Genomic DNA, 56974 nt, shown 5'->3' on the forward strand with positions numbered 1-56974 from the left:
CACATGGTCGGCGTGAAGGTCGGCCGGAAGGGCGGCGGCTGGGCTCAGTTGGTCCAGGGCCCGGCCGCCGGCACGCGCATCGTCCTGGGCGGCGCGTCCTTCGTCACCGACGGTGACGTGGTGCGCCCCGCCCCCGCTTCGGCCCAGCAGGCGGCCCGCTGATGGCCGCTGAACAAAAGCCCGGACACAAGACCGGCGAACTGCGGGTCTCCGCCTGGGCGATCAAGAACCCGATCCCGGTCGCGGTGGTGTTCATCGCCCTGATGATCGCCGGCATCGGCTGCTATCTGGGCCTGCCGATCAAGCAGTTCCCGAACGTCGAGTTCCCGGCCGTGACCGTGACGGTCACCCAGAGCGGCGCCGCGCCCGGCGAGATGGAGACCCAGGTCACCCGCCCCATCGAGGACGCGGTGGCCAGCATCTCCAACGTCAAGACCATCCGCTCGTCGGTGGTCCAGGGCGCCTCGACCACCACGATCGAGTTCAATCTCGGCGAGGACCTGCAGAAGGTCACCGACGAGGTGCGCTCCAAGGTCGACCAGACCCGCTCGCTTCTGCCCCGCGAGGTCGACGAGCCGATCGTCCAGCGGCTGGAGATCACCAGCGCCCCGATCATCACCTACGCCGTCTCGGCCCCGAACATGAGTTCGACCGAGCTGTCGTGGTTCATCGACGACACGGTCACCCGCGCCCTGCAGGGCGAAAAGGGCGTGGCCCAGGTGGCCCGCGTCGGCGGCGTCGATCGCGAGATCAATGTCATCCTCGACCCAGACCGCATGGCCTCGTTCGGGGTCACAGCGCCGCAGTTGAACCAGGCTCTGGCCAGCTTCAGCGTCGACGCCCCCGGCGGTCGCGCCAATGTCGGCGGTCGCGAGCAGACCCTGCGCGTGCTGGGCGCGGCGACCACGGTCGAGCAACTGCGCCAGATCACCATCCCGATCGCCGGCGGCCGCTACGTCAAGCTGACCGACGTGGCCCAGGTGGGCGAAGGCTCGGAAGAACAGCGCGGCTTCGCCCGCCTGGACGGCCGGCCGGTCGTCGCCTTCCAGGTGATGAAGACCCGCGACTCCAGTGACGTCGCCGTCGAGGACAACGTCAAGAAGGCCATCGACGCCCTCGCTCAAAAGCAGGCCGGCGTGTCGTTCGTGAAGATCTTCTCGACCGTCGACGAGACCCGCGCCAGCTTCGCGGCCACCGAGCACACGCTGCTGGAAGGCATGCTGCTGGCCTCGCTGGTGGTGTTCCTGTTCCTGCGCGAGTGGCGCGCCACCCTGATCACCGCCATCGCCATGCCGGTGTCGCTGGTGCCCACTTTCGCCTTCATGGCGATCATGGGCTTCTCGCTGAACGTCGTGACCCTGCTGGCCCTGACCCTGGTCATCGGCATCCTGGTCGACGACGCCGTGGTCGAGATCGAGAACATCGAAAAGCGCGTCGCCCGGGGGCAGAGGCCCTACCACGCCGCGATCGAGGGCGCCGACGCCATCGGCCTGGCGGTCGTGGCCACCACCTTCACCATCGTGGCGGTGTTCGTGCCAGTGTCCTACATGCCCGGCACGCCCGGCCAGTTCTTCAAGGAATTCGGCCTGACGGTGGCCGTGGCCGTGCTGTTCTCGCTGGTCGTCGCCCGCCTGCTGACCCCGCTGCTGGCCGCCTATTTCCTCAAGCCCGCCAAGACCCCGCATCCGCGCAAGGACTTCAAGGGCTTCTATCGCGGCGTGCTGGACTGGTCGCTGGATCACCGGATCCTGGCCTGCGCCATCGGCGGCCTGATCTTCATCGGCTCGATCATGCTGGCGGGCCTGTTGCCCACGGCGTTCCAGCCGGCGGCCAACAACAACTACTATTACCTCAAGGTCCAGGGTCCGCCCGGCGCCACCGTCGCCGACATGGAGCGCACGGTTCAATCGGTGACGACCATGTTCCGCAAGCGCCCGGAAGTGGCCCACGTCTTCGCCCAGGTCGGTTCGAACATCGGCAGCGGCTGGGGCGGCCAGAGCGGCGCCGACATCCGCGACGCCACCATCACCATCGTGCTGAACGGCGATCGCAAGCAGACGGTCACCGAGATCAAGCAGGAGGTCCGCAACGGCCTGCACGACATTCCCGACGCCCGGGTGAACCTGCTGGGCGACTGGGGGACGTCGGAGGTCCAGACCATCCTGATCTCCGAGGACGGCCCACTGCTGGAACGCACCGCCGCCCAGATCGAGCGCGAGATGCAGAAGCTCTCCACCGTCGCCGATCCGCGTCCGTCGTCCCCGCCCAGCGGTCCGGAGATCCTGATCCGACCCAAGGCCGACGAGGCCGCGCGCCTCGGCGTCAATTCGGCCGACATCGCCGCCATCGCCCGCGTGGCCACGGTCGGCGACATCGACGCCAATGTCGCCAAGATGACCCAGGGCGAGCGGCGGATCCCGATCCGCGTGCGCCTGCCGGCCGACAGCCGTCGCGACCTCGACGCCCTGGGCGCCCTGCGCATCCCGACCGCCAGCGGCGGCACGACGCGCCTCGACACCGTCGCCGACCTGTCGTTCCAGGCCGGGCCGGCCAAGATCGACCGCTTCGCCCGCAAGCGGCAGGTGACCATCGAGGCCGACCTCAACAACGGCGCCCAGCTGGGCCAGGCGATGACGGACGTCGCCAAGCTGCCGACCATGAAGAGCCTGCCCGCCGGCGTCGGCCCGGCCTCGGCCGGCGACCAGGAGGCCTTCGTGGAGCTGTTCACCGGCTTCGCGGTGGCGCTGCTGTCGGCGGTGGGCCTGGTGTTCGGCGTGCTGGTGCTGCTGTTCCGCAGCTTCTTCAAGCCGATCACCATCCTGTCGGCCCTGCCGCTGGCGATCGGCGGCGCGTTCTTCGCCCTGCTGATCACCGGCCAGTCGCTGTCGATGCCGTCGCTGATCGGCTTCCTGATGCTGATGGGCCTGGCGGCCAAGAACTCGATCCTGCTGGTCGAGTACGCCATCGAGCAGGAGCGCGACGGCATGAGCCAGCGCGAGGCCATTCTCGACGCCTGCCACGAGCGGGCCCGGCCGATCGTCATGACCACCCTGGCCATGATGGCCGGCATGCTGCCGACCGCCATGGGCATCGGCACCGGCTCGGAGTTCCGCCAGCCCATGGCCGTGGCCGTGATCGGCGGCCTGATCACCTCGACCGTGCTGTCGCTGGTGTTGGTGCCTGTGGTCTACGAGATCGTCGACGACATCGAGATGTGGCTGAGGCCGAAGCTGTCCCGCGTGGTCACCCCGCGCGAGGCTGCGGAGGGCCAGACGGCTCGGGCGGATCGGCTGTAGCGGAGACCACGCGAACTTCCCTCTCCTCCCCCGTTGGGGAGGAGAGGCTCCAGCCCCCTACTCCGCCCTTGGCGCGTAGCTCAGCCGGCACACGGTCCACGCCCCCTCGCGCGCCATCTCGAACTTGCCGTTCAGCTGCTGGGCCATGGCGCGGACGATGCGCAGGCCGAGACTCCTGGAGTTGGCCGGATCGAAGCCGTCGGGCGGGCCGGCCCCGTCGTCGCGGACCGTCAGGACGTGAGTGTCGCCGGACTGGTCGAGATCGACACGCACCTGTCCCGAGCGGGCTTCCCCGAAGCCGTGCTCCAGCGCGTTGTTGAAGCTCTCCAGCATGACCAGGGTGACCGGCGTGGCCTGGTCGGGGTGCAGGGGCTGGTCGCCGCCCTCGATGGTCAGGACGACCTTCGCGCCGGCAGCCTGCGAGGCCTCGTTCAGGACGACCTCGGCGAAGGCGCGGAAGGGCGCGGGCTCGCCGACGGCGGTGTGCAGCTCTCGCTGGATGCTGGCGATCAAGGCGATCCGGCCCCCGGCCTCATTCAGGGCGTGGCGCGCGTCCTCGTCGGCCATGCCGGCGGCCTGCAGCCGCAGCAGCGAGCCCACGACCTGGATGTTGTTGCTGACCCGATGGTGCAGCTCGCGATACAGCAGGTCCCGGCTCTCGGCCAAGGCGGCGTAGCGCGCCCGCTCCTCCTCCAGCTGACGCAGCGCCCGGCGCATGCCGTCGATGAAGAAGATGTCGATCACCACCACGAAGGCGTAGAACGCCAGGGCCACGCTGGTCGAAAAGTTGATGTGGAACGTGCGGTACGGCGGGATGAAATAGTACCAGGCCGCCACGCCGGACAGGACCGCGCAAAGGATCGCCGGCCGCAGGCCCGCGAAATAGGCGGTGATGACCACGGCCGGAAAGAAGGTCAGATAGGGAAAGCCGGGCGGGAACCAGTCGTTCAGCGTCAGGCGCAGCGCCCAGGCCGCCAGGGCCGCGAGCACCGCGAACCCGTAGCCCGCCGGCTTGCCGCGAATGAACGCTCCCATCGCCAAGCCCCCTGCTGACGGCCCCGGATGCGGCAAAGCTCGCGGCGCGTCAAGCAACGACCCGACACAGGGGCCTCTTCGCCCACCGGCCCAAGCAAAAGGCCCCGGAGATCGCTCTCCGGGGCCTTCGCTTAGATCAATTCAGCGCGTGCTGAAGAAGGTCGATTACTCGACGATCTTCGCAACCACGCCGGCGCCGACCGTGCGGCCGCCTTCGCGGATGGCGAAGCGCAGGCCTTGGTCCATGGCGATCGGGGTGATCAGCTCGACGTCCAGCTCGGCGTTGTCGCCCGGCATGATCATTTCCACGCCTTCCTTCAGCTTGATGATGCCGGTGACATCGGTCGTGCGGAAGTAGAACTGCGGACGGTAGTTGGTGAAGAACGGGGTGTGACGGCCGCCTTCTTCCTTGTTCAGGATGTAGGCCTCGGCCACGAACTTGGTGTGCGGGGTGATCGAGCCCGGCTTGCAGAGCACTTGGCCGCGCTCGACGTCTTCACGCTTGGTGCCGCGCAGCAGCACGCCCACGTTGTCGCCGGCTTGACCTTGGTCCAGCAGCTTGCGGAACATTTCGACGCCCGTGCAGGTCGTCTTCTGGACCGGACGGATGCCGACGATTTCGACTTCTTCGCCGACCTTCACGACGCCCTTTTCGATACGGCCCGTGACCACGGTGCCGCGGCCCGAGATCGAGAACACGTCTTCGACCGGCATCAGGAACGGCAGGTCAACCGGACGTTCCGGCTGCGGGATGTAGGCGTCGACCTGGGTCATCAGTTCGTTGATGCGGTCTTCGCCGATGGCCGGATCACGGCCTTCGACGGCGGCCAGGGCCGAACCCTTGACGATCGGGATATCGTCGCCCGGGAACTGATACGAGCTGAGCAGCTCGCGCACTTCCATTTCGACGAGCTCCAGCAGCTCTTCGTCGTCGACCATGTCGACCTTGTTCATGAACACGACCAGAGCCGGCACGCCGACCTGACGGGCCAGCAGGATGTGCTCGCGGGTCTGCGGCATCGGGCCGTCGGCGGCCGACACGACCAGGATCGCGCCGTCCATCTGGGCGGCGCCCGTGATCATGTTCTTCACGTAGTCGGCGTGGCCGGGGCAGTCGACGTGCGCGTAGTGACGGTTGGCCGTCTCATACTCGACGTGCGCGGTGTTGATCGTGATGCCGCGGGCCTTTTCTTCCGGCGCGGCGTCGATGTCGGCGTAGTTCTTGGCGGTCGCGCCGCCCGTCTTCGCCAGCGTGATCGTGATCGCCGCCGTCAGCGTCGTCTTGCCATGGTCAACGTGACCGATGGTGCCGATGTTGCAGTGCGGCTTAGTGCGTTCGAACTTTTCCTTGGCCATCTTCTTAGCTCCAGGACCCCAGAGGGGCCTTCAAAATAGGTGGGACTTCTGGGGTGTTGGCGAGAGGGTTCCAAGGAACCCTCTCGATCTCTAACCCACGCTTTTCGTTGAGAAAAGCTTAGGCGTACTTCTTGATCACTTCGTCGGCGACGTGTTGCGGCACCGGATCGTAGTGGTCGTAGACCATGCTGAACTGGGCGCGGCCTTGCGACATGCCCCGCAGGGTGTTCACGTAACCGAACATGTTGGCCAGCGGCACGTAGGCGTTCACGACAGTCGCGTTACCGCGCATGTCCTGACCCTGGATCATGCCACGGCGGCTGTTCAGATCGCCGATGACCGAGCCCAGGTATTCTTCCGGCGTCACGACCTCGACCTTCATGATCGGCTCGAGCAGCTTCGGAGCGCCCTTTTCGCGCAGCTCCTTGAAGGCGGCGCGCGAGGCGATTTCGAAGGCCAGGACCGACGAGTCGACGTCGTGGAACTTGCCGTCCGTCAGGGTCGCCTTGAAGTCGATCAGCGGGAAGCCGGCCAGCAGGCCGTTGTCCTTGACCGATTCCAGGCCCTTCTGGACGCCGGGGATGTATTCCTTCGGCACCGCGCCGCCGACGATCGCGTTTTCGAACACGAAGCCCGAACCCGGCTCGCCCGGTTCGAAGGTGATCATGACGCGGGCGAACTGGCCCGTACCACCGGTCTGCTTCTTGTGCGTGTAGTCGATGTCGACCTTGCGGCCCAGCGATTCACGATAGGCCACCTGCGGCGCGCCGATGTTGGCTTCCACCTTGTAGGTGCGCTTCAGGATGTCGATCTTGATGTCGAGGTGCAGTTCGCCCATGCCCTTCAGGATCGTCTGGCCCGACTCGAAGTCGGTCGAGACGGTGAAGGACGGATCCTCGGCGGCCAGCTTCTGCAGGGCGACGCCCAGCTTCTCCTGGTCGGCCTTCGACTTGGGCTCGACGGCGATCTCGATGACCGGGGCCGGGAATTCCATGCGCTCGAGGATGACCGGCGACTTCAGCGGATCGCACAGGGTGTCACCCGTGCGGGTTTCCTTCAGGCCGGCCAGGGCGACGATGTCGCCGGCATAGGCTTCCTTGATGTCTTCGCGGTTGTTCGAGTGCATCAGCAGCATGCGGCCGACGCGCTCGCGCTTGTCGCGCGTGGCGTTCAGCAGCGACATGCCGGTTTCCAGCTTGCCCGAATAGATGCGGCAGAAGGTCAGCGAACCGACGAAGGGGTCGTCCATGATCTTGAACGCCAGAACCGACAGCGGCTCTTCGTCCGAGGCGTGACGCACGACTTCTTCTTCGGTCTTGAAGTCGATGCCCTTGGTCGGCGGGATGTCCAGCGGCGACGGCAGGTAGTCGACGACGGCGTCCAGCAGCGTCTGCACGCCCTTGTTCTTGAAGGCCGAGCCGCAGAGGATCGGATAGAAGGCGCCGGTCAGAACGGCCTTGCGCAGGCACTTCTTGATCGTGGCTTCCGAGGGCTCTTCGCCGCCCAGATAGGCTTCCATCGCTTCGTCGTCGAGTTCGACGGCGTTCTCGACCAGATAGGCGCGGGCTTCGATCGCCTTGTCCATCAGGTCGGCGGGGATTTCCTCGTCGCGGAAGTTCGCGCCCAGGGCGTCGTTGTCCCAGACCACGGCCTTCATGCGGACCAGGTCCACGAGGCCCTTCAGGTTCGTTTCCGAACCGATCGGGAATTGGATCGGCACGGCCTTGGCGCCCAGACGGTCACGGATCGATTCCACCGACTTGTCGAAGTCGGCGCCGATCTTGTCCATCTTGTTGACGAAGACGATACGCGGAACCTTGTACTTGTCGGCCTGGCGCCAGACGGTTTCCGTCTGCGGCTCGACGCCGGCGTTGCCGTCCAGCACCGTCACGGCGCCGTCGAGCACGCGCAGCGAGCGTTCGACTTCGATGGTGAAGTCGACGTGCCCGGGGGTGTCGATGATGTTCAGACGCTTGCCGTTCCAGAAAGCGGTCGTCGCGGCCGACGTGATCGTGATGCCGCGTTCCTGCTCCTGCTCCATCCAGTCCATGGTGGCCGCGCCATCGTGGACTTCGCCGATCTTGTGCGACTTACCCGTGTAATACAGGATCCGCTCGGTCGTCGTAGTCTTACCGGCGTCGATGTGCGCCATGATGCCGAAGTTACGGTAATCTTCGATTTTATGCTGGCGGGCCATGATGAAGCTCTGCGTAGCGCTGCGGTGAGGCAGGGACATTTAAACGTGCGGCGCGGGCGGTTTATCGCAAACCACCCGCGCCTGAAAGAGTGCTGGTCGCGAAAAGCTTACCAGCGATAGTGCGAGAACGCCCGGTTGGCTTCAGCCATCTTGTGGGTGTCTTCGCGCTTCTTCACGGCGGTGCCGCGGTTGTTCGAAGCGTCGAGCAGCTCACCAGCCAGCTTTTCGGTCATGGTGTTTTCACCGCGCTTGCGAGCGGCGGTCACCAGCCAACGGATGGCCAGGGCGCGGCGACGGTCCGGACGGACTTCAACCGGCACTTGGTAGGTGGCGCCGCCAACGCGACGCGACCGGACTTCGATCGCCGGGGCGACGTTGTCCAGAGCGGAGTGGAAGGTCTCAAGCGGACCTTGGTCCTTGCGCTTGGATTCCAGGATGTCGAAAGCACCATAGATGATGTTTTCGGCGACGGCTTTTTTGCCCTCGTACATCACGTAGTTCATGAACTTCGTGACGATCAGGTCCCCAAACTTGGGATCCGGCAGGACTTGGCGTTTCTCGGCGCGACGGCGGCGGGACATCTTCTTCTATTCCTTACTTCGGACGCTTGGCGCCGTAGAGCGAACGACGCTGCTTACGATCCTTGACACCTTGGGTGTCGAGGACGCCGCGCAGGATGTGATAACGGACGCCGGGCAAATCCTTGACGCGGCCGCCGCGGATGAGCACCACCGAGTGCTCCTGCAGGTTGTGACCTTCGCCCGGGATGTAGCACACGGCTTCGATGCCGGTGGTCAGACGGACCTTGGCGACCTTACGCAGAGCCGAGTTCGGCTTCTTCGGGGTCGTGGTGTAGACGCGCGTGCAAACGCCGCGACGTTGGGGGCAGCCCTTCAGGGCGGGCACCTTGTTCCGGACCGGCTTCGGGGAGCGCGGCTTACGGATGAGCTGGTTAATGGTAGGCATTAAGTCTCTGCTCTGATGGAAGCGTGTGCCTTTCGGCCGGGGCGCTTCAGGTCCTTGTCTTTGTTGTTCTTGGTTCAAGGCTCCGCTTGGAGACCCGATAAACACGAAACTCGCCGGGGCGCGGGAAGCACACCGGCGGGTTCTCCGCTCACGAGGAGAGGAAGCTCATCGGAACGGACGCGAACGACCGCCTCGAAAAAGAGCGCGGTATTTACTCGCGAAGGGGCTCAACGTCAACCGCCTGTTCCCGCGCCGGTTAACGCCGCCTTAAGCCGCCCGCCAAGGTCAAGATTTCGCCACCGCAAGCTGTGCAGGCTCGCGTCGGGATGGAGCGCCTTGTCTCGCCGGCCTCGCGCACCACGTGGGGAGGGCGGAGGCAAGGCTGGGGAGGCCGGGTGAGGGTCAGCGTGAGGCGCAGCAGGGACAATCTACGCCGGGCGACGATTCTCGCCGGATCGTTGCTGCTGCACGTGGCGCTGCTGGCCTGGCTGGCGATTCCCGCGCGGCCCCTGCTGGAAAACATGGTCGCCGAGGACCTGTCGGTGATGACGCTGGACCTGCAGCGGCCCGTTCCCGAGGCGCGTCCGGAGCCCCGCCCCGCGCCGGCCTCGGCGGCGACTGCGGCGCCCTCGCCCACCCTGCCTTTCCAGGTGCGCGCGCCGGCGCGAACCGCCCCGGCCGGCGTTCCGGTCCTGTCGGTTCCCGCCACGGGAATCGCCCGGCCTGGGACCGCGATCCGTCCCGCGCCGCTGCCGGGCGAAGGCGCCGGCGACCTGCGCACGGCCCTGCGGGGCAGCGCCACGGGCTGCGTCAGCGCCGACGCCGTCGGCCTGAACCGCCGCGAGCGCGAGAAATGCGACGAGCGCTTCGGCGCCGCTCCGCCGCGCGGGACCTATGCCGGCCCGATGAACGCGGCCAAGGCCCGCGAATTCGAGGCCCAATCGATCATGCAGGAGCTGGCCCGCAAGTTCGACGAAGCGCCGATGGGTCCCGGCGTCGACCATCGCAGCAAGGACCAGCCCGGGACGATGAAGGAGATCCCCTTCGTGCTCGGCGCCGAGCAGGACGGCCTGGGCCGCACCCGCAACGCCCAGCAGCAGCGCCTCAAGCAGCTGCGCGACTACGACAAGGCCGACGCCCGCGAGAAGCAGCGCTCGCGCGACAACGACCAGCGCTGAAAGAGGGGCGCTAAAAAGGGGTTTCCTCCGTACGCCCCCGGAATACCCTCACCGCCAGGTTGGCGCGCGGGCTCAAGGGGCGCGCCTTGGTTGTGAGGGGACATCATGCGTTTTTCGGCTTCACTATGCGCCGCGCTGATCCTGGCCACGTCGACGGCTCCGTCGGCGGTTCTGGCCCAGGACTATTCGCAGTTTTCCGACTCCGCGCTGGATCGCGAGCTGGCCGCCAAGGCCGACGTGCAGCTGTACGTCATGGTGCCGATGCGCGACGGGGTGCGGCTGGCGACCCACGTCTATCGCCCCAAGGGCGCGACCGGGCCACTGCCGACCATCCTGATCAAGACGCCCTATAACGAGATGCCCTACAAGGCGGGGACCACCCGTAACGCGCTGGACGCCATCAAGCACGGCTACGCCCTGGTGCTGCAGAACGAGCGCGGCCGCTATTATTCGGAAGGCGAATGGGAGATCCTGGGCCATCCGCAGACGGACGGTTACGACACCCTGACCTGGATCGCCAAGCAGAGCTGGTCGAACGGCAAGGTCGGTACCCGCGGCTGCTCGTCGACGGCCGAATGGCAGCTGGCCCTGGCCGGCCAGAACCACCCGGCCCACGCCGCCATGGTCCCGCAGTCGTCGGGCGCCGGCATCGGCAAGGTCGGCGAGTTCCAGGAGCAGGGCAACTGGTACACCGGCGGCGTGCCGCGCAACCTGTTCTTCGTGTGGCTGTACGGCGTCGACAATCCGCTGCGCGCTCAGCCGCCCAAGGGGCTGGACTCCAAGACCATCGCCCGCCTCGCCAAGTACAACGACCTGGAGGCCAAGAAGCCCGAGGTGAACTGGCCCACCCAGATCCGCCACCTGCCGGTCAACGAGATGCTGCAGGACCTGGGCGAGCCCAAGGGCACGTTCGAGGAGCTGATCAACCGCGACGGCCCGGCCGACCCGGCCTGGCGCAAGGGCGGCCTCTATCACGACGACAAGGGCTGGGGCGTTCCGGCCCTGTGGTTCAATTCCTGGTACGACGTGTCGATCGGCCCGAACATGGCCCTGTTCAACCACGCCCGCGCGGTGAACTCGGACAAGGAAGCCAGCGACAACCAGTACGCCATCGTCACGCCCAGCAACCACTGCGGCTTCAACGCCCGCACGCTGCAGGTCCCCTACAAGTCGGGCGACCGCGACATGGGCACGGTCAATTTCGACGCCGACAAGGAGGTCTACGCCTTCTTCGACCGCTGGCTGAAGGGCGACGTCAACGCCTTCCCGAAGTCGACGCCGCCGGTCCGCTACTATTCGATGGGCGCCAACAGCTGGAAGCAGTCGGCCCAGTGGCCGCCGGAGGGCTCGGCCCCGATGCGCCTCTATCTGCGCTCCAGCGGCCGCGCCAACAGCCTGGCCGGCGACGGCAAGCTGACCGCCGTCGCGCCGGGCGCGGGGGAGCAACCCGACCGCTACGCCTATGATCCGGCCAATCCGGTCCAGACCGTGGGCGGCGGCGACTGCTGCAACGGCGGCCTGGTCATCGCCGGCGCCTTCGACCAGCGCGGAGTGGAGTCCCGCCAGGACGTACTGGTCTACACCAGCGAGCCGCTGACCGAGCCGCTGGAGGTCTCGGGCTTCGTCCGCGCGGTCCTGAAGGTCTCGTCGGACGCCAAGGACACCGACTTCGCCGTCAAGCTGGTCGACGTCGGGCCGGACGGCACGGCCTATATCCTGGGCGACACCATCATGCGGGCCCGCTATCGCGACAGCTACGAGAAGCCGGCGATGATGACGGCCGGCCAGACCTATGCGGTCAAGCCGACGCCGATCACCACCAGCAACACCTTCCTGCCCGGCCACCGCATCCGGGTGGAGGTCACCTCGTCCAACTTCCCGAAGTTCGTCCGCAACCTGAACACCGGCGGCGACAACGAGAAGGAAAGCAAGTTCGTGGTCGCCAACAACGCCATTCACCACGCGGCCGGCGAGGAGTCCTACATCGAGCTGCCGGTGGTGAGCCGGAAGTAGGACAGGCTTTCCCGCTCCCCCCTGCCGTTCGGTCGCGCCCGACCCGGAAAAAGTCCAGCTTTCGTCACAACTGGACCGTGATCCGCCGCAAGCCTGGGCTGCGGATCATCCGAGGGGGCGGAACTGCGATGACGGCGGGTCGCCGACGGCTGGGCCGGCTCTGGGTCATCGCGGGCCTGTCGGTCGTCCTGCACGTGATCGTCCTGGCGTGGCTGGCCCGGCCCGCCGCGCCGGCGCTGCTCGATATCGCGCCCGACCTGGCGCTGCTGTCCGTCGAGCTGCTTCGGCCGGCGACGCCCGATGTCGTGCGACAGAAGCTCGCCTCACGATCCGCAACCCCGCGCGCCGCCGCCCCCGCGAAAGAGATCGCGCCCAGCCTATCCAACGGTCTGGCGACGGCCGTCGCGGCCAAGCCCTCGGTCGGCGTGGCGGCTCCGGCGCCGATGTCCGACAATGTTCGCGCCGCGCTGCGCGCCGGTCCTGGCTGCGCGCGCCAGGCGCTGTCGCGGCGGGAGCGCGACCAATGCGAGGAACAGTTCGGCCGGCTGACGGCCTCGACGCCGAGCTATGACGCCCCGATGGATCCCGGCAAGCGCGCCTATTATGACGAGGTCGCCGCCGCCGGACCGTCGGGCCTATCCTCGACCGACCCGACGCCAGGGGCCGTCACGCCCGACCACGTCTACGTCCCGTTCCTCAAGTGCTCGGTCAAGTTCGGGCCAGGCCGGAAGCCCAAGGACACGCAAGGGTCGGTGCGGTTGGGACGTTCGCCCTGCGCCATCCCCCTGCAAGGCAGCATGTTCACGCCCGAGGCGTCGGTCCACAAGCGCTAGGCGCCAGCGTTCGAGAAGGCTCGGAACGCTCCCTGGCCCCACGGGGTTGTGGAAGCGTCTCGCGGCGCGCCGCGCCGTCTTCTCCCGCCACGAGGTTCGATCATGACCGACTATGCCGACAGCCTGACTTCCCAGACGACCGCCAAGACCGCCCGCGCCAAGGTCGAGCCCAAGCTCAAGGCCGTCGCCAGCACAGCCCACGCCGCCTATGACAGCCTCAAGGAGGTCGCTTCCGAGGCGGTCGACGAGACCCGCACCCGGGTCAAGGACATCGCCGCCCAGGCCAGCGACGAGATCCAGAACCGCTATGGCGACCTGGAAGCCTGGGTGCAGCTCAAGCCGGCCCAGGCCCTCGGTGTCGCCGCCGGTCTGGGCGTCGTCCTGGGCTTGTTGCTCCGCGGCCGCTCGACCAAGACCATCTACGTGCGCGAACCGCGCTAGCCTACGCGCTCAGCACCTTCCTGAGGGACGCCTCGATCTGGCCACCGCACCAGGTGTCGCCGTAGTCCTCGCGGGCCTTGTCGGCCAGCTTGCGCAGCGGCGGCAGCTCGGCGACGCGGCGGACCAGGGCGGCGGTCATCGGCGCGGCCTCGTCGAGGATCTCGCCGATGGCGTCGAAGCGCTCGGTCAGGGTCGACCACAAGGTGGCGGTGACGATGTCGGCCATCCCCGGCCCGTCGCCGCCCAGCAGGAAGCCAGCATCGGCCGTCAAGCCGTGGCGACGGCCGGTTTCCTCCCAGAACGACATCCACCTCTTCAGGCGTGGGACGAACTCGGCCCAGCGCTTGCCGGTCCACATCTCGCGGCCGCCGTCATTGGTCATCTCATCGATGACGTCGTTGGCGTCGCAGACGATCTTCAGCGTCAGGGCGCGCGGCTCCGGTGTCGCCGGGAGCAGGTTCAGGGTCTCGCCCAGATAGAAGAGGATCGCCGGCGTCTGCGCGATGGCGACCTTCGCCCTGTTGTCGACCAGCATCGGCGGCCCCATGAACGGGACCGGCATGGCCTTCACCGGCCCGCCCATCAGGTCCGCGATCGCCGCGTCGCCGCCTTCCGTCCAGGTCTTGCCGGCGTGGGCCAGGACGGCGCGCACGAACTGCCCGCGAAATGGCGCGGACCAGTAGTAGAGCTCGTAGTCGGACATGGCGGCATCTCCAGGCGCTGGACGCCTCTGACAACGAAAAAGGCCCGGGATCGCTCCCGGGCCTTTCCGTATTCGCTCTAAGCCCGAGGGCCTATTCGGCGTCCGCGAGCGCGATCTCGGCCGGCAGCGGCTCCATCGCTTCTTCGCGCTGCTGGGCCAGTTGCTCGTCGCGCTTGGCGGCGACGCGTTGCAGGCTGCGCAGGTAGGAACCCGTACCGGCGGGGATCAGGCGACCCACGATGACGTTTTCCTTCAGGCCTTCCAGGGTGTCGGTCTTGCCGTGCACCGAGGCTTCGGTCAGGACGCGGGTCGTTTCCTGGAACGACGCGGCCGAGATGAAGCTCTTGGTCTGCAGCGAGGCCTTGGTGATGCCCAGCAGCACCGGCTGGGTCACAGCCGGACGACCGCCACGGGCGACAGCCTTGTCCTGTTCCTTGTCGAACTCCGGCTTATCAAGGTGGTCACCCTTGATCAGGCCGGTGTCGCCGGGCTCGAGGATCTCGACCTTCTGCAGCATCTGACGAACGATCGTCTCGATGTGCTTGTCGTTGATCGGCACGCCCTGCAGTCGATAGACCTCCTGGATCTCGTCGACGAGGAAGTTCGCCAGGGCCTCGACGCCCAGGATGCGCAGGATGTCGTGCGGATCCGGGTTGCCGTCGATGATGTATTCGCCCTTGGAGATGAAGTCCCCGTCGTGGACGGCGATGTGCTTGCCCTTCGGGATCAGGAACTCGACCGCCTCGGCCTGGTTGCCATCGGCGTCGACGTCCGGCGTGATCTTGATCCGGCGCTTGTTCTTGTAATCCTTGCCGAATTCGACACGGCCGTCCATTTCCGCGATGACCGCGCAGTCCTTCGGACGGCGGGCTTCGAAGAGTTCGGCGACGCGCGGCAGACCACCGGTGATGTCCCGGGTCTTGGCGCCTTCGGTCGGGATACGCGCGATCACTTCACCCGGCTTCACCTCGTCGCCATCGGCGACCGAGAGAATGGCGCCGGCCGACAGGAGGTAGCGAGCCTCGCCGCCGTTCGACAGGCGCTTGTACGAGCCGTCTTCCGACAGCACGCCCATGGCCGGACGCAGGTCCGAACCGCGGGCCGAGGTACGCCAGTCGGCGATGACGCGCTGGGCGATGCCGGTCGCTTCGTCGACTTCCTCGCGGATGGACAGGCCATCCACCAGGTCCTCGGCGCGGATCTTGCCGGCAACTTCGGTGATGATCGGGGTGGTGTAGGGGTCCCAATCGCCGAGGCGCTGGCCGCGCTTGACCGTGTCGCCGTCCTTGACCCGCAGGCGGGCGCCGTACGGCGGCTTGTAGGTTTCGCGCTCCTTGCCGTCGACCAGCACGCTGACCGAGGTGTTGCGGCTCATGATGACCAGCGCGCCATCGGAGCCGATGACGGTCGGGCCGATCACGCGGACCGTACCCTCGTTCGAGGCCTCGAAGAACGACTGCTCGGCCACCTGGGCGGTGCCGCCGATGTGGAACGTACGCATGGTCAGCTGCGTGCCGGGCTCACCGATCGACTGGGCGGCGATGACGCCGACCGCTTCGCCGATGTTCACCGGAGTGCCGCGGGCCAGGTCGCGGCCATAGCAGGCGCCGCAGACGCCGACCTTGGCTTCGCAGGTCAGGACCGAGCGGACCTTCACCGACTGGACGACCGCCGCCTCGATGGCGTCGGCGATGTTCTCGTCGATATAGGTGTCGGCCGGAACGACCAGCTCGCCGGTGCCCGGATCCTTGACATCCTCGGCCGTGAAGCGGCCCAGGACGCGGGTGCCCAGCGAGACCAGAACGTCGCCGCCTTCGACGACGGCGCGCAGGGTGATGCCCCGCGTGGTGCCGCAGTCTTCCTCGACGATGATGCAGTCCTGCGCGACGTCGACCAGACGACGGGTCAGGTAACCCGAGTTGGCGGTCTTCAGCGCGGTGTCCGCCAGGCCCTTACGGGCGCCGTGGGTCGAGTTGAAGTACTCCTGAACGGTCAGGCCTTCCTTGAAGTTCGAGACGATCGGGGTCTCGATGATCTCGCCGGAGGGCTTGGCCATCAGGCCGCGCATGCCGCCCAGCTGCTTCATCTGGGCTTGCGAACCCCGGGCGCCGGAGTGGGCCATCATGTAGATGGCGTTGATTTCCTTTTCGCGACCGTTCTCGTCGCGATGCTTCATCTGAAGCTCGGCCATCATCTCGTCGGCGACGCGGTCGGTGGCCTTGGCCCACGCGTCAACGACCTTGTTGTACTTCTCGCCCTTGGTGATCAGGCCGTCGGCGTACTGTTGCTCGTACTCCTCGGCCAGAGCGCGGGTTTCGGCGACGATCGCCTCCTTCCGCTTCGGGATGATGATGTCGTCCTTGCCGAAGGAGATGCCGGCCTTGGCGGCTTCCTTGAAGCCCAGACCCATGATCTTGTCGGCGAAGATGACCGTCGCCTTCTGACCGCAGTGGCGGTAGACGATGTCGATCAGATTGCCGATTTCCTTCTTGGTCAGCGCCTTTTCGATCAGGCGGTGGCCAATCTGCGGGTGGTGCGGCAGCAGGGCGGCGATCTTCATGCGGCCCGGCGTCGTGTCGATCACCTTGCGCAGCATCACGCCGTCCGGAGTCATCTCGGTGTGGCGCGCCTTGATCTTGGCGTGCAGCGAGACGACGCCGGCGTCCATGGCGGCTTCGATTTCACCCAGATCGGCGAAGATCTTGCCTTCGCCCGGCTCACCCTCGCGAGCGACCGACAGGTAGTACAGACCCAGGACGATGTCCTGCGACGGCACGATGATCGGGCGACCGTTGGCGGGCGACAGGATGTTGTTGGTCGACATCATCAGGACGCGCGCTTCCAGCTGAGCTTCCAGGCTCAGCGGGACGTGCACGGCCATCTGGTCGCCGTCGAAGTCGGCGTTGAACGCGGCGCAGACCAGCGGGTGCAGCTGGATGGCCTTGCCCTCGATCAGCTTCGGCTCGAACGCCTGGATGCCCAGACGGTGAAGCGTCGGGGCGCGGTTCAACATGACCGGGTGCTCGCGGATGACCTCTTCGAGGATATCCCACACCTGCGGCTGCTCGCGCTCGACCATGCGCTTGGACTGCTTGACGGTGCCCGACAGGCCCTTGGCGTCCAGGCGCGCGTAGATGAACGGCTTGAACAGCTCGAGCGCCATCTTCTTGGGCAGGCCGCACTCGTGCAGCTTCAGCTCGGGACCGACCACGATGACCGAACGGCCCGAATAGTCGACGCGCTTGCCCAGCAGGTTCTGGCGGAAGCGGCCTTGCTTGCCCTTCAGCATGTCGGCCAGCGACTTCAGCGGACGCTTGTTGGCGCCCGTGATGACGCGACCGCGACGGCCGTTGTCGAACAGGGCGTCGACCGATTCCTGCAGCATCCGCTTTTCGTTGCGGATGATGATGTCGGGGGCGCGCAGCTCGATCAGGCGCTTGAGGCGGTTGTTACGGTTGATGACCCGGCGATACAGGTCGTTCAGGTCCGAGGTCGCGAAGCGGCCGCCGTCCAGCGGCACCAGCGGACGCAGTTCCGGCGGGATGACCGGAACGACCGTCAGCACCATCCACTCGGGACGGTTGCCCGACTCCTGGAAGGCTTCCAGGATCTTCAGGCGCTTGCTGAACTTCTTCTGCTTCATGTCCGAGACGGTGCCGGACAGTTCCTCGCGCAGACGCTCGGCCTCTTTCTCGAGGTCGATGGCCTTGAGCAGGTTCTGGACGGCCTCGGCGCCGATCTCGGCGGTGAAGCTGTCGTCGCCGTACTCTTCCTGGGCGCGCATGTAGTCGTCTTCCGACAGCAGCTGGTGCTGCTTCAGCGGGGTCAGGCCCGGCTCGGTGACGATGTAGTATTCAAAGTACAGGACGCGCTCGATGTCCTTGAGCGGCATGTCGAGCATCATGGCGATACGCGACGGCAGCGACTTCAGGAACCAGATGTGGGCGACCGGCGAGGCCAGTTCGATGTGGCCCATGCGCTCGCGACGGACGCGGGCCAGGGTGACTTCGACACCGCACTTTTCGCAGATGATGCCCTTGTACTTCATGCGCTTGTACTTGCCGCACAGGCATTCGTAGTCCTTGGTCGGGCCAAAGATACGGGCGCAGAACAGGCCGTCACGCTCGGGCTTGAACGTGCGGTAGTTGATGGTTTCCGGCTTCTTGATCTCGCCGAACGACCACGAGCGGATCTTTTCCGGCGAGGCCAGCGAGATGCGGATCTGGTCGAAGGTCGGAGCGGCCTGGACCGGATTGAAGATGTTCAGGACTTCCTGGTTCATCTTGGTTCCTTCTGCGGGACTGCCCGCGAAAATTCAAAGTTGGAGAGGGCTGACGGGAGGCCCCTCCCCCGCGATCACGCGGAGGAGGGAGGTCCGGATCAGCTGTTCTCCAGCTCGACGTTCAGGCCGAGCGAGCGCATTTCCTTGACCAGCACGTTGAAGCTTTCCGGGATACCGGCTTCGAACGTGTCGTCGCCGCGGACGATCGACTCGTAGACCTTGGTCCGGCCGGCCACGTCGTCGGACTTCACCGTCAGCATTTCCTGCAGGGTGTAGGCCGCGCCGTAGGCTTCCAGAGCCCACACTTCCATTTCCCCGAAGCGCTGACCGCCGAACTGGGCCTTACCACCCAGCGGCTGTTGCGTGACGAGCGAGTACGGACCGATCGAACGGGCGTGGATCTTGTCGTCGACCAGGTGGTGCAGCTTCAGCATGTAGATGTAGCCGACCGTGACCGGACGCTTGAACTGGTCGCCGGTCTGACCGTCGAACAGGATCGACTGGCCCGACGGATTGACGCCGGCCATTTCGAGGTGCTCCTCGATATCGCTCATGCGCGCGCCGTCGAACACGGGGGTGGCGATCGGAACGCCCTTGCCCAGGTTCTTGGCCAGCTCGATCAGCTCTTCCTCGGTTTCCGGCAGTTCTTCGTCCGGGCCGTAGATGTCACGCAGGCGATCGATCAGGGCCTGCTTCTGACCGCCGTGCTGCCAGTCTTCCAGCAGGTTGGTGATCTGCTTGCCAAGGTTGGCGCAGGCCCAGCCCAGGTGGGTCTCGAAGATCTGACCGACGTTCATGCGCGAGGGCACGCCCAGCGGGTTCAGAACGACGTCGACGTGCGTCCCGTCGGCGAGGAACGGCATGTCCTCGATCGGCAGGATGCGCGAGATGACGCCCTTGTTGCCGTGACGGCCGGCCATCTTGTCGCCCGGCTGAAGCTTGCGCTTCACGGCCACGAAGACCTTGACCATCTTCATGACGCCCGGGGGCAGTTCGTCGCCGCGTTGCAGCTTGTCGACCTTGTCCTCGAAACGACGGTCGAGGCGCTTGCGGTTCTCGTCGAACAGACGGCGCAGGCTTTCCAGTTCGCCCATCGCCTTCTCGTCCTCGAGGGCGATCTGCCACCACAGGCCCGAAGCCACCTGGCTCAGGTTCTCGGCGGTGATCTCGCCGCGCGACAGGCCCTTGGGACCCGACAGAGCGACCTTGCCGACCAGCAATTCCTTCAGGCGGCCCGAGATGTTGCGGTTCAGGATCGTGAACTCGTCGTCGCGGTCCTTGCCCAGACGGTCGATCTCGGCGCGTTCGATGGCCAGGGCGCGTTCGTCCTTGTCGACGCCGTGACGGTTGAACACGCGCACGTCGACGATCGTGCCGGCGACGCCCGGGGGCAGGCGCAGGCTGGTGTCGCGGACGTCCGAGGCCTTTTCACCGAAGATGGCGCGCAGGAGCTTTTCTTCCGGCGTCATCGGGCTTTCGCCCTTCGGCGTGACCTTGCCGACCAGGATGTCGCCCGGCTGGACCTCGGCGCCGATCGCCACGATGCCGGCTTCGTCGAGGTTGCGCAGGGCTTCCTCGCCGACGTTCGGGATGTCGCGGGTGATTTCTTCCGGGCCGAGCTTCGTATCGCGGGCCATGACCTCGAATTCCTCGATGTGGATCGAGGTGAAGACGTCGTCGCGGACGATGCGTTCGGAGATCAGGATCGAGTCTTCGAAGTTGTAGCCGTTCCAGGGCATGAACGCGACGAGCGCGTTGCGGCCCAGGGCCAGTTCGCCCAGCTCGGTCGACGGACCGTCGGCGATGATGTCGCCGGCGCGGATCCGGTCGCCCACCTTCACCAGCGGGCGCTGGTTGATGCAGGTCGACTGGTTCGAACGCTGGAACTTCGACATCCGATAGATGTCGACGCCCGAGCGGGCCGCGTCGGTTTCTTCGGTGGCGCGGATGACGATACGCGTACCGTCGATCTGCTCGACGACGCCGGTGCGCTTGGCGATCACGACCGCGCCCGAGTCACGGGCCACGACCGCTTCCATGCCGGTGCCGACCAGCGGGGCGTCCGACTGCACCAGCGGCACGGCCTGACGTTGCATGTTCGAGCCCATGAGGGCGCGGTTGGCGTCATCGTTTTCGAGGAACGGGATCAGGGCGGCGGCCACCGACACGACTTGGCGCGGCGACACGTCCATCAGGTCGACCGTCTCCTTTTGCAGAAGAGTCGGTTCGCCGTTGATGCGGCCCGGGACCAGGTCTTCCAGGATCTCGCCGTCGACCACCTTGATGTTCGACTGAGCGATGACGTGCTTGGATTCCTCCATCGCCGACATGTAGACGACTTCGTCCTGCGGCTTGCCGTCCTTCACGCGACGGTACGGGCTCTCGATAAAGCCGTACTTGTTGACGCGGGCGTGGGTGGCCAGCGAGTTGATCAGGCCGATGTTCGGGCCTTCCGGCGTTTCGATCGGGCAGATCCGGCCGTAGTGGGTCGGGTGAACGTCGCGGACTTCGAAGCCGGCGCGCTCGCGGGTCAGACCGCCCGGGCCGAGGGCCGAGAGACGACGCTTGTGGGTGATTTCCGACAGCGGGTTCGTCTGGTCCATGAACTGCGACAGCTGCGAGGAGCCGAAGAATTCACGCACGGCGGCGGCGGCCGGCTTGGCGTTGATCAGGTCGTGCGGCATCACGGTGTCGATGTCGACGGACGACATGCGTTCCTTGATGGCGCGTTCCATGCGCAGCAGGCCGACGCGGTACTGGTTTTCCAGCAGCTCACCGACCGAGCGGACGCGACGGTTGCCCAGGTTGTCGATGTCGTCGATTTCGCCGCGACCGTCGCGCAGGCCCACCAGGACCTTCAGCACGGCCAGGACGTCGTCCTTGCGCAGGATGCGGACTTCGTCCGACACGTCCTGCTCCAGGCGCATGTTCATCTTCACGCGGCCCACCGACGACAGGTCGTAGCGCTCGGCGTCGAAGAACAGCGACTTGAACATCGCTTCGGCGGCCTCGACGGTCGGCGGCTCGCCCGGACGCATGACGCGATAGATGTCGAACAGCGCGTCCTCGCGGACGGCGTTCTTGTCCACGCGCAGGGTGTTGCGCATGTAGGCGCCGACCGTGACGTGGTCGATGTCGAGCACGTCGATGGTGTCGAAGCCTTGGTCGGCCAGGGCCTGGATCGAGGTGACGTCCAGCTCGTCGCCGGCTTCGGCGTAGATTTCACCGGTCGAGAAGTTGACCGCGTCGCGCGCCAGGTAGCGGCCCGTCAGGGCTTCCGGGGCCAGCAGCAGGGTCTTCAGGCCGCCGTCGGCGAACTTCTTGGCCTGGCGAGCCGTGATCTTGGTGCCGGCCGGAGCGACTTCCTCGCCCGTGTCGGCGTCGACCAGCGGGAATTCCGGCTTCACGCCGCGCCAGCGCTCGGGCTTGTACGGGGTGGCCCAGCCACCGCTGCGCTTCTCGAACGGGACGACGTCGTAGAACGTGGTCAGGATCTCTTCACCGTCCATGCCCAAGGCATAGAGGAAGGTCGTGGCCGGCAGCTTGCGGCGACGGTCGATGCGGACGTAGACGATGTCCTTGGCGTCGAACTCGAAGTCCAGCCACGAGCCGCGGTACGGGATCACGCGGGCGGCGAACAGCAGCTTGCCCGAGGCGTGGGTCTTGCCCTTGTCGTGGTCGAAGAACACGCCCGGCGAGCGGTGCATCTGCGAGACGATGACGCGCTCGGTGCCGTTGACGATGAAGGTGCCCTTGTCCGTCATGAGCGGGATATCGCCCATGTAGACGTCCTGCTCCTTGATGTCCTTGACCGAGCGGGCGCCGGTTTCTTCTTCCGTTTCGAACACGATCAGGCGAAGCTTGACCTTCAGCGGCGCCGCGAAGGTCATGTCGCGCTGGATGCACTCTTCAACGTCGTACTTGGGCTCTTCGAATTCGTACGAGACGTATTCGAGCACCGCGCGCTCATTGAAGTCCTTGATCGGGAAGACCGACTTGAAGACCGCCTCGACGCCCTCGTCGCGGCGCTGGCCCGGACGGACCTCGCGCTGCAGGAACTGTTCGTAGGAAGAGCGCTGAACCTCGATCAGGTTCGGCATCTGCACAGCTTCGGGGATGCGGCCGAACGACTTCCGGATCCGCTTCTTGCCGGTGAAGGATTGCGCCATGTTGTTTCCCTGCGGCGCGGACGGAATCCGCGCGTGAATTAGAATGTCCGTGGCGTCCACCCTCGCCGCTCGCCTTCTCAGGGAGCCGCGGACGCTGGAATTCCCCTATCGGGCGACCGGGACCGGAAGCCTGATGGGCGCCCCTTCGCGCGGATCGGAGGGCGGCTGATCGCGCCTCGGGGCGTAATACGGACGCGCCAAAGCGCTCCGCCGATGTAATCGTGAACGCGGGGATATAGGGGAACCGAGCGGGGAAGAAAAGGGGGATTCGTAAACGGGCGTAAATAGGCTGACCCGAGCTTCCAACACCCGACCTCCCCGGCGAATGCCGGGGCCCAGATACATTCCGAAAGGTTAGGGTGTTCTCGCTCCAAAGCCTCGTCCAGACGATCGGCCTCGTCGGATTCGATCTGGACCCCGGCATTCGCCGGGGAGATCGGCGGAATTAGCCCTTCTTCAGCGCCTTCATCGCCAGGGAGACGCCGAGGGCGATCAGGCAGACGAAGAACGCGACCTTGGTGATCGCGCCGGCCACGTTGGCGACGAAACCCAGGATCCCGAACAGGATCATCAGGACGAGCAGGACACCGGCGACCTTGAGCATGGCGAAGCTTCCTTGGTGATACCCGCCATTAGCGCACGGCGACGCTTGGCGTTCCCCCTCTAGGCGCTGAAGTCCACGAATTGAGGAACGCCCGTCCCGCCCAGCGGCTGGCCCTTGCGCTTGGCCTCTTCGCGCGCCGCCTCCATCGCCTCGTCGATCTTCCGCCGCACATATTCGTCGATCTGCTGCATCGCCTTGGCCCGGTCCTCCGGTGACATGGCGTCCAGTTTCTCCTGGGTCAGGCCCATCGCCTTCATCGCCTCGTCGCGCCACTTGCGCACCTTCTCGGCCCAGGCCTCGGCCTTGGCTTCCTTGGCGAAGGCCGTGAGGCCCTTCTCGCGAACCTTGTCGACGTCGCTGCTTGGACCGTTGTCGACGCGGGCGTTCGCGGTCCCTCGCGTGCGCTCGGCGCTCGCGGCGGCGTAGGCCGACCAGTTTCCGTTTCCGATACCCGAGACCGACATCCCGTCCTCCAAGGCGAACACGCCTGGAGGTTGCAAGAATCGCGCCAACGCGAGTGATCTTGAAAAGCTTCAGCTTTCCCGGAAGCGAGGCGGCGCCTTTTGCCGCCTCAGGCCCGCCAGAGACCGATCGAACCCTTGGGTCCGCACAGCACGGCGGATTTCTCCGAGGCCAGCCGCACCGTGTTCATCGGCGCGCCCGAGACCCGCTGGAACGGCCCGCCCTTGCGGCTGACTATGGTCCCGGCCAGGCCGGTGGCCATGACGGTCGAGCCCTTGACCGAGATGCCCGACAGGTAGCCGGTCGGCGCGGCGACCGCCTCGAAGCTCACCCGGCCCGGATCCAGCCGCGCCAGGTTGACGCCCTCGGCGCGGGGCTTCTGGTAGTCGCCGCCGCAGACCCACAGCGCGCCATGCTTGTCGTAGGCCACGGCGAAGGCGCCCTTCGACGGAGCGTCGGCCAGGATCGGCGTGTCGGCAGCCACGAACACCCCGCCCCCGCCGCGCGAGACATAGACCCGCGCCTTGCCCGCCCCGCCTGTGCAGAAGGCGACCTGACCGCGCGGGCCGATCGCCACGCAGCCGTTGCTGGCGGCGAAGGCTCCCTCGTTCGGCGCGGCCGGCGGCACGCCCTCGTCCTTCAGCCGCGCCCAGGTCTCGCCGCCGTCGGCGGTATAGAGCACCGTGAACCGGCCCCTGGTCGGGTCGCCCAGGATAAAGCCGCGCCGGCTGTCGACGAAGGCGATCGAGTCCCAGAAGCCTTCCGGGTCCTGGTTGGCGGCGATCCGCTTCCAGGTCTTGCCGCCGTCCTTGGTGCGCCACAGCTGCGAGGCCTCGCCGGGCCCGGCGCTCATGGCCAGGACGTGGTTGTCGTCGAAGGCGTGCAGGCCGCGGAAGTCCAGCGTCTCGGCCCCGATGATCCGCATGGCGTCCTGGCGCTCGTCACGCCCGCGGATCAGCCAGCCCTTCGAGCCCGAGGCCCAGTAGCGCTTGCCGCCGGTCGGCGACAGGCCGCGCAACTCGCTGTCGATCACCGAGGCCGGCATGCGGATGCCGCCCAGACCTTCCTGGGCGAGACCGTCGGCGGCGAAGGCGGGTCCGGCGGCCAGGGTCAGGCCGCCGGCGATCAGGTGACGACGATGGATCATGTTGAACTCTTCAGGACGCCATGGCGGCGTGGATCGCCGAACGCAGGGCGCGCTCGGACACGGGCTTGAACAGGATCGCCGCCGGACGGCTCAGGCGCATGCGGTCTATGGTTTCCTGCTCGCGCGAGCCGGTCAGAAAGATCACCTTCGACCCGACCGTCGCGTGGATCGCCAGGGCCGCGTCGACCCCATCCCCCTCGCCGCGCAGCCGCATGTCCATCAGAACCACGGCCGGGCGGTGCCGCCGGGTCAGGACCACGGCCTCGTTCGCCGTCGCCGCCGAGCCGCAGACGGGAAGACCCATTTCCTCGACCTGCATGCAAAGTCCCTGGGCGATCAGGAACTCGTCGTCCACGACCAGCACGCTGTTGGAGAGGTGGTTCATGCGGGCGCCGCCCCCGGGATCGTGATTTCGGTGCGCACGCCCTTGTCGTGTCGCACCTTCATTGTACCACCCAATTGCGTCACCAGACCCTCTATGATCGTGCCGCCTAGGGAGCCCGTCTTGGTCTCGCCGGGCGCGTAGCCCTTGCCGTTGTCGGACACGGCCAGTTCCAGCCGGCCGTCATCCAAACGCACCAGCGAAACCTCGATGCGGCCCTTGCCGTCGGGAAAGGCGTGCTTGAGCGAGTTGGTCACCAGTTCGGTGACGATCAGGCCCAGGGGGATGGCGAAGTCCAACCCCACCGGCAACGGCGCGGCCTCGACCGACAGCTCCACGTTCTCGGCCGAGCCCCCCTGGACGATATTGTCGGCCAGTTCCCGCAGGAACGGCGCGATGTCGAAGGTCTCGAGGTCCGTCGACTCCATCAATTGATGATGCACCAGGCCCAGGGCGTAGACGCGCCCCCGCATGGTCGCCAGAGCCGACCGGGCGCTCTCGTCGTCCAGCCTGCGGCTCTGCATGGCCAGCATGCCGTCGATGATCTGCAGGTTGTTCTTCACCCGGTGATAGACCTCGCGCAGGAGGAGGTCGCGCTGGGCCAGCGCTCGGGTGCGATCGGCCAAGGCCTCGGTCAGCTGGCCGTTGACGGCCTCCAGCTCGGCGGTCCGCTCGGCGACCCGCTGGGCCAGGGTGGCGTTGACCTGCTCCAGCTGCTTGGCCGACGGCAGGGCGACGATCTTGGGAATCAGGGGCCACAGCAGGGCGGCCGTCGCGATCGACAGCACCGCCGTGATCGCCTTGATGACGCCCTCGACGCCATAGGCGGGGAACCACAGGGTCAGGATGGCCCACAGGTGGGTGGTGCCGCAGGCCAGGATGAAGGCCACGAACAGATAGGCCACCCAGCCGTAGCGGATGTCCGGCCGCTGGCGCACGAAGGCGGCGATGGCCAGGGGGATCGAGAAATAGGACAGGCCGATCAGCGCGTCGGCGATCACGTGCGTCGCCACCAGCCCAGGCGCCCAGCTCAGGCAAAAGCCGTGCGGCGTCAACCCGGACGGGTTGATCAACCAATCCCAGATCGCCCCCATCGTCGCCTCTCCTGGGCCCGCTGACCCGGTTCGGGATCTGACTCGGCCATGGTCGAGGACGAAACTGCTACAGAGCCGCTCCGGATACAATCTTGGCCGGCATTTCGCCGCACGCCGTCGGCGGGCGCGAGCGCCGCGAAACAGAACGGGCCCGGAGGTTTCCCTCCGGGCCCGCTCGCCAGTTCCAAAGGAACCCAGTCCCCGCCCGGAGCCCCAAGGGGCTCCGATTTCCTGTAAAAGGCTGGACATTCCGACCATGTCGGAATGTCCACGGCGGGGGCCAGATTACTTGATTTGGACGGTGGCGCCGGCTTCGGTCAGCTTCTTGGCGACTTCGTCGGCTTGAGCCTTCGAGACGTTTTCGACGACGTTCTGCGGAGCGCCTTCGACCAGGTCCTTGGCTTCCTTCAGGCCGAGGTCCGGACGGACGCCGCGGACTTCCTTGATCACGTTGATCTTCTTGTCGCCACCGTTCGTCAGAACGACGGTGAACTCGGTTTGCTCTTCAGCGGCTTCAACCGGAGCGGCGGCGCCGCCAGCGGCGGCGACGGCGACCGGAGCGGCGGCCGAGACGCCCCACTTTTCTTCCAGCAGCTTCGACAGTTCAGCGGCTTCCAGCACCGACAGGGTGGACAGTTCTTCGACCAGCTTTTCGAGCTTCGACATGTGTCAGTTCCTAAAGAGAGATTGGGATAGATATGCGGGGATGACCGTTACGCGGCGTCTTTGGTCGCGTAGGCGTTGAAAACGCGAGCCAGCTGGGCAGCCGGGGCCTGCAGGACGCCAGCGATCTTGGTCGCCGGAGCCTGGATGAGGCCGATAAGCTTGCCACGCAGTTCGTCCAGCGACGGCAGGGTCGCCAGAGCACGCACGCCGGCTTCGTCGAGCACGTTGGTCTGGTCCAGAACGCCACCGACAATCTTAAGCTTGTCGTTTTCCTTGGCGAACTGCACCGCGATCTTCGCGGCCGAGACGGCGTCCGGGCCGTAGGCGATGGCGACCGGGCCGGTGAACAGGGCGGAACCCGTATCACCAAGCTTGCCGTCCAGAGCCTTGAGGGCCAGGGTGTTCTTCACAACCTTGATCGCGGCGCCTTCCTTGCGGAGGCGAAGACGAAGGTCGGTCATTTCCGCAACGGTCAGACCCATGTAGTGGGTCACGACGACAGCGCCGGCGTCGGTGAACACGCTTTTCAGCGATTCAATCGACTCCTGCTTTTGAGCGCGGTCCATTGCGGTCTCCTACTCAGTTAGCAGCGGCCGGACCATTCCGGCAGCCAGATGCGGTCCCATGCGGAATTGCTCCCGCGCGCGAGTCGCATATGCCTGTTCCAAGGAAAGTCGGCCGCGCTCCGATCTCGGACATCCCCTCCTAGGAAGGGGTCACGAGCAGGAGACCTTGGCGTCTCTATCCCTGTCTCCCGACGGCGAGGAAGGGCTCTTCCTCGATTACGGCGTTGGTGACCCCACGCCCCGTAGTTCTCAAACAGGTTCTTCGTCGGACCGGAGTCCATCGAAGAGGCGCGCCGTATAGACGAAGATCGACGGGATATCAACAGCGCGCGGAAATCCCCTCCCAAAACACCTCACGGTCAGGCTCTAATGGCCCAAGCTCCGAGGGGAACCCGCCATGCACCGCACCGCCGCCGCGTTCACCGCGCTTCTGCTGGCCTTCGCCAGTTCCGCCTTCGCCGAGCTGAAGGCCCCGCCGACGCCGCGGGCCGTGGTCGCCGATCCCGCGCGCGACAAGGACTATCCGGCCGACATGGCCGCGTTCCAGGTCGACATCGCTGGATCCAAGGTCAACGCCATCCTCTACCTGGCCTCGGGGACGCAGCCGCACCCGACGATGCTGTTCCTGCACGGCTTCCCGGGCAACGAGACCAATATCGACCTCTTGCAGGCCGTCCGCCGGGCGGGCTGGAACGCGATGCGGATCAACTATCGCGGCTCGTGGGGCAGCCAGGGCCAGTTCAGCTTCGCCAACGCCCGCGCCGACGGCGAGGCGGCCGTGGCCTGGCTACTGGATCCGGCCAATGTCGCCAAATACCACATCGATCCCAAGCGCATCGTCGTGGCCGGCCACAGCATGGGCGGCTTCATGGCCGCCGACGCCGTCGCCGCCGAGCCGCGCGTGGCGGGCGCGGTGCTGATCGACTCGTGGGACATCGGCGAGGAAGCCGCCAGGATCACCAGCGACCAGGCCCGCAGGGGCGCGGCCGAGGCCATGCGCCCGGACACCGCGCCGCTGGCCACGACCTCCGAAGCCCTGATCGCCGAGATCGAGCGCGACGCGGCCAAGCTGGACCTCGAGAAACTCACCGCCAGGATCTCCGACCGTCCGGTGCTGCTGATCGGCGCCGAGTTCGCCGGCGCGCCCGGCACGCGCAAGCTGGCCGCCGCCGCCAAGGCCGCCGGGGCCAGGGAACTGACCGAGGCCTATTACCCCACCGACCACAGCTTCTCGGATTCGCGCATCGCGCTGGAGAGCGAGGTGATCCGCTGGCTGGCCCGGTTCGATCCGACCATCGCGCCGGCCGGGTCCCGAATTCCGCTGAAGGCCGCCTACGACCCGAACAACCCGTTCGCGAAGATCATCCGGGGCGAGCTGCCGGCCTGGAAGGTCTATGAGGACGCGGACGTCCTGGCCTTCATGGATCGCGCCCCGCTGGAGGCCGGCCACGTGCTGGTGATTTCCAAGACCTCCAAGGCCCGCAACCTGCTGGAGATGGATCCCAAGGATATCGCCAAGGTCATGGCCGTCGCCCAGAAGGTCGGCCAGGCGGAGGTCGACGCCCTGGGGCTGGAGGGCTTCATGATCCTGCAGAACAACGGCGTCGGCCAGAGCGTGCCGCACCTGCATGTCCACGTGATCCCGCGCATCGCCGGCAAGCCCGTCTACCTGGCTGAAAACGCGCCGGCCGATCCGAAGGACCTGGAAGCGATGGCGGCGAAGATCCGGGCGGCGATGAAACCCTAGAGCCTCGCCAGCGCCTGCTTCCCCGCCGCCACGCCGGTCGCGAAGCAGGCTTGCAGCAGGTAGCCGCCGGTCGGGGCCTCCCAGTCCAGCATCTCGCCAGCCAGGATCACGTCGGGACGGCCCTTCAGCGCCAGGCCGTCCAGGCTCTCGAACGTCACGCCGCCAGCCGCGGAGATGGCCCGGTCCAGCGGCTGGACGGCGGTCAGCACGATCGGCGCGGCCTTGATCGCCTGGGCGAGCGTGGCCGGTTCGGTGGGCAGGTCCAGGCCGTGCGCCTCGCGCAGCAGGTTGACCTCGACGGGCGACAGCTTGACCGTCTTGCGCAGGAAGTTGGCCAGGCTCTGGCCGCCGCGCGGCGCGCCCAGCCGGCGCGTCAGGGTCTCGACCGGCAGATCGGGCCGCAGGTCGATGGTCAGCGCCGCCCGCCCCTCGGCCTCAATCGCATCGCGCAGGGACGCCGCCAGGGCGTAGACCGCCCCGCCCTCCAGGCCGTAGCCGGCGACCATGGCGTCGCCCCGCGCGCTCGCCTCGCCATGGCGCAGGCCGATGTTCTTGAGCGGCTCGCCGGCGAAGCGCTCGCGGAAGATCGCGCTCCAGGCGACGTCGAAGCCGCAGTTGGCGGCGCGGAACGGCGCGATGGCCGCGCCCTGCCCTTCTAGCGCCGGAACCCAGGCCGCGTCGGAGCCGAGCCTTGCCCAGCTGGCCCCGCCCAGGGCCAGCACTACCGTCCGAGCACGGACGACCTCGCCGTTGATCAGCAGGTCGCCGTCGGCGCTCCAGCCGGTCCATTCGGCCCGCGTGCGCAGTTGAACGCCCTGCCCCTCCAGGCGCGCCAGCCAGGCCCGCAGCAGCGGCGAGGCCTTCATCGCCTTGGGAAACACTCGGCCGCTGGCCCCGACGAAGGTCGGCTGTCCCAGCCCCTCGGCCCAGGCCACGAGGTCCTTGGGCGCGAACGCCTCCAGCAGCGGCGCCAAGGCCGCCGACCGCGCGCCGTAGCGCTGGCCGAACCGCTCGAAGTCCTCGGAGTGGGTGAGATTGAGCCCGCCGCGCCCGGCCATCAGGAACTTGCGCCCGAAGGTCGGCATCTTCTCGAACACCGCCACGGACTTGCCGGCCGCTCCCCCTAGACCTTGGGCGACCGTCTCGGCCGCCATCAGCCCGGCCGGCCCGCCGCCGATCACGGCGACGTCGAGGATGTCGTCTTGGCTCATCATCCCTGGATCAAAGAAAAAGGGCGAAGCCGCAAGGCCCCGCCCTTCTCTTTCGTCACGTGGGGCTTCGCAGCGCGATGCTCCAAACGCAAGACGGGCGCTGGATCGCTCCAGCGCCCGTCCCGGTAACTCAAGCTTCGACCAGCGATTAGCCGACCGAGGCGGTGTCCACCTTGAAGCCCGGACCCATCGTCGACGACAGGCCGATGCGCTTCACGTAGACGCCCTTGGCACCCGACGGCTTGGCCTTGTTCAGGGCGTCGATCATGGCCTTGACGTTGATGACCAGGGCTTCGTCGGTGAACGAGGCCTTGCCGATGCCGGCGTGAACGATGCCCGCCTTCTCGACGCGGAACTCGACGGCGCCGCCCTTGGCGTCCTTAACGGCTTGGCCGACGTTCGGGGTCACGGTGCCGACCTTCGGGTTCGGCATCAGGCCGCGCGGGCCCAGCACCTTACCGAGGCGACCGACCAGGGCCATCATGTCCGGCGACGCGATGACGCGGTCGAAGTCCATGAAGCCGCCGGCGATCTTTTCGTACAGGTCTTCGGCGCCGACGTGCTCGGCGCCCGCCGCGGTCGCTTCAGCGGCCTTGGCGTCCTTGGCGAAGACGGCGACGCGGACGTCACGGCCGGTGCCCGACGGCAGGTTCACGACGCCACGGACCTGTTGGTCGGCGTGACGCGGATCGACGCCGAGGTTGACCGAGATCTCGATCGACTCGTCGAACTTGGCCTTGGCGTTGGCCTTGACCAGGGCGATGGCGGCTTCGACCGAATGGGTCGCTTCGCGATCGCCGGTCCAGGCGGTGATGCGCTTGGGTTGCTTAGCCATGTGATTAGGCCTCCACGATCTTCAGGCCCATGGCCTTGGCGGAGCCTTCGATGATCTTGGCCGCGGCCTCGATGTCGTTGGCGTTCAGGTCCTTCATCTTCTTTTCGGCGATTTCGCGCAGTTGCGTGCGCGTCACTTCGCCGACGGTCTCGCGACCGGTCAGCTTCGCGCCCGACTTCAGACCGGTGATCTGCTTCAGGTAGTGCGTCGCCGGGGGCGTCTTGGTGATGAAGGTGAACGACTTGTCTTGGTAGACAGTGATCACGGTCGGCAGGGGCGTGCCCTTTTCGACGTTCTCGGTGCGCGCGTTGAACTCCTTGCAGAAGCCCATGATGTTGACGCCGCGTTGACCCAGAGCCGGGCCGATGGGGGGCGAAGGCGTGGCCGAGCCAGCCTTCACCTGGAGCTTGATGTAGCCCAGGATCTTCTTAGCCATGGTATCCTCTCGTGAGGGCCGAGGGCCCTCGCTGGTGAGCCGTGGTGCGGGCTTGGCGGCCCTCCCACGGATTTGAACCTGCCGCCGAAACGACAAGCGCGCCCCAGAACCGGGGTTCGGGAGCGAGGCGCGGCGTTTAGCAGGTGGTCAGGGGAGAGTCAAAGCCTCCAGGGCCCTTTAGCTCAGGCAGCGTTCGGGCAGCGGAGCATCGAATAGAGCTGCGCCGTCAGGCCTGGCCGGGCCGCGTCGGTGGCGCAGGCCGCCGCCGGCGCCAGCACGGCGACCTGGCTGGTTTCCAGGAACACCTCATCGCTGGCGTCGCCGCAGGCCCAGTCGTAGATCGCGCCCAGATAGTTGGCGTAGATCACCCGGCCCAGCCGGTCAGGGTCGACGTGCGGCGCGATCTCGCCGGCGGCCTGGGCCTGGATCATCGCCAGGATGACAATCTGGGCGACGTCGCGACCCAGGTGCGTGCCCTCGAACAGCACGCGCGGGATCCGCACCAGCACCTGGCGATAGAGATGGCTGTCGTCGATATAGAGCTGGGCCGAGGCCCGCGCCGCCTCCAGCGCGAAGGCCACGCCTTTCGCCGAGGAGCGCGACAGCAGCGACTCGACCCGGTTCATGGCCACGTTGATGACCGCCAACCCGACCGCGTCGAGACCGCCGATCAGGTTGTAGATGGTCTGGGGCGAGACCTCGGCGGCCGCGGCGATTTGACTCAACGAGACCTTGTCAAACCCGTGCTCACGCCACAGAACAGCCGCCGCGCCGACGATCTCGGCATATCGGCGCGCCTTGCCCAGCTCCCGCAGAGCCATCCCAGAGTTTGGAATAGAATCCATTTTCATTGATGCGTCTATTTTTAGACTGTATTCCATTTTCCGAACAAGCGGAACCTTACGACCACCCTCCGCGCCGAATTCAGAAAGCACGCACTTGGGACTCTTCGACAGCCACTCCGCCCTGGCCGCCCGCTACGAGACTGCTCGCGCTTCCGGCCAGATGCCGACCGGCGTGGTGATGGACCAGCTCCTCTCGGCCAGCGAGGCGATCATCAACGGCCGCAAGACCGTGACCGTGGGTACGCACAACTATCTGGGCCTGGCCTTCGACGAGGCCAGCATCGAGGCCGCGGTCGAGGCGGTGCGCCGCGAGGGCACGGGCACCTGCGGCTCGCGGATCGCCAACGGCTCGTTCTCGGACCACGTCGCGCTGGAGCGTGAACTGGCCGAGCTGCACGGCATGGCCCACGCCATGGTGTTCTCGACCGGCTACCAGGCCAATCTCGGCATCATCTCGACGCTGGTCGGGGCCGGCGACTTCCTGCTGCTGGACGCCGACAGCCACGCCTCGATCTACGACGCCTGCAAGCAGACCCAGGCCAGCGCCATCCGCTTCAAGCACAACGACGCCGCCGATCTGGACAAGCGCCTGAGCCGCCTGGAGGGCGAGCCGGGCAACAAGCTGATCGTCGTCGAGGGCATCTATTCGATGCTGGGCGACATGGCCCCGCTGAAGGCGATCGTCGAGGTCGCCAAGCGCCACGGCGCGTATATCCTGGTGGACGAGGCCCACTCGATGGGCGTGCTGGGCGACAACGGCTGCGGCCTGGCCGAACAGGAAGGCCTGCTGGACCAGGTCGACTTCGTGGTCGGCACCTTCTCCAAGAGCCTGGGCGCGGTCGGCGGCTATTGCGTCTCCAACCACGAGCAGTTCGACATCCTGCGCATCGCCTGCCGCCCCTACATGTTCACCGCCTCGCTGCCGCCGGCGACCGTCGCCTCCGTGCGCGCCGCGCTGAAAGCCGTGAAGGAACGTCCGCACCTGCGCGCCAAGCTGTGGGCCAATGTCAGCCGCCTGTACGGCGCTCTGGAGGCCGCCGGCTTCCAGCTGGGCTCGACGCCCAGCCCGATCGTCGCCGTCTGCCTGGAGTCGGACGCCACGACCCTGGCCATGTGGCGCGCGCTGCTGGAGGCCGGCTACTACGTCAATATCGGCCTGCCGCCGGCCACGCCGTCGGGCGAGAGCCTGCTGCGCTGCGCCATCTCGGCGGCCCACACCGAGGCGCAGATGGACGACCTGGCGCAAGCCATGATCCGCCTGGGTCATGAGTTCGGCGTGCTGGCCGAGCAGCGGCTGATGGCCAAGGCTTAGGGGGAGCGAAAACCTCGTCCTTCGACACGCTCAGGATGAGGTTTTCTACTGAGATACGGCGCTGAAATTCGTCCTCATCCTGAGCTTGTCGAAGGACGAGGACGGCCCCGCTGATTTGAGCCCCCCTACCCCTTCGCCAACTCGGCCTCGACCTGGCCGAGCCGTTCCTTGCCGAAGAACATCTCGCCGCCGACGAAGAAGGTCGGGATGCCGAAGACGCCGCGCGCGACGGCCGCCTCGGTGTTGGCCATCAGCTGGGCTTTCACCTCGGGGTCGCCGGTCGCCGCCAGCAGGGCCGCGCCGTCCAGGCCGGCCGCGTTCGCCGTGGCGACGAACACCTCCGGATCGTCGAGCTTGAGGCCCTGCTCCCACATGCCCTTCAGCATCGTGTCGAGATAGGCCTCGCCGACGCCCATCCCCATTTCGCTTCTTTGGGCGGCGATCTGGCCGCGCATGAGCAACAGGGTATTGACCGGGAAGTGCGGATTGAACCGGAACGCGGCCAGTCCGTGCGCCTCGATGAAGCGGCGCATCTCCAGCATCTCGTAGTCCATCTTGCCCTTGACGCCGCCGAAGGCGATGGCCGGGGCCTGGTTGCCGGTGGCCTTGAAGATGCCGCCCAGCAGGCACGGCAGCAGGGTCACGGTCGCGCCGTGGCGGGCGGCGATCTCCGGCAGCACCTTCCAGGCCAGGTAGGCGTTGGGGCTGCCGAAGTCGAAGATGAAGTCGACACTCTTGCTCATGGCGTTCACCAGCTTTCTCCCCCTACCAAGTTTCAGAATGGGGCCGCAGGTCGATCTCGTGGGTCCAGGCCGAGCGCGGCTGGCCGTGCAGCCAGACATAGTTCGCGGCGATCTCGGCGGGCTTGAGGATCTCGTCGCGATCCAGCAGGCCCTGGACATCCTCGCGGACCGAGCGGGTGAAGACCCCGTCGATCGCCCCGTCGACCACGACATGGGCCACGTGGATCCCCTTCGGTCCCAGCTCCCGCGCCGCGCTTTGCGCCACCGCCCGCAGGCCGGCCTTGGCCGAGGCGAAGGCCGAAAATCCGTCCTTGCCGCGCAGGCTGGCGCTGGCCCCGGTGAACAGGATCGTGCCGCGACCGCGCGGGACCATCACCCGCGCCGCCTCCCGCGCGGTCAGGAAGCCGGCGAAGCAGGCCATCTCCCAGACCTTGCTGAACACCTGGGCCGTGGTCTCGACCAGGCCGAAGCGGACGTTCGCGCCGATGTTGAAAACGACCACCTCCAGCGGCCCGACCTCGGCCTCGATCTGGTCGACCAGGGCGATCATCTCGGCCTCCCGGCGGGCGTCGACGCCGTAGGCGCGGGCCTGGCCGCCGCTCCCCTTCTCGCTTTGGGCGCGGATCTCGGCGGCCAGGGCCTCCAGCTGCTCGAGGTGGCGCGGGCGACGGGTCATGCAGACCGTGTAGCCCTCGGCCGCGAAGGCCTTGGCGATCGCGCCGCCGACCCCGTCGCCGACACCCACCACCAGGCAGGCGCCTTTGGGACTGCTCATCGACCAACTCCTCTATCTCGACGACAGGTTCGTCTTGAATCGCTACGGAGTCGAGGGGCGCTGGCGCACGCGCCTTGATCGGATAACGTATCTCCGAAACAGCGCAGGGGCGCGGGGGAGTTTTCATGGATCGTCGTCAGTTTCTGCTGGGCGTCGCGCTGACGCCGTTCGCCGTCTCGCCCGCCCTCGCCGCGCCTGGATCCCCATTGGGCGCGAAGGACGCCGAGCTCAAGGCGCTGCTGGACCGGTTCTGGGAAGCCGACCTCGACGCCTCGCCCGAGACCGCCACCAGCCGGGGCCTGGACGTGGGGGCCCGCGCCGGCCAGCGCGCCCAGTTGAACGACGGCTCGCGCGCGGCCCGCACCGCCTGGGTCGCCCAGCGCAAGGACCGCGTCGCGGCCCTGGCCAGGATCGACCCGGCCCAGCTGTCGCCGGCCGCCCGCGTCGACCACGAGGTCACCACCTACACCTACAAGCGCATCGTCGAGGGCGGCGAAAAGTTCACCTACGGCGAAGGCCCCGCCGGCTTCGGCTACGCCCCCTATTCGCCCTATGTGCTGAGCCAGCTGACCGGCCCCTACCAGTCCGTTCCGGACTTTCTGGACTCCCGCCACCCGGTGAAGACCAGGGAAGACGCCGAGGCCTATCTGTCTCGCCTGGAGGCCTACGCCAAGGTCCTCGACGACAACACCACCGCGTTCAGGATGGACGCCGCCGCCGGCGTTCTGGCCCCGGACTTCGCCCTCGAAGCCGGCCTGGCCCAGCTGAAACGCCAGCGCGCCCCGGCGCCCGAACAGACCAGCATCGTCCAGTCCCTGGTCGCGCGCGCGGCCAAGGCGGGTCTTTCCGGCGACTGGTCGGCCCGCGCCAGCGCCATCGTCGGCGGCAAGGTGCAGCCGGCCCTCGACCGCCAGATCGCCGCCCTGGAGGCCCTGCGCCCCAAGGCCACTGGCGACGCCGGGGCCTGGAAACTGCCGATGGGCGAAGCCTTCTACGCCGGGGCCCTAGCCTTCCAGACCACCACTCGCCGCACGCCCGAGGAGGTCCACAAGCTGGGGCTCGACCAGGTGGCCGACCTGACCGCCCAGATCGACGTGCTGCTGAAGAAGCAGGGCCTGACCACCGGCACGGTCGCCGCGCGGCTGACGGCCCTGTCGGCCCGCCCCGACCAGCTCTACGCCAACACCGACGCCGGCCGCGCCCAGCTGCTGGCCGACCTCAACGCCCAGACGAAGGCGATCCGCGCGCAGCTGCCGACCCAGTTCCGCACCCTGCCCTCCGCCCCGGTCGAGATCGTCCGCGTGCCGCCCGAGATCGAGGACGGCGCCCCAAACGGCTACGCCCAGCCGCCGTCGCTGGACGGCGCGCGCCCGGGCCGCTTCTACATCAACCTCAAGGACACCACAGAGTGGCCGAAGTTCAGCCTGCCGACCCTGACCTATCACGAGGCCCTGCCCGGTCACGTCTGGCAGGGTTCGATCGCCCTGGGCTCGCAGGAGATCCCGATGCTGCGCCGGGCCGGCATGGGCTTCGCCGCCTATAGCGAAGGCTGGGCGCTCTATGCCGAGCAGCTGGCCGCCGAGATGGGGGCCTACAAGGACGACCCGCTGGGCGAGATCGGCTTCCTGCAGTCGCTGCAGTTCCGCGCCGTGCGCCTGGTGGTCGACACCGGCATGCACCACAAGCGCTGGAGCCGCGCCCAGGCCACCGACTACATGGTCGACAATACCGGCATGCCGCGCTCGCGGGTGCAGCGCGAGATCGACCGCTACTGCATCTGGCCCGGCCAGGCCTGCAGCTACAAGATCGGCCACACCGAGTGGGAGCGCCTGCGCGACGTCGCCAAGGCCAAGGCCGGCGCGAAGTTCGACCCCAAGGCCTTCCACGACGTGCTGCTGCGCGGGGCCATGCCGCTGGTGGTGCTGGAGCAGGTGCTGAGCACGATGACGTTCACCGCCTGACCGCTCAATCTTGACGATCCCGCCGCCGCACCCACAGCTTGAGCAGACCTCGGGCGGATGCGGCGGCGATTGAAGACCGCCCGCGCGGACCTGAGGGATGGGAGAGAGACTTGGCCGATCCGCGCGACTTCCACACGCCCAAGGACCACTACGCCAAGGCCGACCTGCTGGAGTCGGGCCGGGGCGGCTATTTCGGACCGGGCAACGCCCAGCTGCCCGCGCCGCCGATGCTGATGATGGACCGCATCACCGAGATCAGCCTGGACGGCGGCGAGTTCGGCAAGGGCCACGTGGTCGCCGAGCTGGATATCACCCCCGACCTCTGGTTCTTCGACTGCCATTTCATCGGCGATCCGGTCATGCCGGGCTGCCTGGGCTTGGACGCCATGTGGCAGGTGATCGGCTACTGGCTGGGCTGGTCGGGCTCGCCCGGCAAGGGCCGCGCCCTCGGCGTCGGCGAGGTCAAGTTCCGCGGCGACATCACGCCGGCGTCCAAGCTGGTCCGCTACGAGATCAGCCTGCGCCAGGTCCGCCGAGGCAAGCTGGCCCTGGGCCTGGCCAACGGCCGCCTGCTCGTGGACGGCGAATGCGTCTACACGGCCAACGACCTGAAGGTCGGGATGATCGAGAGCCGCGCCTAAAGCATTTTTCGACGAAGTGGACGCCATTCCAGGACCACAAGCATAGCCAACATCGCCGCCGCCGCCGCGCTCGCCAGCGCCCCCCAGCGTTCCTGCCACAGCACGCGGCGCTCGATCCGGTAGACGCCCGGCCGCGCCTCGAAGGTGATCAGCGGCCCCCGGTAGGGGATTTCCTCGCCGTCGCGGGTGATCCGCCAGATCGGGAAGGCCGCCCGGCCCAAGGTGACCGGACCCGCGGCCTGCACGTCGACGCGCGCGCCCCGGGGCAGGCGATCGTAGGCGGAGACGTCGGCCGTCCGCTGCGTTCCCGAGACGCCGGCGGCCGGCAGGCCGTGCGGCAGATATTCGGGCGCCTCGTTCCGGATCGCCAGGACCGTGGCGACGTCCGGCTGGGCGCGCAGAGCCACGGCGGCCTGGGCGATCATCATGGCGACCGGCACGACCAGCACGATCCGCCCCGCCGACAGCTCCAGGCCCTTCGGCGGATGGGCGGCGATCGCGGTGATGGCGGCGAACTCCACCACCACCAGCAGTCGCCAGGGAAACTGCGCCTTGGCCAGCAGCGGCAGATCCCAGACGAAGGGAATCAGACCCAGGGCCGCCAAGGCCGAAATCAGAGTGATCCACGACCAGAAGGTCCGCGACGGCGCGGCCAGCAGCGTCCAGCCCAACGCCGCCCCGGCGAACAGCGCCAGATTCAGCGGCGACAGCCGCCACGCGAACCAGGTGGCCGGCTGATAGTAGGGGCTCCACAGCAGGTCGGTGGAGATCCTCCCCTGAAGGGTCAGGGCCGGCAACCAGTAGACCGCGCTAAGGCCCGCGCCCAGGACAGCCGCCGCTATCCCCGGCGCGATGATCGCCGGCGTCTTCACCGCCCTCCAGACCGCCAGCGGCAGGATCAGGAAGACACAGGCCAGCAGCGCTGTCGGCAGGTGCGAAAGGATCAGGCCGGCGAAGGCCGCGGCCAGCAACACCACGCCCTTTCGGCGAGGCAGAAGCTCGATCCCCATCGCGATCAGCGGCAGCCAGACGAACGCCGCCGCCTCGGCCAGCGCGCCCCGGACATAGAGGTCGGCCAGGTGATAGGGCGCGGCCATGTAGAGGATCGCGCCCAGCAGCGGCAGAGTCCCCCGGAAGCGCAGCCAGGCATACATCGCCAGGCCCGAGCCGAGCAGCAGGGCGTAGGACAACAGCTGCACGGCGCGCCGTGTCGACAGGCCCAGGAATTCCAGCCCGCCGGCGATCCAGTGAGCGAACGGCGCGTAGAAATAGAAGGTTGGACTGCCCAGCCCCGAGAAGCTTTCCGGGAACCAGCGCGGATAGAGCTCGCCCCGCGCGAAGCCCTCGGCGATCTGGCGAGTCCAGAGGACGTTATAGATCCAGGAATGCGACTCGCCCGGCCCCCACAGGAAGCCCGGCGCGCACAGGATCGCGGCGGCCAGCGCCAGCAGGCCCAGCTCTCGACGCGTGCCGATCGGCGGTGTCAGTCCTCGCAAGGAATCGCTCCCGCCATCCCGCGCTCAACCTGAGGGCGGGCGGGGCCGGACGTCAAAGCAAAAGCCCCGCGCCTTGCGAGCGCGGGGCTTTTTACTTTCAACCGTATCGAAGGGATCAGGAGATCTTTTCGACCTGGGCGTATTCCAGCTCGACCGGGGTGGCGCGGCCGAAGATCGAGACGGTGACCCGCAGGCGGGCCTTTTCCTCGTCGACCTGCTCGACCGAGCCGTTGAAGCTGGCGAACGGGCCGTCGATGACGCGGACGTTCTCGCCGACTTCGTACAGGACGACGGTCTTGGGCTTCTCGACGCCTTCCTCGATGGCGCCGACGATGCGCTGGACTTCCTTTTCGGAGACCGGCATCGGCTTGGAGCCGCTGCCCAGGAAGCCCGTGACCTTCGGCGTGTTCTTGATCAGGTGGTAGGCTTCGTCCGAGAGGTTCATCTTCACCAGGACATAGCCCGGGAAGAACTTGCGCTCGGCGTTGACCTTACGGCCGCGGCGGATCTCGACGACCTCTTCGGTCGGAACCAGGATCTCGGAGAAGTTCTCCTCCAGGCCCTGGTTCTTGGCCTGCTCGCGGATGCTTTCGGCCACCTTCTTCTCGAAATTCGAGTAGGCGTGGACGATGTACCACTTGTGGTTCGGGTTGGACGCGGTTTCGGTGCTCATCGTCTCTATCTTATCCCGAGGTCGCCAGCTTCAGGAGCTGATTGATGGCGAAGCCCAGGCCGCCGTCGACGGCCAGGAAGAACAACGACGCCAGAACCACCATGATGAAGACCATCACGGAGGTGATCCAGGTTTCCTTGCGGCTGGTCCAGGTGATCTTGCGGGCCTCGGCGCGCACCTCACGGAAGAACTGCACCGGCGTGGTGCGCTTCTTCGGCGGGGCGGGCGCGGCGACGGCCGCGGCGGCCCCTGCGGGCGCCATCGCCGCGGCCGTCTTGGCGGCGCGGTTCTTGATCGCTGACGGGCTGGATCCCGGTTTCCTGGCCATGCTCTAGAGGCTCACGACTTCCTAAGTTGGACCCGGACCTACAAGCGGCCCGGTGGCCATAGCCGGGCCCGAAAGCGACCCGTCAAACATATATAGTGGCAGGAGTGGGGGGACTCGAACCCACGACTTTCGGTTTTGGAGACCGACGCTCTACCAGCTGAGCTACACTCCTGCGGACCGACCACCCTTTCGGGCCGACGGACATCCGGAGACAGACAGCGCGCCGGAAGGCTTGGAAGCCTCGGCGCGCCACGTCCTGTCGCCAGAGCCGCGCCATTTAGCAGGGTCGCGAACGGCGGGCAAGCGGCGCGCGGAGGTTTGAGCGGCTTCGCGGGCTCGATCGTGGTTTTCTTCCCGGCCCATGGGGTCTCGGCGAGGATCGAAGCCTCGGGCGGTGCGTTCTTACGCCATGCCCACGATCACCAATCCGCCCCAGCCGGCCTCATCCTCCGACCGCCCGTCGAATCGGGAAGTCGAGAACGAGAACCAGAAGCCCTCGCCCCGCGAAGGCGAGCCGCCGCGACCGGCCACCGAGCCTCAAGGCTCGGCCGACAGCACCCGTTCGCCGAAGACCCAGACGGATCCGGGCTCCGGCGAGGGCTAGCGCTCTTCAGTCCGACCTAGCCGGCCTTGGCCAGCTTGGTCTTTTCGCCCTTGTCGGCCGCGGTCGAGTCGCTGGCCGGCAAGGTCGCGCCGCACTGGATGCCCAGATACGACCACTTCACGTCCGTCAGCTCGCGGCCGCACTGGGTGTTCTTGCCCGAATCCCTGCCGCGCAGCGAGACCGCGACGCCCTTCGACATGTCCGGCGCCGGACTGGCGCTGCTGATGTCGTAATAGCCGCCGCCACGCCCTTTCACGACGAGACAGTTGGTCTTCTCGACGGGCCGCACGCAGCCCGACGCTGTGACTGACGTGGATTCCACGACAACCTGATTAGCTTGCGCGACTTTCGTCTTCGCGCCGCCGTCACTGCAGGCAGCCAAACCAAACGCTAACAGACCGGCCGCCGCAGCGGCCCCTACGAACCAAACCCGCATACGTTCCTCCGTATCGTTGGCTCCGCGAACGAAGCAAAAGGAAGTCTGCGCCTCGTTTGGAATACCGGCAATCACATTTTTGCCGTTTTCGAAAAACCGGTCCGGCGTCTTGATGGTTCAAGAAAAAGATTGTCCCCAATCGGACGACACACGCACGTGTTTGCGAAACTGAACCATGGCGGCGCAATCCTATGCCGAACAGGCATGACATTTCTTCTTATCTGAATATTTGCTGTCGAACCGAGACGACGCTTTTTCTTACCGCGCGAATACTCAGCCTGATCTTCCGACTCGCCGACACATCGCGGACACTCGGCCCGCGGGCGCGAACCGGCGGCGAAGTTTTTCCGGGGACGACTTTAGACAACCGGCGTTGACATCAAGACGGGCTTGCACAAATGAGACAGGCGTCGCCTCAGGGCCGCGGCGGCGCCCTTTTCTCTCAAGGATTTCAGAGCTCAGATGACGGCCACCGCGACCGCCGCAACGCCGGTTAAAGAAGCCCCTTTCCACGTCGAGAAGGTGCTGTGGGTCAAGCACTGGACCGACCGCCTGTTCAGCTTCGGCATCACCCGTCCGGCGTCCTTCCGCTTCCGCTCGGGCGAGTTCGTGATGATCGGCCTGCCGCCGCGCGAAGAGCTGGGCGAGAAGAAGCCGATCCTGCGCGCCTATTCGGTGGCCTCGCCGCACTTCGCCGAGGAGCTGGAGTTCTTCTCGATCAAGGTTCCGGACGGTCCGCTGACCTCGCGCCTGCAGCTGATCCAGCCGGGCGACGACATCCTGCTGGGCAAGAAACCGACCGGCACCCTGGTTCTGGACGCAGTCCGCCCGGGCAAGCGCCTGTTCCTGTTCGGCACCGGCACGGGCCTGGCGCCCTGGCTGGCGGTGGCCCGCGACCCTGACGCCTATAGCCGCTTCGAGCGCGTGATCGTCGCCCACGGCGTGCGCGAGGTGAAGGAGCTGGCCTATCGCGACCTGTTCACCCACGACATCTTCGACGATCCGCTGGTCGGCGACGAGGCCCGCGCCCAACTGACCTACTACCCGACCGTGACCCGCGAGCCGTTCGAGCGTCAGGGCCGCTTCACCGACCTGATCGAGAGCGGCAAGCTGTTCAAGGATCTCGGCCTGGACCAGACGAAGTTCGACCCCGAGAACGACCGCGCCATGCTGTGCGGCTCGATGGCGATGATCAAGGACACCGCCGCCCTGCTCGAAGCCCATGGCCTGAAGGAAGGGTCCAACGCCGATCCGGGCGACTTCGTGATCGAGCGGGCGTTCGTGGGGTGATGCGGACCCGATAACCTCGTCCTTCGACAAGCTCAGGATGAGGTTATCGAGTGCGCCGACATCAAATTGGTCCTCACCCTGAGCCTGTCGAAGGGCGAGGACGGCATCCTGGACGGAACGGCGCGTGACCAACCTCAAGAATCTCACCGTCGAAGACGCCCGCGCCCAGATCCTGGACGGCGCCGGACGGCTGGGCGTCGAGACCGTCGCGCTGGAAGCCAGCCTCGGCCGTGTCCTCGCCCAGACCATCACCGCCCCCCGCCCGCAGCCGCCGTTCGACGCCTCGGCCATGGACGGCTGGGCGATCCGGAAGGCGGACTACGCGCCGGGCAAGGCCTTCGCGATCGCCGGCGAGAGCGCCGCGGGCAAGGCCTATCCGCATGAAGTCCGGACCGATCAGGCCGTGCGCATCTTCACCGGCGCGCCGGTTCCGGCCGGCGCCGACCTCGTCGTCATCCAGGAAGAGGCCATCCGCGACGGCGATACGGTCCGCTTCGAAGCGGGCGAGACCCCCAAGTCCAACACCCGCCCGGCCGGCGGCGACTTCCAGGCCGGCGACGTCCTGCTCGAGCCCGGCGTCGTCGTCGATCCGTGGCGGCTCAGCCTGATCGCCTCGGCCGGTCTCGGCGAGGTCGCCGTCGCCCGCCGCCCGCGCGTGGCGATCCTGGCCACCGGCGACGAGTTGGTCCCGCCCGGCGCCAGCCCGCGCCCGGACCAGATCTTCGAAAGCGGCTCGTTCAGCCTGGTCGCCCTCGTCCAGGCCTGGGGCGGCGAGGCCTTCCGCCTGACCGCCGCGGCCGACGACGCAACCGCCATCGCCGCCGCCGTCTCTTCCTGCGCCTCCCGCGAGGGGCCGGTGGAAGCCGACCTGATCGTCACCATCGGCGGCGCCTCGGTCGGCGACCACGACCTGGTCAAGCCGGCTCTGAAGACCCTGGGGCTGGAACTCGCCGTCGAGACGATCGCCGTCCGTCCCGGCAAACCGACCTGGTCCGGCCGCCTTTCGGATGGCCGCCGCGTGCTGGGCCTGCCTGGCAATCCGGCCTCGGCCCTGGTCTGTGCGGAGCTTTTTCTGCGCCCGCTGCTGGCGGCCCTGGCCGGCGGCGACGCCGAGGTCCGCCTGCTCCCGGCTCGCCTGGCCGCCGCCCTGCCCGCCACAGGTCCCCGCGAGCACTGGATGCGCGCGGCCCTGTCCGTCGATCCCGAGGGGCGAACGATCGCCCGCGTATTCCCCGATCAGGATTCCTCGCTGGTCAGCGTCTTCGCGCGGGCCGATGCTCTCCTGCGACGACGGGCGGGAGTTTCAGCCGCCTCGGCGAACGACATCGTCGACGTTCTGCCTCTGCGGCGCGGCTGAAACCGCGACGGCGACAATTTCGCGTGCTAAGCCCGGACGAGTTTCCCGGGCGCGACCCGACCTTCAGGCCGAGAGGTTCTATTCATGGGGCATGTTGGCAAGATCGCGGCCCACGTTCTGCTGGCCTCATTGGCCCTGCTGTTCGGGCGATACCTCGTCATCGACATGCCCTTCACGCCCGACACCCTGGTACAGGCGGGCTACTACGGACTAGGCGCTCTGATCGTCGAGCTGCTGTTCCGCGTCGAGCGCGCGCCCTGGCGCTTCGTCTCGGCCAGCGACCACCTGCGCCTGTTCCGCTCGGCCGTGCTGACGGCGGCGACCTTCCTGGCCATCACCCGCCTGGTTCACCCGGGAATCGACGGCGGCCTGCGCATGGTCGCCGGCGCGGCCCTGATCCAGGCCACCTTCCTGTCGGCCCTGCGCGTCATCCGCCGCAGCCTGCACGAGCGCCAGCTGTTCGATTCGGTGCTGCGTCTGGGCCCCGCCTCGATGCAACCGGCCCTGCCGCGCCTGCTGATCATCGGCTCGGCCAACGAGGCCGAGGCCTTCCTGCGCGCCCCGGCCGGCCTGGGCGAACGCTACGCCCCGATCGGCGTGGTCTCGCCGCATGACCGCGAGATGGGCGACGAACTGCGCGGCGTCTGCGTGCTGGGCTCGATCGCCGACTTCGACAGCGTGCTGGCCCGCCTTCGCGACAGCGGCCTGTCGCCCTCGGCGATTCTGTTCCTGACCGACAGCGCCATGAGCACGTTCGGCGCCGAGCGCCTGGGTCGCCTGAAGACCGAGGGCGTGCGCCTGCTGCGCCGCCACGGCGTGGTCGAGATGGGCGCCGACGCGGCCGCCGTCGCCTCGCTCCGCGAGATCAGCATCGAGGAACTGCTTAGCCGTCCGCCCGTGCGCCTCGACCCCGAGCCCGTCCGCGCCCTGGTCGCGGGTCGCCGCGTCCTGGTCACCGGGGCCGGCGGCAGCATCGGCTCGGAACTGTGCCGCCAGATCGCCGCCAGCGGCTGCGCCCACCTGACCATGGTCGACGCCTCGGAATACAACCTGTTCCATATCGACCGCGAAATGGCCCAGACTTGGCCCGGCATGCCGCGCCGCGAGATTCTCTGCGACGTGCGCGACGCCGCCCGGGTCCGCCGCGTCTTCGCCGAGCAGCACCCCGACATCATCTTCCACGCCGCGGCGCTGAAGCATGTGACCCTGGTCGAGAACCATCCTTGCGAGGGCGTGCGCACCAATGTGCTGGGCACGCGCAATGTGGCCATCGCCGCCAAGGCCTGCGGCGCCGCGCACCTGGCCCTGATCTCCACCGACAAGGCCGTGGCCCCGACCAGCGTGATGGGCGCGGCCAAGCGCGTGGCCGAGGCCGTGGCGCGCCAGTATGGCGGCGGCGGCGACATGCGAGTCAGCATCGTCCGCTTCGGCAACGTGCTGGGCTCGGCCGGCTCCGTCGTGCCGATCTTCCAGAGCCAGATCGCCCGCGGCGGCCCGATCACCCTGACCGACGCCGCGGTCGAGCGCTACTTCATGACCATCCCCGAGGCCGTGCAGCTGGTGCTGCGCGCCGTGGCCCTGTCACGCATCGCCTCCGAGCCCGAGGCCGGCGTCCTGACCCTGGAGATGGGCGAGCCGGTCAAGATCATCGACCTGGCCCGCCGGATGATCGAGCTGCAGGGCCTGACCCCCGGCAAGGACATCGAGATCCTGATCACCGGCCTGCGTCCTGGCGAGAAGCTGACCGAGACCCTGGTCGACGTGAACGAGATCGCCCGCCCCAAGGCCCCGGGCATCATCGAAGCCCTGCGCCTGGCCGACGCCCCGCTCATCGAACCCGAGCGCCTGCTGGCTCTCGACGCCCTGGCCGAGGACGGCGACGAAGCCGCCGTGCGCGCCCACCTGTTCGAACTGGTCGAGGAGCTGCGTCAGGTCGGACCGTCCAAGGTGGTCAAGATCCGGGCGTCCTGAGACGCGCTAGCGCAGCAGCGGCGCCAGCGCGGCCAGATCGTTGCGCAGCGTGGTCGCGGCGACCCCGGCCTCGCCCATGGCGTGGCTGATCTGGTCCAGACCCAGCACCACATCGCCAGCCGCGTAGAGGCCAGGAATGCTGGTGCGCTGATGGGCGTCGACCTTGATGCAACCGTCCTCGGTGACGGCCGCGCCCAGGGCGCGCGCCAGGTCGGAATGGACGTCGGAGCCCAGGGACGGATAGACGGCGTCGAAGCGCAGACGGCCCGCCGTGCAGGTCACGATCAGACCGTCGTTCTCCAGGTGGAAATCACGCGCCGGGCCGGCGAAACGTTTGACCCCGATGGCGTCGAGACGAGCCCGGGCGGCCTCGTCCAGACCATCCTCGCCGGTCAGGCCGATCAGGCTGACATCAGCGGTGTAGCTGCGCAGGAACTCGGCCTCGCGCGCGGCGCGCGGACCGCGGCCGACGACGGCCACGGCCTGGTCGGTGACTTCATAGCCGTCGCAGACCGGGCAATAGCGCAGACGGCCTTGCCGCAGCGCCTCGGCGTGGAGAGCCTCGTCCATCAGCGGTCGCCGATTGGTCACCCCCGTGGCGAGGAGGACGGTTCGAGCCGCAATCTCGCGATCGGGTAGCGTGGCGACGAAGCCGTCCGCGCCGCGCCCCAGGTCGGTGACGCGGCCGGCGATCAGCTCCGTACCGTAGAGGACCGCCTGTTCGCGCATGCGCTCCAGCAACGCCACGCCGGAGATTCCGTCGGGAAAGCCGGCGTGGTTGCGGGTGTGTGGGATCTTCTCGGCGCGGCTGTCGCCGGCGTCGACCACCTGCACGGACAGGTGGAAGCGCGCGGCGTAGATCGCGGCGGTCAGGCCGGCGGGCCCGCCGCCGATGATGGGACAGTCGATCATGGCTGGCAGGCCGCCGAGGCTAGCCTCAAGCCGCCGCGATCACCGGCTTGGGCGGCGGACGCACCAGGGGCTCGCGCGCCCAGATGCGGCCGGCCGAAGCCGCCGCGATGAAGTCGTCGAGGCTGGCGTCCGGCAGGGCGATCAAGCCCGCGTCGTCATCGGGGCCCACGTCGACGACGCCGCCCGCCGCGAACAGCGGCGCGGCCGAGGGCAGGTAGGCGATGACCTTCAGGTGGCCATAGGCGTCCCGCAGGAAGTTGACCGCCGCCGCCTCGATCGCCAGCTGCTCGCCGCCGTCATCCGACGGCAGGATCGCCACCGCGTCGAACAGCACCGACGGGCCGCCGTCGATCTTGTGGTCGACCGGCAGCAGCGCGCCGCTCGCCGTGGTCACGCCATAGATGGTCGGGCCGATGATCTGCAGCCTCGCGCCCGCCGCCTCGACCTCGGTCTTCAGTTTGGCGACCAGCTTGTCGTCGCAGCCGTCGCTGACCAGGGCGCCGATCTTGCGGCCCTCCAGGGTCGGCGCGGCCTTGGCCAGCAGGCTGAGCATGGGCGAAGGCTCCATGTCCTTGGCCGGGACCGGCGCGGGGGCCGGGACGATCCGGCCCGGGAAGCCCAGGCCTTCGGCCACCGACTGGGCCAGGAATTCATCGATGTGGATCAGCCGCGACAGCACGGCCTCGCGAACACGGGGCGTCACGCACTTGCTGAGCTCGAAGACCAGGGCCGCGACGATGTGGTCCTGCTCGGGCTTGGTCTGGCTGGCGAAGAATAGCCGCGCCTGGGTGTAGTGGTCGGCGAAGGTCTCCGGCCGCAGGCGCAGCTGCTCGCCGGCCTCCGGATTGGGGAAGGTGTGGAAGCCGCTTTCCAGCGACTCGCGCGCCACGTCGGCGCCCAGGCTGGAGGGCTCGTAGTTCACCTGGCCCTTGGGGACGCCCATCTGCATGTGACCGTCGCGCTGCAGGTTGTGGAACGGGCACTTGGGCTGGTTGATCGGGATCTGGTGGAAGTTGGGCCCACCCAGGCGCTTGAGCTGGGTGTCCTGGTACGAGAACAGCCGGCCCTGCAGCAGCGGGTCGTTGGTGAAGTCGATCCCCGGCACCACATGGGCGGCGCAATAGGCCACCTGTTCGGTCTCGGCGAAGAAGTTGTCGGGGTTGCGGTCCAGCACCATGCGGCCGACCACGCGCAGGGGGATGACCTCCTCCGGGATCAGCTTGGTGGCGTCCAGCACGTCGAAGTCGAAGCCGTCGGCCTGTTCCTGGGTGAAGGTCTGCAGGCAGAACTCCCACTCGGGGAAGTCGCCGCCCTCAATGGCTTCCCACAGGTCGCGGCGGTGGAAGTCGGGATCGGCGCCGTTGATCTTCAGGGCCTCGTCCCAGACCACGGACTGAGCGCCCAGCTTGGGCCGCCAGTGGAACTTGACGAAGGTGCTGTCACCCGCCGCGTTGACCAGCCGGAAGGTATGGACGCCGAAGCCCTCCATCATCCGCAGCGAGCGCGGGATCGCCCGGTCGCTCATCGCCCACATGATCATGTGCATGCTCTCGGGCGTCAGCGAGATGAAGTCCCAGAAGGTGTCATGCGCGGTGGCGGCCTGGGGGAACTCGCGGTCGGGATCCTGCTTGGCGGCGTGGATCAGGTCGGGAAACTTGATGGCGTCCTGGATGAAGAACACCGGCATGTTGTTGCCGACGAGATCGAAATTGCCTTGCTGGGTATAGAACTTCACCGCGAACCCGCGCACGTCGCGCGGCAGGTCGGCCGAGCCCTTGTTGCCGGCCACCGTCGAAAAGCGGGTGAACACCGGGGTGCGCTCGCCCGGGCGCTGCAGGAAGTCGGCGCAGGTGACGTCGGCGCAGGACTCCAGGCACTCGAAGAAGCCGTGCGCGGCCGAACCGCGGGCATGGACCACGCGCTCGGGGATGCGCTCGTGGTCGAAGTGCATGATCTTTTCGCGCAGGATGAAGTCCTGCAGCAGCACCGGCCCACGCGCGCCGGCCTTCAGCGAGTTCTGGTTATCGGCGATCGGCACGCCTTGGTTGGTGGTCAGCTGGGTGTCCGGGCCGTCGGCCTGCTGATGAGTTTCGCCGCCGGGAGCGATGAGCGTCTCGCCCTCGGTCGAAGGGCCCGCGGGTTGGGGGACCTTCGTCGAAATCGGGGGCTTAGCGCCCGCGCGCGGGGCCGTCTTGGCCTTGGTTTTCGCCGGGGTGGCCATGAGCATCTTCCGATTGTGTGGATGTGAGAGCCTAACGTCCGCTCGCGGCGCGAGGTTGCGGTCGTGAACTCGACACATCGGCGACTTCGGTATCCCGCCCCGAAGATGACCTGCTAGAGCATTTTCCGACGAAGTGGATACCGGTTCGTCGTCAGAAAATGCGTTAAAACAATACGCTAGAGCTTTTCACCGATCCAATTGGATCGGGAAATGCTCTAGACCGGGCCCATGGCTGAACTCCACGACACCTACGATCCCCTGACCCCCGTGCCGGAAGCGCGCCGGGTCTTCCGCGCTCAGGACGCGTTCTCACTGTGGTTCAGCCTGGGCATCGGCCTGCTGGTGCTGCAGGCCGGCGCGTTCCTGGTCCCCGGCCTCAGCCTGGGCATGGCGCTGGCGGCGATCCTCACCGGCTCGGTGCTGGGCGCCCTGCTGCTGGCCGCCGCCGGCGTGGTCGGGAGCGATACCGGCCTCTCCGCCGTCGGCACGCTGCGGCTGGCGCTGGGCGCGCGCGGCGCGGCGGTCCCGGCGGTGCTCAACGCCATCCAGCTGACCGGCTGGGGCGCGTTCGAGATCATCGCCATGCGCGATTCCGCTGACGCCCTGACCAGGCAGACCTTCGGCTTTTCCAACCCGATGATCTGGACCCTGGCGTTCGGGATCCTGGCGACCTTCCTGGCCATCCAGGGGCCGGTGTCGTTCGTGCGCCGCTTCCTGCGCGCCTGGGGCCTGTGGCTGCTGCTGGCCGGCGCCGGCTGGCTGAGCTGGCGGCTGCTGGCCGAGCACGACCTTGCCGCCCTGCTGGCCAAGGCCGGCACCGGCGAGATGAGCTTCGGGGCCGGCGTCGACCTGGTGGTGGCCATGCCGCTGTCGTGGCTGCCGCTGATCGCCGACTACACCCGCTTTGGCCGCACCAGCGGCGGCATGTTCAAGGGTTCGGCGGCCGGCTACGTGCTGGCCAATATCTGGTTCATGGCCCTGGGCGCGGCCTATGCCCTGGTGTCGGGCGGCGGCGACAACCTGCTGCTGACGGCCCTGGCGGCCAGCGGCGGCGGCGTCGCCCTGTTGCTGATCGTCATCGACGAGACCGACAATACCTTCGCCGACATTCACTCGGCCGCCGTCTCGACCGCGACCCTGGTCCCCGCCAAGCCGGCCAACCTGGCCCTGGTCTTCGGCGCGCTGTGCACGACCATCGCCCTGTTCGCGCCGATCACCCAGTACGAGGGCTTCCTGCTGCTGATCGGCTCGGTCTTCGCCCCGCTGTTCGGCGTGCTGCTGACCGACCACTTCGTCCTGCGCCGCCGCGCCGCCGCCGTGGCCCGGAGCGGCCTGAACCTGCCCGGCCTGCTGGCCTGGGCGATCGGCATCGCCGCCTATCAGGGCTTGAGCCGCCTGGCTCCGGACCTCGGCGCCACCCTGCCCAGCTTCGTGGCGGCCGGGGTGGTCTATCTGGGGCTGAAGCGGGCGTGGGGCGGCCGGGAGTCGTCCGACTCGACTCTTTGACATGCAGCAATGCGCCGCTGCCGCTGACGGCCAAGGTTGTCCTTGATAGCGACAGCAAAGGACAAGGGGAATGACCACGCCAACCGGCACGGCAAAAAGGTTGTCTCGGCATCCGGCCGCGCTGCAGATGCTTCTACGCAAGTGGCACGCCTACATCGGCATGATCATCGCGCCCACCGTCCTGCTCTTCGCGATAACGGGCGTGCTGCAGATCTACGAGTTGCACGAAGCCCATCCTGGCTACGCGCCGCCGGTGGTTGTGGCCAAGCTGGGGGTGCTGCACAAAAAGCAGCTCTATCGCGAGGGGCGTCGTCCCCAGTCGCAGCCATCCACAAAGCCCTCGCCGGGGCCCGCCCCAGCCGCATCGCCTCCAGAGGCCAAGGCTCAGCGGCTTCCGACAACCTTGCTGAAGGCCTTCTTCGCCCTGGCGTCGATCGGCCTGATCATCTCGACGATCACCGGCGTCTGGATGACCCTGCGCCAGCCGTTGCACCGCATGCGCCATATCCTGCTGCTGGTGGTCGGGACGGTGGTTCCCTTCGTCCTGTCCTGCCTTAGCCGATAGACGGCGACATCACCGGCCTCGCCTAATGGAAGTCGCGGCTTCGTAGCAGTCGCCCGGACACCTTCTGGCGCACGCGCGGGGCCGGCGCGCCCGGCTCGTCGCGCAGGGCGGACAGGTGCGCCGAAAGGTCGGTGAAGCCCTCGGCCACCACGTGGATGACGTTCTCGGCCCTTTGCACCCGGCCGTGGACGACCAGGAACGAGGCGGTCATCACCACATTGCGGTCGGCCTCGAAGCGGTCCTTCCAGACCACCGCATTGGCCACGCCCGTCTCGTCCTCCAGGGTCACGAACACCACGCCCTTGGCCGTGCCCGGCCGCTGGCGGATCAGGACGAGCCCCGCCACCGACACCTTGCGGCCGTCCTTCAGGGTCAGCAGTTCCTCGGCCGTGATCACCCCGCGCCGGGTCAGCATCGCGCGGTAGAAGCTTACCGGATGGTCCTTCAGCGACAGGCTGGTGGTGCGGTAATCCTCGGCCACCTCCTGCGGCTGGCCCATGGCCGGCAGCGCCGCGCGGTCTTCGAACAGCGGCAGCCCAGCCAGCAACGGCGCCCGCACCGGCGCCTTGTGCTCGCCCTTCAGCCCCTTCACCGCCCACAGCGCCTCGCGGCGGGTGAGCCCGACCGAGGCGAAGGCGTCGGCCTCGGCCAGCAGCTCCAGCGCCCGCTGCGGCACGCCGCCCTGCGCGAACTCGCCCGGGGTGCGAGCGCCCTCCTCTCTCGCCTTGAGCAGGGGTTCGATATCGCCCTTCTCCTTCAGGCCCTTGATCTGGCGGAACCCCAGGCGGACGGCCTTCCAGCGGGGGCGGTTCTGGTCGTTGGCGATCTTGTCCGCGCGGATCCGAGGCGCGCGGAAGCCCGCCGTCACGCTCTCCAGCGTGCAGTCCCAGTCGCTGGCCAGGATGTCCGGCGGCAGCACCTCCACCCCATGCTCGCGCGCGTCCCGCACCAGCTGGGCCGGCTGGTAGAAGCCCATCGGCTGGGAGTTGATCAGGGCCGCGCAGAACACGTCCGGCCAGGCCCATTTGATCCAGGCCGAGACGTAAACGAGCTTGGCGAAACTGGCCGCGTGGCTCTCCGGAAAGCCATAGTGACCGAAGCCCTCGATCTGCTTGAAGCACCGCTCGGCGAAGTCGCGCTGGTAGCCGCGCGCGACCATGCCCTCGACGAACCGGTCGCGATACTCGTCCGGCGTGCCCAGGTTGCGGAAGGTGGCCATGGCCTTGCGCAGGCCGTCGGCCTCGTCGGGCGTGAACTTGGCCGCCTCGATGGCCAGGCTCATGGCCTGCTCCTGGAACAGCGGCACGCCGTAGGTGTTGCCGAGGATCTCGTGCAGTTCGTTCGCGGGGCCATGCTTCGGATCGGGTTCGGGCCACTCGACGGGCTCGCCATTCCGCCGTTTCAGATAGGGGTGCACCATGTCGCCCTGGATCGGGCCGGGTCGGACGATCGCCACCTCGATGACCAGGTCGTAGAACCGGCGGGGTTTCAGCCTGGGCAGCATCGACATCTGGGCCCGGCTCTCGACCTGGAACACGCCCACGCTGTCGGCGACGCACAGCATGTCGTAGACGCCGGGCAGCTCGACGGGGACATCGGCCAGGTCGACGATCGGCTCGCCATGATCGGCCCGCAACATGCCGAAAGCGCGCTGGATGGCGGTCAGCATGCCCAGGGCCAGCACGTCGACCTTCATCAGCTTCAGGCTGTCGATGTCGTCCTTGTCCCACTCGATGAAGGTGCGGTCGGGCATGGCCGCGTTGCCGATCGGCACGGTCTCGTCCAGCCGCCGCTTGGTCAGGACGAAGCCGCCGACGTGCTGCGACAGGTGGCGCGGGAAGCCCATCAGCTCGGTCGCCAGGTTGACCGCGCGGGCGATCTCCGGCGCCTCGGGATCCAGGCCCGCATTGCGCAGATGCTCTTCGGGCAGGCCCGAGCCCCAGCTGCCCCAGACCGTGCCGGCCAGCAGCGAGGTGACGTCCTCGGTCAGGCCCAGGGCCTTGCCGACATCGCGGATGGCGCTGCGCGGGCGGTAGTGGATCACCGTCCCGCAGATGGCGGCATATTCCCGGCCGTAGCGGCGGTAGACGTACTGCATGACCTCCTCGCGCCGCTCGTGCTCGAAATCGACGTCGATGTCCGGCGGCTCGCCGCGGTTCTCGGAGATGAAGCGGGTGAACAGCAGCCGGTGCTCGGTCGGGTCGATCGCCGTCACGCCCAGGCAGAAGCAGACCGAGGAATTGGCCGCCGAGCCTCGCCCCTGGCACAGGATGCCCATGCGACGGGCCTCGCGGACGATGTCGTGCACGGTGATGAAGTAGTTGGGGTAGTCCATCTTGGCGATCAGCCGCAGCTCTTCCTTCAGCTGCCTGGCGACCTTCTCCGGCACGCCGGCCGGATAGCGCCAGGCCGCGCCGGACCAGGTGAGATCGCTCAGGTGCTCCATCGCCGTCTTGCCGGGGGGGACCGGTTCGTCCGGATATTCCTCGTTGAGCTGCCCCAGGTCGAAGCCGATCCGCTCGACGATCTCGACCGTGCGCTCGACCGCACGGGGCCAGCGTTCGAACAGGCGCGCCATCTCGGTCGGCGACTTGATGTGACGCTCGGCATTGGCCTCCAGCCGGAAGCCCGCCTCCTGGATCGTGCAGTGCTCGCGCACACAGGTGATGACGTCCTGCAGCGGTCGCCGCTCGGGGCCGTGATAGAGCACGTCATTGGTCGCCACGATCGGCGCGCCGGCCTCGCGGCCCAGGTCGTCCAGGCGCGAAAGCCGCTTCAGGTCCTGGGCGGCGTAGGCCCGGCTGGCGGCCAGCCAGGATCGTCCCCGCAGGTCGCCGGCCATGCGGGCCAGGTCGCGTTCGAAAGCCTCGTCCAGCGTTCCAGGCGGCAGGATCAGTCCGATCTGGCCGTCGGCGTGGTCCAGGAAATCCCGCCAGGACAGATGACACTCGCCCTTCCCGGCCCGGCGCTGGCCGACCGTCAGCAGCCGCGTCAGCCGGCCGAACGCCTCGCGGTCGGTCGGGTAGCAGAGCAGGCTGGGCGTCCCGTCCATGAAGTCCAGCCGACACCCACTCAGTACACGGACGTTTCGTTTCTTGGCCGCCGTCCAGGCCCGGACGACGCCCGCCAGGCTGTTGCGGTCAGTGACGCCGATGGCGGAGAGGCCCAGCGCCTCGGCCGCGATCGCCAGCTCCTCCGCGTGCGAGGCCCCGCGCAGGAACGAGAAGTTGGTGGTGGTCTGGAGCTCGGCGTAGGCGGGGGCGCGCGCCATCAGATCCTCCCCCTAGCGGGGGAGGTGTCGCCGCAGGCGACGGAGGGGGAAGAGGCCGGGCCAGAATAACGTCCCCCTCCGGTCGCTTCGCGACCACCTCCCCCGCTGGGGGGAGGATTTCCGACCTCAACCAAACAGGCCATGGATCCACCACTTCGGCGCTTCGTCCTCGCCAAACAGGCCCTGGCGATAGATCCAGAACCGCCCCCCCACATCATCCTCGACGCGGTAGTAATCGCGGACCTTGCCGGGGCCGGTATCGGTCTCGCCGACGCCGGCGCGCCACCATTCCTGGCCGATGCGTTCGGGGCCCTCGGCGCGGCGGACGCGGTGGGCGCGGCCGCGCCAGGTGAACGACATCGGCGGATCGTCAGGCAGCTTGGCGATGGCCGTGATCGCTTCCGGACGCTTGAACAGCCGCACCGGGCGCGGGCGGTCGGGGTTCCATTTCGCGGCGGCCGGCGGGTCGAGCGGGGCGTTGCGGACGACCGAGCGTTCGGGGACGTGGCTCTCATACGGATCGGCGCGCCAGACGCGGGCTTCGCCCAGGCGGTTGACCAGGCGGTCGATCAGAGGGGCCAGAGTCTCGTCGAGGCTGGTCCCGCCCGCTCCGCCATTTGGCGTATCCAGCCGATCCTGCGCCGCCGCCAAGGGCTCGACGGCAGCGGCGTGGACGGTGACGACCTCGATGCCGAAGCCGGGGTCGACCTTGTCCAGCTTGGGGACGATCAGCTTGGTCAGCCGCTTGGCGTCGCGGCCGATGCGGGCCAGGCTCGCGCGGACCGGATAGGCCTGGCCGTCCAGGCGGTGGAACACCACCTCGAAGCGCTTGGCCCCGCGCCCCTCGGCCTCCAGCCGTTGGCAGATCAAGCCTAGGGCGTCGCCAGTCACGCGGGCCAGGTCCTCGGGTGCGCTGATCGGCTCGAAGAAGGCCATGCGGTCGAACCAGGGCGTGGCCGGGCGGCGGAAGCTCAGGGCCTCGGCCGCCATGCCCAGGGCCTGATCGAGGCGCAGGGTCAAGCCCAGGCCGAAGCGCTTGGCCAGCTGGGCGCGGGGCAGGGCGAAGAGCTGCCCGACACGGTGCAGGCCCAGGCGCGGCAGCTGGGCCTCGGCGGCGTCCTCCAGGCGCAGGGCCGCGACGGGCAGGTCCTCGATCGCCGCGCGCTGCTCGCCCGGCGCGGCGATGGCCAGGTCGTCGCCAAACCGCGCCAGGGCCCAGGCCGCCCCGGCGGTGTCGGCGATCGCCGCCCGGGCCGGTACGCCCCAGCGCGCCAGCCGCGCCACGAGATCGACCAACATGTCGCGCTCCCCGCCCCACAGGTGGTCGGCGCCGGTGATGTCGAGGAACAGGCCGTCCGCCCCGTCGATCGCCACGGCCGGCGAGAAGCGCACGCACCAGTCGCACAGGGCCTCCAGCGCCACGCGGTCGGCGACGGGATCGTGGTCGAAGGTCATCAGGTTCGGAACCAGGGCCATGGCGTCGGCGGCCTTCTGGCCGGGGCCGAGGCCAAGGGCGCGGGCGGTCTCGTCGACGGCGGCGAGGCGGCGGGTTCCGCCCTCCGTGGCCAGCAGGGCGAAAGGCGCGGCTTCAGCCGACGTATCGCAGCCCGGGTTCCGCCGGCGCCACGTCGTGATCGGCCAGTTGGGACACCAGACGGAAAGGATGCGGGCCATGGCCGGCCTCCTGTGCTTCCAAGATCCAAGACCCGGGGCGTCCGCCCCGGCAGCGTTCCAGTTCGACCCGCCAGCGTGGAGGTCCAAGGCCGATGTCGTCCGCCGGCGGCGGGGTCGGCGACGGTCCGATCCGCCAGCGGCTGAACGAGGCCGAACCGGACACCGCCTGGCCCGCGCCCGCTCGTCCCCCGTAAGGTCTTCGGTGCAGCACCACCCCGAAGCCGCCGCGCTTCTCGCAGGCCAGCTGCAGGCGGCGGCCGGCGGTCAGATCCGGGGCCTCGGCTTCACCGACGGCGGCGGCGACGCCCTGGGTGGAAAGCGCGTCCTCCAGCACCGACAGGGTCTCGGCCTCGTCGCGCGTGCGAACCTGGATCAGCCGCTCGACCGGAAAGCCGAGGCCGAACAGGCCGGGCGCGAACAGGTCGCCGCGCCGGGCGATCCAGACGATCGCCCCTGTCTTCACCAGAGGGCGCAACAGCAGGCCGACGAAGGCGGCGGGGGCCGCGCCAGTCTCGCTCTCAAGCCCCGCGCCCGTCACCTCGTGCCAGCCGCCCAGCGGCAGGCCGCCGCCCGGGAAGCACCCATCGATGGCCGGATCGCCGAACGGCAGGACTGGATTCGGAGTCCGAGTCCCCGCTTCGATCGCGGCGATCCGGCCTCTGAGGGCCGCAAGACGCGCCTCGCGCGATCCGGCCATTCCTTACTCCTTGTTCCACTTTTGTTCTGATCTCGCGGCGCGGCGGAGTCAAGCCTTGGAGAGTCGGGCGGGACCGG

Annotated in this window: 46 protein-coding genes, 1 tRNA gene and 2 pseudogenes (1 of these 49 running past the window's edge); 18 read left to right on the forward strand and 31 right to left on the reverse strand. The window is 67.7% G+C overall.

The genetic code is table 11. The annotated features are described in order from the left end of the window. Both AC07R7_RS22550 and AC07R7_RS22555 read left to right on the forward strand, forming a co-directional pair. Nucleotides 1–162, forward strand: the end of a protein-coding gene (locus AC07R7_RS22550; RefSeq protein WP_494636663.1) for an efflux RND transporter periplasmic adaptor subunit. It extends 936 nt beyond the left edge of the window; the window shows 162 of its 1098 coding nt (coding positions 937–1098); its start codon lies off the left edge, out of view; it ends in the stop codon at nucleotides 160–162. Beyond that, nucleotides 162–3296 carry an efflux RND transporter permease subunit gene (locus tag AC07R7_RS22555; RefSeq protein ID WP_494636664.1) on the forward strand — a complete coding sequence of 1045 codons (3135 nt, stop codon included), beginning with the start codon at nucleotides 162–164 and terminating at the stop codon, nucleotides 3294–3296. The genes AC07R7_RS22550 and AC07R7_RS22555 overlap by 1 nt, the downstream gene beginning before the upstream one ends. Nucleotides 3297–3353: 57 nt before the next feature. Here the strand turns inward: AC07R7_RS22555 and AC07R7_RS22560 are convergent, their stop codons facing one another. From AC07R7_RS22560 to rpsL, 5 genes are all read right to left on the reverse strand, one after another. Continuing rightward, a complete protein-coding gene (locus AC07R7_RS22560; RefSeq protein WP_494636665.1) occupies nucleotides 3354–4331 on the reverse strand; it encodes a sensor histidine kinase in 978 nt (325 codons plus the stop codon). Nucleotides 4332–4496: 165 nt separating this feature from the next. Next, nucleotides 4497–5687 carry an elongation factor Tu gene (tuf, locus tag AC07R7_RS22565; protein WP_492835994.1) on the reverse strand — a complete coding sequence of 397 codons (1191 nt, stop codon included), beginning with the start codon at nucleotides 5685–5687 and terminating at the stop codon, nucleotides 4497–4499. Between the two features lie 118 nt (nucleotides 5688–5805). Further along, complete coding sequence (gene fusA / locus AC07R7_RS22570) at nucleotides 5806–7884, reverse strand: elongation factor G (protein WP_492886756.1); 2079 nt, start codon at nucleotides 7882–7884, stop codon at nucleotides 5806–5808. 107 nt (nucleotides 7885–7991) lie between these two features. Continuing rightward, nucleotides 7992–8465, reverse strand: coding sequence for a 30S ribosomal protein S7 (rpsG, locus tag AC07R7_RS22575; RefSeq protein ID WP_047403744.1), 474 nt, complete (start codon nucleotides 8463–8465; stop codon nucleotides 7992–7994). A 13-nt stretch (nucleotides 8466–8478) separates the two neighbouring features. Beyond that, a complete protein-coding gene (gene rpsL / locus AC07R7_RS22580) occupies nucleotides 8479–8850 on the reverse strand; it encodes a 30S ribosomal protein S12 (RefSeq protein WP_004624021.1) in 372 nt (123 codons plus the stop codon). Nucleotides 8851–8873: 23 nt separating this feature from the next. Here rpsL and AC07R7_RS22585 point away from each other — a divergent pair. The 5 genes and pseudogenes from AC07R7_RS22585 to AC07R7_RS22605 all read left to right on the forward strand — a co-directional run bounded on the left by AC07R7_RS22585 (nucleotide 8874) and on the right by AC07R7_RS22605 (nucleotide 13315). Continuing rightward, nucleotides 8874–9121, forward strand: a pseudogene (locus tag AC07R7_RS22585) (hypothetical protein). A 136-nt stretch (nucleotides 9122–9257) separates the two neighbouring features. Then, a complete protein-coding gene (locus tag AC07R7_RS22590; protein ID WP_492886758.1) occupies nucleotides 9258–10028 on the forward strand; it encodes a hypothetical protein in 771 nt (256 codons plus the stop codon). 105 nt (nucleotides 10029–10133) lie between these two features. After that, a complete protein-coding gene (locus tag AC07R7_RS22595; RefSeq protein ID WP_494636666.1) occupies nucleotides 10134–12041 on the forward strand; it encodes a CocE/NonD family hydrolase in 1908 nt (635 codons plus the stop codon). Between the two features lie 128 nt (nucleotides 12042–12169). Beyond that, the gene (locus AC07R7_RS22600) at nucleotides 12170–12874 is read left to right on the forward strand and encodes a hypothetical protein (protein ID WP_494636667.1); all 705 of its coding nucleotides are present in this window, start codon (nucleotides 12170–12172) and stop codon (nucleotides 12872–12874) included. 102 nt (nucleotides 12875–12976) lie between these two features. Then, entirely contained in the window at nucleotides 12977–13315 is a 339-nt protein-coding gene (locus AC07R7_RS22605; RefSeq protein ID WP_494636668.1) for a hypothetical protein, read from the forward strand. 1 nt (nucleotide 13316) lies between these two features. Here AC07R7_RS22605 and gst read toward each other — a convergent pair whose 3' ends face one another. The 10 genes from gst to rplJ form a co-directional block, all read right to left on the reverse strand. Next, on the reverse strand, nucleotides 13317–14018 hold the full coding sequence (gene gst / locus AC07R7_RS22610) for a glutathione transferase, Atu5508 family (protein WP_494636669.1): 702 nt from the start codon (nucleotides 14016–14018) through the stop codon (nucleotides 13317–13319). 91 nt (nucleotides 14019–14109) lie between these two features. Next, entirely contained in the window at nucleotides 14110–18300 is a 4191-nt protein-coding gene (gene rpoC, locus AC07R7_RS22615) for a DNA-directed RNA polymerase subunit beta' (RefSeq protein ID WP_492886766.1), read from the reverse strand. A gap of 98 nt (nucleotides 18301–18398) precedes the next feature. Further along, entirely contained in the window at nucleotides 18399–22469 is a 4071-nt protein-coding gene (rpoB, locus tag AC07R7_RS22620) for a DNA-directed RNA polymerase subunit beta (protein WP_492886768.1), read from the reverse strand. Between the two features lie 445 nt (nucleotides 22470–22914). After that, nucleotides 22915–23073: a hypothetical protein gene (locus tag AC07R7_RS22625; protein ID WP_492886770.1), complete on the reverse strand. Its 159-nt coding sequence runs from the start codon at nucleotides 23071–23073 to the stop codon at nucleotides 22915–22917. Between the two features lie 59 nt (nucleotides 23074–23132). After that, nucleotides 23133–23537 carry a hypothetical protein gene (locus tag AC07R7_RS22630; RefSeq protein ID WP_492836015.1) on the reverse strand — a complete coding sequence of 135 codons (405 nt, stop codon included), beginning with the start codon at nucleotides 23535–23537 and terminating at the stop codon, nucleotides 23133–23135. Between the two features lie 107 nt (nucleotides 23538–23644). Further along, nucleotides 23645–24682, reverse strand: coding sequence for a WD40/YVTN/BNR-like repeat-containing protein (locus AC07R7_RS22635; protein ID WP_494636670.1), 1038 nt, complete (start codon nucleotides 24680–24682; stop codon nucleotides 23645–23647). Nucleotides 24683–24692: 10 nt separating this feature from the next. Further along, nucleotides 24693–25067: a response regulator gene (locus AC07R7_RS22640; RefSeq protein ID WP_492886776.1), complete on the reverse strand. Its 375-nt coding sequence runs from the start codon at nucleotides 25065–25067 to the stop codon at nucleotides 24693–24695. Next, nucleotides 25064–26158: a sensor histidine kinase gene (locus AC07R7_RS22645; protein ID WP_494636671.1), complete on the reverse strand. Its 1095-nt coding sequence runs from the start codon at nucleotides 26156–26158 to the stop codon at nucleotides 25064–25066. Before AC07R7_RS22645 ends, AC07R7_RS22640 begins: the two co-directional genes overlap by 4 nt. A 285-nt stretch (nucleotides 26159–26443) precedes the next feature. Beyond that, entirely contained in the window at nucleotides 26444–26824 is a 381-nt protein-coding gene (rplL, locus tag AC07R7_RS22650) for a 50S ribosomal protein L7/L12 (protein ID WP_099581159.1), read from the reverse strand. Nucleotides 26825–26871: 47 nt separating this feature from the next. Beyond that, nucleotides 26872–27390: a 50S ribosomal protein L10 gene (gene rplJ, locus AC07R7_RS22655; RefSeq protein WP_492836023.1), complete on the reverse strand. Its 519-nt coding sequence runs from the start codon at nucleotides 27388–27390 to the stop codon at nucleotides 26872–26874. Nucleotides 27391–27787: 397 nt separating this feature from the next. On the opposite strand from rplJ, the gene AC07R7_RS22660 reads away from it, so the two are divergent. After that, on the forward strand, nucleotides 27788–29137 hold the full coding sequence (locus AC07R7_RS22660; RefSeq protein WP_494636672.1) for an alpha/beta fold hydrolase: 1350 nt from the start codon (nucleotides 27788–27790) through the stop codon (nucleotides 29135–29137). Here the strand turns inward: AC07R7_RS22660 and AC07R7_RS22665 are convergent. The 4 genes from AC07R7_RS22665 to AC07R7_RS22680 all read right to left on the reverse strand — a co-directional run bounded on the left by AC07R7_RS22665 (nucleotide 29134) and on the right by AC07R7_RS22680 (nucleotide 32440). Beyond that, complete coding sequence (locus AC07R7_RS22665) at nucleotides 29134–30351, reverse strand: TIGR03862 family flavoprotein (RefSeq protein ID WP_494636673.1); 1218 nt, start codon at nucleotides 30349–30351, stop codon at nucleotides 29134–29136. The two genes, AC07R7_RS22660 and AC07R7_RS22665, sit on opposite strands and share 4 nt — an antisense overlap. Nucleotides 30352–30496: 145 nt before the next feature. Next, complete coding sequence (gene rplA, locus AC07R7_RS22670; protein ID WP_492886787.1) at nucleotides 30497–31183, reverse strand: 50S ribosomal protein L1; 687 nt, start codon at nucleotides 31181–31183, stop codon at nucleotides 30497–30499. A gap of 4 nt (nucleotides 31184–31187) precedes the next feature. Next, nucleotides 31188–31619: a 50S ribosomal protein L11 gene (gene rplK / locus AC07R7_RS22675; RefSeq protein WP_058346464.1), complete on the reverse strand. Its 432-nt coding sequence runs from the start codon at nucleotides 31617–31619 to the stop codon at nucleotides 31188–31190. A 182-nt stretch (nucleotides 31620–31801) separates the two neighbouring features. Further along, complete coding sequence (locus AC07R7_RS22680; RefSeq protein ID WP_492836036.1) at nucleotides 31802–32440, reverse strand: TetR/AcrR family transcriptional regulator; 639 nt, start codon at nucleotides 32438–32440, stop codon at nucleotides 31802–31804. A gap of 118 nt (nucleotides 32441–32558) precedes the next feature. Between AC07R7_RS22680 and spt the strand changes: the two genes are divergently transcribed. Together spt and AC07R7_RS22690 are read left to right on the forward strand one after the other, a co-directional pair. Beyond that, nucleotides 32559–33776, forward strand: coding sequence for a serine palmitoyltransferase (gene spt / locus AC07R7_RS22685; protein ID WP_494636674.1), 1218 nt, complete (start codon nucleotides 32559–32561; stop codon nucleotides 33774–33776). A 7-nt stretch (nucleotides 33777–33783) separates the two neighbouring features. Beyond that, a pseudogene (locus AC07R7_RS22690) lies at nucleotides 33784–33881 on the forward strand (hypothetical protein); the annotation flags it as partial. A gap of 20 nt (nucleotides 33882–33901) precedes the next feature. Here the strand turns inward: AC07R7_RS22690 and AC07R7_RS22695 are convergent. Both AC07R7_RS22695 and AC07R7_RS22700 read right to left on the reverse strand, forming a co-directional pair. Beyond that, nucleotides 33902–34519 (reverse strand): 2-hydroxychromene-2-carboxylate isomerase, encoded by a 618-nt coding sequence (locus AC07R7_RS22695; protein ID WP_494636675.1) that lies wholly within the window; start codon nucleotides 34517–34519, stop codon nucleotides 33902–33904. Nucleotides 34520–34541: 22 nt separating this feature from the next. Continuing rightward, nucleotides 34542–35294 carry an SDR family NAD(P)-dependent oxidoreductase gene (locus AC07R7_RS22700; protein ID WP_492886794.1) on the reverse strand — a complete coding sequence of 251 codons (753 nt, stop codon included), beginning with the start codon at nucleotides 35292–35294 and terminating at the stop codon, nucleotides 34542–34544. A 125-nt stretch (nucleotides 35295–35419) separates the two neighbouring features. Between AC07R7_RS22700 and AC07R7_RS22705 the strand changes: the two genes are divergently transcribed. Further along, nucleotides 35420–37255, forward strand: coding sequence for a DUF885 domain-containing protein (locus tag AC07R7_RS22705; RefSeq protein ID WP_494636676.1), 1836 nt, complete (start codon nucleotides 35420–35422; stop codon nucleotides 37253–37255). Nucleotides 37256–37365: 110 nt separating this feature from the next. Continuing rightward, complete coding sequence (gene fabA, locus AC07R7_RS22710; protein ID WP_494636677.1) at nucleotides 37366–37896, forward strand: bifunctional 3-hydroxydecanoyl-ACP dehydratase/trans-2-decenoyl-ACP isomerase; 531 nt, start codon at nucleotides 37366–37368, stop codon at nucleotides 37894–37896. Here the strand turns inward: fabA and AC07R7_RS22715 are convergent. The 4 genes from AC07R7_RS22715 to AC07R7_RS22730 form a co-directional block, all read right to left on the reverse strand. Beyond that, nucleotides 37893–39392 (reverse strand): putative glycosyltransferase family protein, encoded by a 1500-nt coding sequence (locus tag AC07R7_RS22715; RefSeq protein ID WP_494636678.1) that lies wholly within the window; start codon nucleotides 39390–39392, stop codon nucleotides 37893–37895. The two genes, fabA and AC07R7_RS22715, sit on opposite strands and share 4 nt — an antisense overlap. Before the next feature lie 115 nt (nucleotides 39393–39507). Beyond that, a complete protein-coding gene (nusG, locus tag AC07R7_RS22720; RefSeq protein ID WP_099581184.1) occupies nucleotides 39508–40065 on the reverse strand; it encodes a transcription termination/antitermination protein NusG in 558 nt (185 codons plus the stop codon). A 10-nt stretch (nucleotides 40066–40075) separates the two neighbouring features. Continuing rightward, on the reverse strand, nucleotides 40076–40393 hold the full coding sequence (gene secE / locus AC07R7_RS22725; RefSeq protein ID WP_492841862.1) for a preprotein translocase subunit SecE: 318 nt from the start codon (nucleotides 40391–40393) through the stop codon (nucleotides 40076–40078). A 96-nt stretch (nucleotides 40394–40489) separates the two neighbouring features. Then, nucleotides 40490–40565: transfer RNA gene (locus AC07R7_RS22730), tRNA-Trp, on the reverse strand. Between the two features lie 222 nt (nucleotides 40566–40787). Between AC07R7_RS22730 and AC07R7_RS22735 the strand changes: the two genes are divergently transcribed. After that, nucleotides 40788–40997: a hypothetical protein gene (locus tag AC07R7_RS22735; RefSeq protein ID WP_492886802.1), complete on the forward strand. Its 210-nt coding sequence runs from the start codon at nucleotides 40788–40790 to the stop codon at nucleotides 40995–40997. A gap of 16 nt (nucleotides 40998–41013) precedes the next feature. On the opposite strand, the gene AC07R7_RS22740 is transcribed toward AC07R7_RS22735, so the two are convergent. Continuing rightward, nucleotides 41014–41433, reverse strand: a complete 420-nt coding sequence (locus AC07R7_RS22740) for a hypothetical protein (protein WP_395445672.1) — start codon at nucleotides 41431–41433, stop codon at nucleotides 41014–41016. Nucleotides 41434–41895: 462 nt separating this feature from the next. On the opposite strand from AC07R7_RS22740, the gene AC07R7_RS22745 reads away from it, so the two are divergent. From AC07R7_RS22745 to AC07R7_RS22755, 3 genes are all read left to right on the forward strand, one after another. Further along, entirely contained in the window at nucleotides 41896–42723 is an 828-nt protein-coding gene (locus AC07R7_RS22745) for a ferredoxin--NADP reductase (RefSeq protein WP_492841868.1), read from the forward strand. Nucleotides 42724–42847: 124 nt separating this feature from the next. Beyond that, nucleotides 42848–44080: a molybdopterin molybdotransferase MoeA gene (locus tag AC07R7_RS22750; protein WP_494636679.1), complete on the forward strand. Its 1233-nt coding sequence runs from the start codon at nucleotides 42848–42850 to the stop codon at nucleotides 44078–44080. An 84-nt stretch (nucleotides 44081–44164) separates the two neighbouring features. Beyond that, nucleotides 44165–46051, forward strand: a complete 1887-nt coding sequence (locus AC07R7_RS22755) for a polysaccharide biosynthesis protein (protein ID WP_494636680.1) — start codon at nucleotides 44165–44167, stop codon at nucleotides 46049–46051. Between the two features lie 6 nt (nucleotides 46052–46057). On the opposite strand, the gene AC07R7_RS22760 is transcribed toward AC07R7_RS22755, so the two are convergent. Further along, entirely contained in the window at nucleotides 46058–46963 is a 906-nt protein-coding gene (locus tag AC07R7_RS22760) for an NAD(P)/FAD-dependent oxidoreductase (RefSeq protein ID WP_494636681.1), read from the reverse strand. 25 nt (nucleotides 46964–46988) lie between these two features. Further along, nucleotides 46989–49184: a catalase gene (locus AC07R7_RS22765; RefSeq protein WP_494636682.1), complete on the reverse strand. Its 2196-nt coding sequence runs from the start codon at nucleotides 49182–49184 to the stop codon at nucleotides 46989–46991. 228 nt (nucleotides 49185–49412) lie between these two features. On the opposite strand from AC07R7_RS22765, the gene cytX reads away from it, so the two are divergent. Then, nucleotides 49413–50690 carry a putative hydroxymethylpyrimidine transporter CytX gene (gene cytX, locus AC07R7_RS22770; RefSeq protein WP_494636683.1) on the forward strand — a complete coding sequence of 426 codons (1278 nt, stop codon included), beginning with the start codon at nucleotides 49413–49415 and terminating at the stop codon, nucleotides 50688–50690. A gap of 70 nt (nucleotides 50691–50760) precedes the next feature. Beyond that, on the forward strand, nucleotides 50761–51255 hold the full coding sequence (locus AC07R7_RS22775) for a hypothetical protein (protein WP_494636684.1): 495 nt from the start codon (nucleotides 50761–50763) through the stop codon (nucleotides 51253–51255). 22 nt (nucleotides 51256–51277) lie between these two features. Here AC07R7_RS22775 and AC07R7_RS22780 read toward each other — a convergent pair whose 3' ends face one another. From AC07R7_RS22780 to AC07R7_RS22790, 3 genes are all read right to left on the reverse strand, one after another. Next, complete coding sequence (locus tag AC07R7_RS22780; RefSeq protein ID WP_494636685.1) at nucleotides 51278–54526, reverse strand: error-prone DNA polymerase; 3249 nt, start codon at nucleotides 54524–54526, stop codon at nucleotides 51278–51280. Between the two features lie 126 nt (nucleotides 54527–54652). After that, a complete protein-coding gene (locus AC07R7_RS22785) occupies nucleotides 54653–56200 on the reverse strand; it encodes a Y-family DNA polymerase (protein WP_494636686.1) in 1548 nt (515 codons plus the stop codon). Further along, complete coding sequence (locus tag AC07R7_RS22790; protein ID WP_494636687.1) at nucleotides 56115–56897, reverse strand: ImuA family protein; 783 nt, start codon at nucleotides 56895–56897, stop codon at nucleotides 56115–56117. The genes AC07R7_RS22785 and AC07R7_RS22790 overlap by 86 nt, the downstream gene beginning before the upstream one ends. Between the last annotated feature and the right edge of the window lie 77 nt (nucleotides 56898–56974).

Source organism: Caulobacter sp. GW821-FHT05F04, assembly GCF_059419665.1.

What these genes read in the sequence shown, in the direction of transcription:
- AC07R7_RS22695 (WP_494636675.1), bottom strand. Translation starts at nt 34,519, where the DNA reads ATGAGCAAGAGTGTCGACTTCATCTTCGACTTCGGCAGCCCCAACGCC.
- AC07R7_RS22625 (WP_492886770.1), bottom strand. Translation starts at nt 23,073, where the DNA reads ATGCTCAAGGTCGCCGGTGTCCTGCTCGTCCTGATGATCCTGTTCGGG.
- rplK (WP_058346464.1), bottom strand. Translation starts at nt 31,619, where the DNA reads ATGGCTAAGAAGATCCTGGGCTACATCAAGCTCCAGGTGAAGGCTGGC.
- AC07R7_RS22555 (WP_494636664.1), top strand. Translation starts at nt 162, where the DNA reads ATGGCCGCTGAACAAAAGCCCGGACACAAGACCGGCGAACTGCGGGTC.
- AC07R7_RS22660 (WP_494636672.1), top strand. Translation starts at nt 27,788, where the DNA reads ATGCACCGCACCGCCGCCGCGTTCACCGCGCTTCTGCTGGCCTTCGCC.
- AC07R7_RS22595 (WP_494636666.1), top strand. Translation starts at nt 10,134, where the DNA reads ATGCGTTTTTCGGCTTCACTATGCGCCGCGCTGATCCTGGCCACGTCG.
- AC07R7_RS22740 (WP_395445672.1), bottom strand. Translation starts at nt 41,433, where the DNA reads ATGCGGGTTTGGTTCGTAGGGGCCGCTGCGGCGGCCGGTCTGTTAGCG.
- AC07R7_RS22745 (WP_492841868.1), top strand. Translation starts at nt 41,896, where the DNA reads ATGACGGCCACCGCGACCGCCGCAACGCCGGTTAAAGAAGCCCCTTTC.
- AC07R7_RS22705 (WP_494636676.1), top strand. Translation starts at nt 35,420, where the DNA reads ATGGATCGTCGTCAGTTTCTGCTGGGCGTCGCGCTGACGCCGTTCGCC.
- AC07R7_RS22700 (WP_492886794.1), bottom strand. Translation starts at nt 35,294, where the DNA reads ATGAGCAGTCCCAAAGGCGCCTGCCTGGTGGTGGGTGTCGGCGACGGG.
- AC07R7_RS22680 (WP_492836036.1), bottom strand. Translation starts at nt 32,440, where the DNA reads ATGGCTCTGCGGGAGCTGGGCAAGGCGCGCCGATATGCCGAGATCGTC.
- rplL (WP_099581159.1), bottom strand. Translation starts at nt 26,824, where the DNA reads ATGTCGAAGCTCGAAAAGCTGGTCGAAGAACTGTCCACCCTGTCGGTG.
- AC07R7_RS22780 (WP_494636685.1), bottom strand. Translation starts at nt 54,526, where the DNA reads ATGGCGCGCGCCCCCGCCTACGCCGAGCTCCAGACCACCACCAACTTC.
- AC07R7_RS22775 (WP_494636684.1), top strand. Translation starts at nt 50,761, where the DNA reads ATGACCACGCCAACCGGCACGGCAAAAAGGTTGTCTCGGCATCCGGCC.
- AC07R7_RS22790 (WP_494636687.1), bottom strand. Translation starts at nt 56,897, where the DNA reads ATGGCCGGATCGCGCGAGGCGCGTCTTGCGGCCCTCAGAGGCCGGATC.
- AC07R7_RS22640 (WP_492886776.1), bottom strand. Translation starts at nt 25,067, where the DNA reads ATGAACCACCTCTCCAACAGCGTGCTGGTCGTGGACGACGAGTTCCTG.
- tuf (WP_492835994.1), bottom strand. Translation starts at nt 5,687, where the DNA reads ATGGCCAAGGAAAAGTTCGAACGCACTAAGCCGCACTGCAACATCGGC.
- rpsL (WP_004624021.1), bottom strand. Translation starts at nt 8,850, where the DNA reads ATGCCTACCATTAACCAGCTCATCCGTAAGCCGCGCTCCCCGAAGCCG.
- AC07R7_RS22765 (WP_494636682.1), bottom strand. Translation starts at nt 49,184, where the DNA reads ATGGCCACCCCGGCGAAAACCAAGGCCAAGACGGCCCCGCGCGCGGGC.
- fusA (WP_492886756.1), bottom strand. Translation starts at nt 7,884, where the DNA reads ATGGCCCGCCAGCATAAAATCGAAGATTACCGTAACTTCGGCATCATG.
- rplA (WP_492886787.1), bottom strand. Translation starts at nt 31,183, where the DNA reads ATGGCTAAGCAACCCAAGCGCATCACCGCCTGGACCGGCGATCGCGAA.
- AC07R7_RS22785 (WP_494636686.1), bottom strand. Translation starts at nt 56,200, where the DNA reads ATGGCCCGCATCCTTTCCGTCTGGTGTCCCAACTGGCCGATCACGACG.
- AC07R7_RS22665 (WP_494636673.1), bottom strand. Translation starts at nt 30,351, where the DNA reads ATGATGAGCCAAGACGACATCCTCGACGTCGCCGTGATCGGCGGCGGG.
- cytX (WP_494636683.1), top strand. Translation starts at nt 49,413, where the DNA reads ATGGCTGAACTCCACGACACCTACGATCCCCTGACCCCCGTGCCGGAA.
- AC07R7_RS22560 (WP_494636665.1), bottom strand. Translation starts at nt 4,331, where the DNA reads ATGGGAGCGTTCATTCGCGGCAAGCCGGCGGGCTACGGGTTCGCGGTG.
- secE (WP_492841862.1), bottom strand. Translation starts at nt 40,393, where the DNA reads ATGGCCAGGAAACCGGGATCCAGCCCGTCAGCGATCAAGAACCGCGCC.
- rpoB (WP_492886768.1), bottom strand. Translation starts at nt 22,469, where the DNA reads ATGGCGCAATCCTTCACCGGCAAGAAGCGGATCCGGAAGTCGTTCGGC.
- gst (WP_494636669.1), bottom strand. Translation starts at nt 14,018, where the DNA reads ATGTCCGACTACGAGCTCTACTACTGGTCCGCGCCATTTCGCGGGCAG.
- AC07R7_RS22755 (WP_494636680.1), top strand. Translation starts at nt 44,165, where the DNA reads ATGGGGCATGTTGGCAAGATCGCGGCCCACGTTCTGCTGGCCTCATTG.
- rpsG (WP_047403744.1), bottom strand. Translation starts at nt 8,465, where the DNA reads ATGTCCCGCCGCCGTCGCGCCGAGAAACGCCAAGTCCTGCCGGATCCC.
- AC07R7_RS22630 (WP_492836015.1), bottom strand. Translation starts at nt 23,537, where the DNA reads ATGTCGGTCTCGGGTATCGGAAACGGAAACTGGTCGGCCTACGCCGCC.
- rpoC (WP_492886766.1), bottom strand. Translation starts at nt 18,300, where the DNA reads ATGAACCAGGAAGTCCTGAACATCTTCAATCCGGTCCAGGCCGCTCCG.
- AC07R7_RS22600 (WP_494636667.1), top strand. Translation starts at nt 12,170, where the DNA reads ATGACGGCGGGTCGCCGACGGCTGGGCCGGCTCTGGGTCATCGCGGGC.
- nusG (WP_099581184.1), bottom strand. Translation starts at nt 40,065, where the DNA reads ATGAGCACCGAAACCGCGTCCAACCCGAACCACAAGTGGTACATCGTC.
- AC07R7_RS22645 (WP_494636671.1), bottom strand. Translation starts at nt 26,158, where the DNA reads ATGGGGGCGATCTGGGATTGGTTGATCAACCCGTCCGGGTTGACGCCG.
- AC07R7_RS22635 (WP_494636670.1), bottom strand. Translation starts at nt 24,682, where the DNA reads ATGATCCATCGTCGTCACCTGATCGCCGGCGGCCTGACCCTGGCCGCC.
- AC07R7_RS22605 (WP_494636668.1), top strand. Translation starts at nt 12,977, where the DNA reads ATGACCGACTATGCCGACAGCCTGACTTCCCAGACGACCGCCAAGACC.
- AC07R7_RS22760 (WP_494636681.1), bottom strand. Translation starts at nt 46,963, where the DNA reads ATGATCGACTGTCCCATCATCGGCGGCGGGCCCGCCGGCCTGACCGCC.
- rplJ (WP_492836023.1), bottom strand. Translation starts at nt 27,390, where the DNA reads ATGGACCGCGCTCAAAAGCAGGAGTCGATTGAATCGCTGAAAAGCGTG.